Raw genomic sequence first — 57,671 nt, 5'->3', positions numbered from 1 at the left:
GCAATGAGTATGGATGATGTATTAGACGGATTAGATCATAGTGCTGGTCTATTCGAAATGTATTCTATTACAGAAGCTGATGAATACATGATTAAATTCGTTGAAGCAATTAATCAATGTGCGATTGAGATTGCAAATTCTGTTGAACTACTGTCTAAAAAGAAGTTAGTCGACATTCGTACGAACGCGATTAAGATTAAGGATTACGAATCACAATGTGATGATATTCGCCGTCATGCGATTAAGCACTTATTCTCTCGTGAGAAAGATCCGATTAAAATTATTCAATACAAAGAGATTTACGAAGAGCTTGAAGAAGTAGCGGATAGCTGTCAAAGCGTTGCAAACGTATTAGAAACAATTATTATGAAGAACGCGTAAGGAGTTTGATCATGGATACACTCTTGTTACTGACCGTTTTAGTAGTCATTTGCGCTTTAGCTTTTGACTTTATTAATGGATTTCACGATACAGCAAATGCTATTGCAACGGCTGTTTCAACGAAAGCTCTAAAGCCTAGACATGCAATTATTATGGCAGCTATTATGAATTTTTTAGGTGCGATGACATTTACAGGTGTAGCAAAAACAATTACAAAAGATATCGTTGATCCATTTGCCTTGCAAAATGGTTCTCTTGTAATTTTAGCTGCTTTACTTGCGGCAATAGCATGGAATTTGATCACTTGGTACTATGGTATTCCAAGTAGTTCTTCGCATGCAATCATTGGCTCAATCGCAGGTGCAGCTATCGCTGCGGCCGGTATTAGCTCATTAAATCTTAAAGGGTTCATAAAAATTCTTGAAGCTTTAATCATTTCACCGATTATCGCTTTTGTTATTGGTTATATCGTATACAGTATATTTAAAGTAGTCTTTAAAAACTTTAATTTAACGAAGACGAACAAAAACTTCCGTATATTCCAAATTTTCACTGCTGCATTACAAGCTTATACACATGGTACAAATGATGCGCAAAAAGCAATGGGAATCATTACGATGGCTCTTATGGCTAATAACTATCATACTTCTAGCGACATCCCGTTCTGGGTACAATTATGTTGTGCGATTGCAATGGGTCTTGGTACTTCTGTCGGTGGATGGAAAATTATTAAAACTGTCGGTGGACAAATTATGAAAATTCGTCCTGTAAATGGTGTAGCTGCCGATTTATCATCATCACTTGTTATTTTCGGTGCAACATTCATTCACTTACCAGTTAGTACGACGCACGTTATCTCTTCTTCTATTTTAGGGGTTGGTGCTTCTCATCGTGTGAAAGGTGTAAAATGGGGAACTGCAAAACGCATGTTAATTACTTGGGTTATCACACTTCCTATTTCAGCTTCTTTAGCTGCTTTATTTTACTCTTTATTACATTTAATCTTTTAATCAAAAGTCGTCTTCCTTATTTTTCTAGGAAGACGACTTTTTTGTGAACAAACCTTTTTCTCATGAAAAAGCGTGTATAATAATTGGTGGATAAGTTATATAGAGGAGTTGGCAATTTTGGAATACATCATGTTACTTTTCATCGGGCTAATCGCCGGGACAGTCGGGAGTCTAGTCGGGCTTGGTGGCGGAATTATTATTGTTCCGTTATTAATCGGATTACACAGTCTATCACCACAACTTGCAGTAGGAACTTCAATGGTAACAGTCGTTTTCACAGGACTATCTTCCACCCTTACTTATATGAAGCATAAACGAGTAGATTACAAAAGTGGACTTATTTTATTTATCGGAAGTGGCCCTGGTGGTATCATCGGCTCGTGGGCAAACAAATTTTTAAACCAAGATACATTTTCTTTATATTTTGGGATTTTTCTTATTTTTGTCTCTATTCTTCTTATGTTACGAGACAAATTAAACCCTCTTTCTTTATCAAATATGACTGTAATTAAACGTTCTTTTACAGATAACGAAGGAAACACTGTACACTATCAATTTCCACCGCTTCTCGCTATCTTTATCGCCTTTATAGTTGGTTTTATATCTGGGTTATTCGGAATTGGTGGCGGTGCCTTACTTGTTCCAGCAATGATGCTACTTTTTGCATTCCCAGCACATATCGCTGTAGCAACTTCGATGTTTATCGTATTTCTATCAGCCATTGTAAGTTCTGCAACTCACATCTCCCTTGGAAATGTCAGCTGGATTTATGCATTAATTCTTATTCCTGGTGCATGGATTGGCGGAAAAATCGGGGCTTATATCAATACAAAATTAAGTGGTAAAGCCGTAATTAATTTATTACGTATCACATTAATTATTCTCGGGACTAGATTAATTATTACTTCTTTTTTATAACGTGTTCTTTTTAGAATACGTTTTTTCTTATACACATGAATATAAAAATCCTCCTAAGAGAACAAATAAAATTAAACAAACACATAATAGCATATAATTTGAAATATGTACTTTCTTCAAGTTGACCACTCCTATAACTGCGACTGTTATCTTTATGATAGCGAAAAAATAGTTTACTTGCAGTTACAAAGTGCTAACAATGCAAAATCATTTATTACAAATTTTATCCTTATATTTCATTTCTTTGTATATTCTATCGGTTTAATAAAAAAAGATGTCATATTGACATCTTTTTTAATGAAGAAGTGACCATCCCATAAAATCCTCATGTACTTGGCACGCCCTCTTATCGTTTCGATCATATAATTCAGCATAACTATCTGTTTCTTCATCATAAGCCATCGTATAAATAATTTGGCCATCTACTTCAACGGATAATACGACTCCACCTTTCATCTCTTCTACATGAATGATAGCATTCGCCGGAATTCTCATATCCGTCATTTTTATCGCATCTAACAATATACTAAACCCCCTACAGCGTATTCATTGCTAGTACTATGACACACTAAATAGTATACTACTGTAATAGCATACATTTCGTCAATGAAATTGCTGTTTAAATAGCATATTGTCTTTATACATATACGCTACAATAAAAGAAATAGAAATGTTTACATGGGGGGCTAACATTGATTCTACACAAAGGAGATGTACTATTCCGTCAAGGCGAGGACGGTCCTTTATATTTTATAAAAACAGGCTTATTAAAAGTAGTAAGGATCGAAGAAGATGGAACACCATTTTTATTCAACATTATTGTTCCAGGTGAAACGATACCTCACCATTCTTTAATTTCACCGAAGGAGTATCACGGTACAGCAATCGCTTTAATGAAAACAGAAGTTGAACCTATCATTAGTAGTGAATGGTACGATCAACTTCAGGCAAATCCCGCATCATACGCAAATATCGCTATGCAATTACAATCAAAATTAAGAATGATGCAGCAGCGTATCGATCAATTGACAACCGTCTCTCCGAAAGAACGTCTTCATCGTTTACAAGAATGGTTCACATTATATTTGGGTGACATTCCTATATATGAAATATTAACGCAAACTGAAATTGGTCAACTCATAGGTATACGTCGCGAAACAGTAAACCGTTTATTACGAGAGCAAATAAAAAACGAGGTAAAATAAATACCTCGTTTTTTTGCTTATTCTCACCCGTCTTATTGTAAGCTTGTTGCTGGACCGAAAAATTCATAATGAATATGCTCTTGTTTCACACCTAAATCAGTTAGTGCAGCATTTATATGCTTCATAAATGCTACTGGACCACAGAAATAAAATTCTGCTTCAGTTGTCGGAATAATAGTTTGTAACCATTCTGCTTCAATAAATCCTTCTTTATCAAAGTTCTTCATTTCCAAATCTTTTTCAGTTGGTGCAGAATAACAAGTATAGGCTTTAACTTGTTCATATTCATTGTCTACTGCCTTAACATGTTCTTTCATTGCATGTGTATTACTATTTATCGCTGCATGAACAAAATATACATTACGTTTTGAATCTTGTTCAATTAACGTATTTAACATACTCATCATCGGTGTAATCCCTACTCCACCACTAATTAGTACAACTGGTAATGTTGAATCCATATTTAATACGAAATCTCCTGCTGGTGCACTTACTGGTAAAATATCTCCTTCTTTTACATGTTCATGTAAGTAATTAGACACTTTACCGTCTGGTGTATCTACACCTTTTTCTTTCTTTACACTAATACGATAATATTCTTTTCCAGGAGCATCTGATAAACTGTATTGACGATTATGTGTATACGTTTCACCTTCTATATTTATTTGAATCGTTACATATTGTCCTGGGATGTATGAAGAAACTTCCCCTCCATCTTCAGGTTTTAAATAAAATGACGTAATAACATCGCTTTCCTTCACTTTTTTAACAACCACAAAGTTACGGAAATCTTTCCATCCACCTTCTTTATGTGCTGCTTCTTCATACATCTCTGCTTCAATGCTAATGAATGCATCAGCAATGACACCATATGCTTCTCCCCATGCATTTAAAACTTCATCAGGTGCACCTGCAACCTCTTTAATTGCACGTAGTAAACATGTACCTACAATCGGATAATGTTCAGCTTTAATACCTAAACTTCTATGCTTATGACCAATTTGCTTTACAACTGGAATAATTGCTTCTAAATTATCAATGTACGTTGCAGCTGCATAAACAGCATTCGCTAACGCTTGTTGTTGTCTTCCCTTTTTCTGATTCGTATGGTTGAAAATATTCAATAACTCCGGATGTTCCGAAAATAAAATTTCATAAAATCTCGTTGTAATTTCAACGCCTTTTTCTTGTAATAATGGTACTGTTGACTTTACGATTTCAATTGTTTTTGCACTTAACATTGTATCCCACTCCTCTATTTCCTTAACTGTTTTTAGTTTAACTGAATTGTATAATACAGATTGTGATTTTAATCACTATTAACACGGTGTTTTTGTGAAAAATATATGAACATTGCACTTACAAAAAGAAAATAAGCCAACTAGAATGCTAGCTAGCTTATTATTTAGACTGTATTGCTTGTTCAATTATCCTTATATCTTTCCCATCGCCAAACTCTGTATACCCCCAGATGTTCGTTTCACCTCTATATTTATTTACGATAATATCTAAGTCATGATATACACGGTGGGCATACACTACATACTCAATATTTTGAAGTTCCACACCTTTTTTCACAATTTCATAGCTTCTATTTACATCGCGTTTTATTTTTTCATTCTTTATTTCCGTATGTATATTTTTTAAAGATGGTTCTTGTTGTTGAAACCATTGTTTAAATTGGTTCCAGTCCCCTTCTGTATAATTCTCTGCTTTACCATAATTTAAGAAATTATTATAACTCTCATGCGTCATACGAATAAAATCTAGCACTTTCGTCTCTTCTTGCGCATCTTCTATTTGAGCTATTGTATTTACCTCAGCAGGCTTATTCGCATAATGTAACAGCACTTTCATAAGACTATAACTCGCAATGATCATTACGATAATAATCCCGAATACACGTAACAATTTCTTCATATACAGAACTCCTTCTCTACTAAAGATATTACAATGTATGACTATACTTGTAACATTCTCTCGTAGAATTATAATTCCTGTATAAATCCTTCCCATCATTTCGACACTATTTTTCTACACACTTCGCCTTGGCAAATGCTCTTGTAAAACAATGTACCCTTCATAAGCTGTATAACCAAGAATAGCCATTAGTCCGATATAACAAGCAAATACCGTCCATTTCGTTTTCGTATCCACTTTATAATAATTTTCTTGTTGTCTCTTTTCTGTATCCCATTCCTGTAATTTTCTTTCTGACACTTCAAATGCTTCTCTTATATGAATTGTATGCGTTTCTTTTTCATCTTCATATGGAACGTAATCAAGCGGCTCAAACTTTGGTAAAAGGTACTCTAACACTTCAATCTTTTGAAGTTCTCCTACTTTTAATTCTTTCTCTCTTTCTTTTTGCCTTAATATATTTATTTCATGTTGCATCATATATATATTTCGATGCACCGCACCTGTTTCTTTTAACTCCTCTTCAAGCCTTGCAACATATTCTTTCATTCCATCAATCCTATATCCTAATTCCTTGATTGGCTCATCTCTCTTTATTACTCTATATAATTCCATACAGCCGATAATAAAAATAAATCCTCCCAAAATACTTTTAAAGTAAATGGAATAACCGAGCAATACAATAAGGCCCGCTCCCCAAATCTTTGTACTTACAACTGAGATAATTCGCCCACCATCTAATGGAGAAACTGGAATCAAGTTAAAGAAGTTAATCATACTTCCAAGTAAAATAATTAATGCCCAAAATGGCTCTTTCGTTATTATATAAAGTGGAATCGCAGGTAAAAATGACAACAACCCGAAAAGAGGTCCCATGTAGGCGATGTAAGCTTCATCTTTTGCATTTTTCGGCATCTCTTTCATCCCAATAAGAGCGCCCATAAATGGAATAAATATTGCTGGCGATGTTGGTATACCCTTTCTTTTCGCAGCCCATAAATGACCCATTTCATGAATAAACAATAAATAAATGAGCGCTACTCCAAATTTCCAACCATATATAACTGCGTATGCACCAAGTGATAGAAACATACTAAATACCGTTGAAAATTTCGCTAATTTAAAAATTGCAAATACCCACTTTAACTTAGAAAGTAGAAACAAACCTATGGCAACTATAATTCCCCATAATCCTTTTTTATTTTTTTTCATATTTCTCTCCTTTATCTCTCATTAATGAGTCATATTCATGAAAGCTTGTTCTTTTCTCTATTATGACATATTTTTTTCTATCGTTAGAAATAATGTTTATTTAATCCATTTTTAGCCAAAAATATAAATAAAAGGAGGTGTATACAGATGAATTTGCAATCTCTCATAATAGGTGCTCTATCGTTTTTAGCTTCAACTCTTATTTTTTATACCGTTAGTTACGTATTATTATTAGATTTGTTGCCCAATCACGTATTTATTGCTCTTATCATCCTTTCCGCTCTTATGATTTCTTTTCTTATTACACGAAAATCAATGAATGAGCCATCTGCAAAAGCAAAGTAATAGAGAGGGGGTGTTTTTCCCCCTCTCTATTATCATTTCCTAGGAAAGGCCATATAAACTTTACAAATTACATTCATCCTGATCCGTTAGGGCTAATTAAAGTGTCACTTTATCTTTGTAAATTCATTTTTTCACCATACTCTTTAACAATTTGAATGATATTTTGAAAAACACCTATTTTTTCTTTTTTACTATTTAATATTTTCAAATCATAATTTTCATAATATGTTTCTAATGACTTTAATTGTGATTCTGAAGCATCTTTTATCGGGACAGTAGCATGCAATTCATACTGTTTATACCCTTCCTTTACCTTTTCACCTGAAATTTTTTCACTCTCTTTTGCTCCAATTAATTTTTGAACTTTTTCTGGGAAAATAATTTGCAAATAATATTCTTGTTCCTTCTCTAACTTGTTGTATAGTGATTGTGAAATCGTATATCGTACCGTATAATTCACTTGTTGATCACCTGCTTTAATATGAAACGCGGTAATCTGCAAATCTTTTTTTGTGACTTCCGTTAAAGGACCTGCCTGCATCTCATCTTCTTTTTGTTCTGAAACATTTGGAAATATAGCTAAAAGCTTTTCCGTATCTTTTTTATTTAGCATGTACATAGCGTTCTTATATTGTAGCCATCCTCGTCTATCTTCTCCTCTTAGCCATGCATAATAGGTTTCTTTTTTTCCACCTCTACTAATTTGTATTTCATATTCCGGCTCACCAAAACTACCTGTTACGTCTTGTTTTTCCGCTTTATCTATAATATCTATTACTAACTTCGCTTCTGATTCCTGTAACTTTTTCTCTTTATGTTTTTTTTGTATAACGGTTACCTCTATTGTTTCTTTCACTTCATTCACCGTCTCTTCTACTTTTTTTGTTTCTTTTTTTGGCTCAACTTGACTACAAGATGCTAGTAGCATAGCAAACAACAATAATAATACATATTTCCTTTTCAACTTAATCCTCCCTTTACAATAAGAAATCCTTATAATCTTCATACAAAAAACAAAAACGTGAAACACTATAAAATACGCTATACTAAGCATTGAAAGGAGGTCTTTTTCATGTCCATTAATTTTCACGATGCAAATAATAAATACACATACGCACAGCGAAACGCCCATATTTCTTGGGACGAAATGATAAAGAGTATTACAAATATACAAAACAAGCAAATAATCGATATCGGCTGTGGTGGCGGTATTTATACGAAAGAACTTGCCCTTTTGGGAGCAAAAAGTGTTGTTGGCCTTGATTTTTCAAAAGAAATATTACAGGCCGCAAAAGAAAATTGTAGCGATTTTCCAAACATTTCTTTCATTCACGGTGATGCACATAGCGTCCCATATCCTAATGATACATTCGACATTGTTATTTCACGCGCAGTTATTCATCATTTACAAGACATTCCTCCATTTCTACGTGAAGCTTCTCGTATATTAAAGAAAAACGGTGTACTCATTGTACAAGATCGAACTATTGAAGATTGCATAATTCCTGGAAGCCCCGAACACATTCGTGGATATTTTTTCTCTATCTTTCCAAAACTTATTGAAATTGAATCAAAAAGACGTCCAAAAACCACCACGATACAACAAGAATTACAAAAATATTTTCTTCACGTGTTCCCTACTCAAACACAATGGGAAGTACGAAAAATACATGATTCTGTAGAGGCATTGCTACAAGATTTATCACCTCGAACAGGTCGATCCATTCTTTACGAATTAACAGATCATGAACTTTCTCAACTTCTACAACAGGTCCAGATCGCATTACAAAACACCTCTCCTATAATTGAAAGAGATCGGTGGACAATTTGGAGTGCCATGAAATTGTAAGGAAGGAAGCCTCACAAAATAATGTGAGGCTTCCTTCTTTCATAATCTACTTTTGCAACACTCTTGATATCCTCCACTTCTGGCCTGTGCACTTCCACACTTCGGACATACTAAATATCTAGACTGATTTGTCAACAAACTACCTTTTTGAAAGAGTAAAACTTCTGCTTGTTTAAACGAACGCGAATAATATAACCACATAAAACCAATTATAGCAATAATGCCAAATAATACTCCCATCGCAAGCATTTCAGTCACCTCTTTTGGTTTGTTCTTTCCAGCAAGTGGATTGATGTATTATTCTCTGTAAATTCAAACAATACCTTCTTTACTCCTGTAAATATCAACTTTCTCTATAAACTTTACAATTCTCTACAAAATTTTACTCCCTTTTTACAATTCACCATTCCTTTTACTACACCGAATATCACATTCGATATTTCTGCATATAAATATATCTTTCAAAAAAAATATTGACTTTCAAAAAAAAACATGCAACAATACTGTCAGAATACTTGAATAAAAATTCATTGACGAGAACGAGTACGTTATAGGACTGTCCCCCAGAGAGTTGGCGATTTGCTGAAAGCCAACGTTCAGTGCGTAGCGGAAAATCATCTCCGAGAAGTAGAACCGAATGTTACAGTAAGTTCTTACCGGCTGTCCCCCGTTACAAGGAACACGTATCATGTTGTACGTTGTAAAGCCGTATACATATAGACTCGTTTCTACATGTATAAATTAGGGTGGTATCGCGGGTAAATATAACTCGTCCCTTTCTTTAGGGACGAGTTTTTTGTGTTCTTACAAATGAATTTTAAAAAAGGAGGAAAAACAATGAACACTGTATCAAAAAAACATATTTTTTTCACGGGTCTTATGCTATTTTCTTTATTTTTTGGGGCAGGTAATTTAATTTTCCCTCCCATGCTTGGACAAAATGCAGGTGAAAACTTTTGGCCGGCAATGATTGGATTTTTACTAACAGGAGTCGGTTTACCATTATTAACTGTTATTGCAATTTCTTTATCAGGAAACGGTATGCAACAACTCGCAAGTCATGTCCACCCATTATTCGGAATTTTCTTTACTGTAGTTGTATACATCGCAATCGGTCCTTCTATGGGAATTCCACGCGTTGCAAATGTCGCTTATGAAATGGGTGTTAGTTCTTTCTTACCAGAAACAATTCGCTCTAGTAACCTAGCACTCTTTTTATACACGGTCATCTTCTTCGCTATCGTATTTTGGCTTAGTTTAAATCCATCTAAACTTGTCGATCGCATCGGAAATATATTAACACCTATTTTATTACTCTCTATTTTCTTATTATTTGTTAAAAGTGTATTTACACCACTCGGGCAATCAGGACCCGCAATGCAAGAGTATCAAACTTCTCCAATCTTCAAAGGCTTTATGGAAGGATACTTAACGATGGATACCATTTCTGCGCTTGCATTTGGAATTATCGTTGTAAATGCCATTCGCTCTAAAGGTGTGAAGGATCGTAAATCCATTGCCATCGCAACAGCGAAAGCAGGACTTATTGCCGCTACTGGTCTCGTACTTGTATATGGTGCACTTGGCTGGCTTGGTGCAACTAGCGTCTCTCTCGGATATGCAAAAAATGGCGGACAATTACTTACTGTTATCGTACAGCAATTATTCGGTCCATACGGTTTGCTTCTATTATCTCTAATCGTTACACTCGCTTGTTTAACGACATGTGTTGGACTTGTATCTGCATGTAGTCAATATTTCTCAACATTATTGACTACATTTTCATACAAAACGTTCGCTAGCATCATTTGTGCATTAGGATTATTAGTTGCCAACTTAGGTTTAACAAAAATTATTGCCATCTCTGTTCCAATTCTACTTGTTGTATATCCAATTGCAATTGTACTCGTTCTACTATCGTTACTGCATAAATATTTCGGTGGATATCGCTCTGTTTATGTAGGTGCTTTAATTGGAGCAGCAATCGTAAGCATATTTGATGGATTAAAACAAGGTGGTATTTCAGTTTCATTTATCACACCATATTTTGAATTCATCCCTTTATATAAGGAAGGAATCGGCTGGTTAATACCAGCATTAGCCGGAGCTCTTATCGGCCTTATAATCGCTAAGCTAAGCGGTGCGAAAAAAGTGCCCTTACTAACCGAATCTCATGAAGTAAAAGCATCCTAAAAAAACTCCCGAAAGGGAGTTTTTTTACATTTGATAGGCAGTATGATTAAAACTGCTTATTTTATACGCTTTCGTATAATAGTCGATATTTGTATCCACTGTTTCTACTTTGACAACATCATAGCAATCTTCTTGTTTCACTAAAAATAAATAGTACTCTTCTGTCGCCTCGACAATTGCAATTTTATCTGTTTCAACATCATATTGTTCACAAAGCGCTTGTAATGCGTTCACATAATCCCCTAATTTTTTAGACTTATCCATGCCAAATATCGTTTGAACTAACATACACTCTCTCCCCTTTGTATGTACTGTTAACAACTCAATGATAACGCTTACATTTATTGGCGTCAATAAAAAGATTTGGAATCCCAATTGGTGCAAACTAATAATCAGTGGGATAACCCCCCACTGATTAAAGTTTCACTTTATCATTTCGTCAATTGATGTCTAAACGCATAAATAACCGCCTGTGTCCGGTCACTTACATTTAGCTTATTTAATATATTACTCACATGTGTCTTTACTGTTTTGAGGGCAATAAATAATTCATCCGCAATCTCTTGATTACTTTTCCCCTCTGCAATTAATAACAAAATTTCAGACTCTCTTTCTGTTAACTCCTCATGCAAAGGTTGTTCTTTCTTCTGACGCATACGAGACATCATTTTACCAGTAACTTTTGGCTCTAATACCGTTTCTCCATCATAAGTAGCTCGTACAGCGTCTGCTATATCACTCGCTCTTGATGTTTTTAATAAATAACTTGTCGCTCCCGCCTCAATAACAGGATACAATTTCTCATCATCTAAAAAGCTCGTTACAACTACAATTTTCGCTTCTGGCCATTCCTGAATAATTGCACGTGTTGCTTCAACCCCATCCATTTCGTCCATGACAAGGTCCATCAAAATAATATCTGGTCTTAATTGCAAAGCTAACTCTGAACCTTTTCTTCCATTTTCAGCTTCTCCAACTACTTCAATATCTGGCTGCGTTGATAAATATGCCGATACACCCATTCGAACCATTTCATGATCATCAACTAGTAATACTTTTATCATGACTCTCCCCCTCTCTCAATTATAATCGGTACTTTCACTTCTATTTGTGTACCTTTATTTGGAAAACTAAGCACTTTTAATGTACCACCAATTTCATGAACTCGCTCTTGCATTGATCTTAATCCGTACGAACCAGCTTTATTAACCCCTACTTTAAAACCGACACCATCATCTATAATTTTCAATATTGCATATTGCTCAATTTTGCGTAGACGTACTTCCGTTTTCTTTGCCTTCGCATGCCGTAAAGTATTAGACAGCGCCTCTTGTACAATACGGAATAAATGATCTTCTACACCTTTTTTTAATTGAATCGGTTCAATTAACCATTCAATTTTCATATGTTGCTTTCTAGACAGTTCTGTTAATAATTCTTCTATACCCTCTGTTAGTTTCTTACCTTCTAACTGCACTGGGCGTAAATGAAGAAGCAATGCTCTCATTTCTGATTGTGCATTTACAACCATATTTTCAACGAGCTGCAACTGCTTTTTCGTCGTTTCTGGAATTTCAGCTACTTGTTCATTAATAGCCGACATCATCATCGACATTGCAAAAAGCTGCTGACTTACAGAATCATGCAGCTCCCTCGCCAATCGATGCCTTTCCTGGGAAATCGCTTCTTGTCTCATCTCTTCATTCCAATGAGCTCGTTCATTCGTTACTTTTTGAAAGAGTCCAGCTTGCTCCTCTAATCGACGAGCCAGAACGATTACTTTTCGTTCCACTTCATGAAACTCATCATCTGCAGTAAATGAAACATCGCTCGGAAAATTCCCTCGCTCTACTTCAAATAGAAAAGTATTTAATCCTTGTATACGCTGCTCTATATAGTAACCGATTGCATATCCTACAATTCCCCCGATAAGTAAACTTGTAGTCATAATAAACAAGCCAATTGGAACAGAAGCGATGGATTCCTTCCATAATAAATCATACACTTGTTGCTCGCTTTTCCATACATATACAATTGTACAAATAAGTGCGATACTAACAGAGGACAACATAGAATAACGAATATACATCCACGAAATATTTTTTTGTTTTTTCATTATACTTTCCTCACTTCCGTATCGCCTACGACAAGCGAAGAAATAATTTTAATACGACGAGGAGCCTCTTTATACTGCTCTGTTTTAAATGTAACATTGCGATTAAACCCTGTCTCTTCATGACCTGGCAAGAGCACACGTCCGACAATAACAGAATGATTTAAAGACAGTTCAATATCATATGGCACATATAAACGAATATTACCAACGACACCTCGAATAACAATTACTGTCTCCCCTTCTGGGATCATAGCAGTTGTTAAATCTATTTCCACATCACAAGCACCATATTGAACATTAATATCCTCAAGTTCATAAATATGATCCATCATTCGTATATTCCCTACAAACATATTTTTTAAATATGGTTCTGTACGATATATTTGCTTCTCTTCGTCTATAATCCCTTTTTCTTTAATTTCAACCTTCATTGCTTTTTGCTGATGTCCTTGTTGAATCAGTTGATAACCAATTAAAGCTAAACAAGCAAATACGACAAGAACAAATGCTGCTGATGAAAATAAGAAGAATAAAAATACGATACCACCAACAAATAAAAATACATTTCCCCGTACGTAACGATTCTTTTTACGATAATGCCTTCCGAACATAAGCATAATAAATGCAAAAATGAGACCACCTGGTTCAAAATGTCCAAGTATCATATCAAGAAAAAGACCGAATCCAAATATGATGAGGAGCATCCCCATTAATTGTGTTTTTGAAAATTGTTTCTTCATTTCAGCTCCCCCCTTCTTGTTACATATACATAGAAGAAAAGGCATTGCTTTCCAACACCTTTTCTCCTATCACTATATCATAAGCCTGTTTTATAATATACTACTATTATTTTGTTAACTCTTTCGTTAACGATACATCATTCTTTTCTTTCATTTCACGCTCAAGCTTTGCAATCTTCATATCAAATGTGTCACGTTCATGCTCCTCATTCATACGAGTTTCTAAGTCGCGGATATGATCTTCAATTTCTTCAAAGCGTAAGAACGGATTATTCTCATCCATTTTATGCATAGCAGTATTCATACGACGATTTGCATGTGCCATATTTTCACGTGCCATTAATTCCATACGTTTCGCGTGCATTTCTTTTAATTTATTTTTCATCTCAGAAAGACGACGCTCCAACTCATCAATTTGCTCTACAACACCTGCATACATTTCTTCTAATCGAGTTACTTGCCCTTCATAATACGCTACTTCTTCTAACGCACGCTCATGTAGTTGTAATTCGCCTGCTTCTTGAGCAATGATAGCTTGCTTTGATCTTTTATTAACGAAATAACGTGCTTGCTCAAGCTCACGAGCAAAATTTGATTTTAATGTTTTATGGCGCTCAATTAACTTCTCAATTTTTGTTATTTCACGCTCACTATCGCGTAAATATTGATTTAACATCGCTATTGGATTTTTTCTTTCTTTCTCATCTAACACATTATGAAAATCTGCTAAAATTGCATCGCGTACACGTCCGAATAAAGTTTGTTTCATTATAATCTTCCTCTCTTCTACTTTATAAATTTGATTTTTATTAGTTTTTTATTAGTTTTTTATTAGTTTTTCATTAACTTGTTCCACTCATCTTCAAAGTTGCTATATGGTTTAGAACTTTCTGATGCAGAATCAACAACTACATTTTTTTCTTTTTTCCACTCACGGTATCCGTAGTATAAAACTACTAATGCTGCGATACCGATTAATGCTGGGGAGTGCGAAAGTGCAATGGATAAACCGATTAAACCAACAATACCCCAAGCTAACTTTCCAAAAAATGATTGTGCTCGCACAAATGATTTATAGCTCCAGTACACAACTCCTGCTCCGATTGCGAATCCTACAATACCAGCAAGGCTACCAAGAGCAATTAAAGCCAAAATACCGGCCGCGATAAACGCTAGAAATTGTTTCATCTTGTGCTTGCCTCCCTTCGATTTGATACTCTTATCTTAACTATTTTTTCATTTTTCCATAACGAGCTTAAGAACCGTTTTCGACTCAGACTTAAGACCGAGTTGCATTCAGCCTTTTGTAAAAACATACGGTAGGATAGGATGATTCACTCTTTTATCGCACATAAAAAGCCGTACAGAGAACATTCTCTGTACGGCTTTCGTTACTATTTCATAAACTTCATTTTACTTATGCTGTTTTATGATACTCTTTCTTTCCCGCTACTTTAGAAAACCTCGGGAAACCAATTAATATAGAAATGATTCCGCATACTCCAACTAAAATCGGATAAAACGCATATGGTAACAATTCAATCGGAGATAACGCTGCAAATCCTGCTGCAGTTAACATTTGCGCACCATACGGAATTAATCCTTGCACACAACACGAGAAAAGATCTAATACACTCGCTGATTTACGAGGATCAATTTCATATTGGTCTGCAATGTTTTTCGCAAGCGGACCTGTAAAGATAATAGAAATCGTATTATTCGCTGTACACATATTCGTCATACTCACTAAGCCAGCAATACCGAACTCCGCTCCTTTTTTTGAACGAATGTTACGAGTTAAAATATTCATTAAATATTGAATACCACCATTATATTGAATCAGTTCGACCATACCACCAATTAAAATAGCAAGTAATACTAACTCCATCATACCGCCCATTCCAGTCGTTACACTTTTAAAGAAACTCTCTAACGTGTAACTACCATCTAAAAGACCGATAACGCCGGATAGTACAGTTCCACCAGTTAACACAATAAGTACATTCCAACCCAGTAGCGCTGTAATAAGTACTCCTGCATACGGTAAAATCTTTATCCAGTCAAAGCTATGCGCTTTAATCTGCGTGTCGCTTCCTAAAGTAATGATTACTAATAGTACAATTGTAATAATAGCTGCCGGTAATACAATTAAAAAGTTCGTTTTAAACTTATCTTTCATTTCTGTTCCTTGCGAGCGTACAGCTGCGATTGTTGTATCTGAAATAAATGATAAATTATCACCAAACATCGCTCCGCCAACAACTGTCGCCATCGTAAGTGCAATTGAGATATCAGTTTGCCCACTAATACCTACAGCAATTGGTGCTAATGCAGCAATTGTTCCCATTGAAGTTCCCATCGCTAATGAAATAAATGCCCCGATAACAAAAATTCCAGCTACGATAAATCCTTGCGGTAAAATTGATAACGCTAAGTTAACTGTAGAATCAACGCCGCCCATCCCTTTTGCTGTTTCAGAGAACGCTCCTGCCAGTACAAAAATTAAAACCATAATCATAATATCTGGATTCCCTGCACCTTTAGCAAATCGTTCCACTTTTACATTAAAGCTTTCTTTACGATTCATTGCTAAAGCGACTCCTACAGCAATTGAAATCGCTACAAGTATCGGCAATTTATAGAAATCACCTGTAATAATTCCAGAACCAATAAATAGTGCCAAAAATATTCCAAGCGGTAATAAAGCTAAACCATTTCCTCTCGTTTCTTTCAAAGTATCATCTCTCCCTAGTTTTAAACCTTTTCTACTGAACAACAAAAGACCTCTTCCAACGAGAAGAGGTCTTATACATCTATAAGAAACGCTCTTCTCATCTTTCAAGCACATGCTTGCTGGATTTGGCACAGCACTCTGAAATCGAGTCCGCTGCCGAGGCATCGTAGGGCCAGTCCCTCCGCCTCTCTTTATAAGAAGGTTTCATATTTATTTTTTAATAATAATTTCTTCCCTAACTTTACTCGCTTACAAAACAAAAGTCAATTATTTTTTGTATAGATTTTTTTGGTAATTATGCAAAAATTTGAATACAATACTCATTTTAACTTTTGGATTTCTTCTTCTAATATTGAAATCCAATAAAATTCACTATTGTTTATTGCAGCTATTATCCATTTCGTAGTGCACCAAGCTAAATCATACTCTTCTTTTGTAACATCGGCACTTTTATAAGCACCCTCTAGCTCATCTTCATCGAGTACATACATCTTACCGTTCGGTAATAACACTACATCTAAATATAAATCATCAAAATACGGTAAACCACGGTCGTCTATTTTATATTCTTTCGTCACATCGATGTAATATTGCACTAATTTTTTCTGATCATCTAACATGGCTGTAATCGCAAAGTTCTCCCCATTTATGAAATATTGAATCCACGTATACTGATTCCCTGCAATACAAAGTTCTTTCCCATCATATTCTTTATAACTAGGTTCCCTAACCTTTTTTATTTCCAGTATTCCTAGCATTCCCTCTTCTATTTGCTTAACCGTATAATCTTTCTCTATTAGTCGCTTCCACGAAGAACCGTCACCATATTTACGTTTCATTACGTCCGCTCCCCTTCTATATAGAAAAGCCCCCACATATTATGTGAGAGCTTGTTCAAATTATAATTTAAGCTGCTTGTTTATTGGAAATTTCCTCTAAATAAGCTTGTCCTTTTTCAGCGTCATACTGACCTTCCCACTTAGACATAACTACAGCTGCTAAAGAGTTACCTACAACGTTAACTGCTGTACGGGCCATATCTAAAATACGGTCAATACCAGCGATGAAGGCTAAACCTTCAGCTGGAATACCTACTGTACCAAGTGTTGCTAATAATACAACGAATGATACGCCCGGTACACCCGCAATACCTTTTGATGTAACCATTAATACAAGTAATAATGTAATTTGTTGTGTAATGGATAATTCAATACCATACATTTGCGCTAAGAAAATTGCTGCAATTGCTTGATATAGTGTTGATCCATCTAAGTTAAACGAATAACCTGTTGGAATAACGAAAGATGTAATTGCTTTCGGACAACCGAATTTTTCCATCTTCTCCATAATTTTCGGCAAAACTGTTTCTGAACTTGCTGTAGAGTATGCTAAGATCAGCTCGTCTTTTAAAATCTTAAAGAATTGGAAAATGTTAATTCCAAATAGTTTCGCTGTAAGTCCTAGTACGACTACAACGAAGAAAATCATCGCACCATATACAACTATGACTAATTTCCCTAATGGAATTAATGAAGATAAGCCAAACGTCGAAACTGTTACACCAATTAATGCGAATACACCAAACGGTGCAAATTTCATAACTTGGTTAGTCACGTAAAACATCGCATCTGCTACACCTTGGAAAAATTGAAGAACCGGTCTCCCTCTTTCACCAATCGCCGCAACTCCTAAACCAAATAGTACAGAGAAGAAGATAATCGCAAGCATATCGCCCTCAACCAATGATTTCATAATATTCGTTGGAACGATATTCACAAATGTATCTGCAAACGAATGACTTTGTACTTGAGATGTTGTTTCTGCATATTTAGAAATATCAGTCTTTGTTAATTGATCCATATTCACGCCTTTTCCCGGTTGGAAAATATTCGCTATTAACAGACCAACAACAATTGCAAGTGTTGTAATAATTTCAAAGTAAATAATTGTTTTTCCGCCTAGTCGGCCTAATTTTTTTACATCGCCAACACCAGCAACCCCAACAACAATACTTGCTACAACAATCGGCACAACGATCATTTTAATTAATCGGATAAAAATATCACCAATTGGTTTTAGGTACCCTACAACTGTGCTATCGCCATAAAAAATTGCCCCAACCGCGATACCTAGGGCAAGTCCTATTAAAATTTGCCATGCAAGTCCTATTCTTTTCATACTTGTTGTAACCCCCTCTTCGATGTGTCACTCTATCTCTCATTCTATCTCTATAAAACTTGAAATTAAGAGTATTACATATTATTCGACAATTCACTACATTTTGTCCCTGTTAAAAATCATAAATCAAAATTTAAAATCTGACAACAAAATAAGTTTGCCCGAACGCAAATAATTTTCTTGACAAAAACAAAACCCATGTCAGAAAACCTCACATGAGAACGATTCCTCACCAGTGTTTTATTGGTTTCCTAAATAACCTTTCATTATATAAAATAGCCTTCCGTTTACCTTTATTTTACAAATTTAATCAACACCAAATTTTTGTGGCACGCATAAAAAATGCAAACACATAACAATTAAGGCTAAAAAATGATAAATTCCGACAAAACTTAGCAAAATTATAAAATTTTCTTTACATTATGGTTACAACGATAGACACCCTTCTTCTTATGATATATAACATTCATAGGGAAAGGAGCCAGACAACCATGAAAAAGAAATTTGCAGCGTTCAGTGTTTTAGCAGCAGGAACGATTTTTGTTTCTCCGTTACTTTCACCTGCATACGCTGAAACGAATCAAGATAAATTATCTAATATTCAATCTGAATTAGAAGGAAAACAAAATGACTTACAAAATAAATCAGCCGAGAAAGAACAAATAGAAAAGGAAATTCAAGAATTACAAAAGAAAATCGACGATTTAACTACTTCTATTAATAAAAACGAAGCTGAATTAAACGATACAAAAAAAGAAATTAGTAAAACACAACAAGTAATTACTGAGAAAAAGAAACATATAGAGCAATTACAAACAAACATAGATACACGTCAGGAAGTTATTAAGCAACGTTTACAATCTATGCAAGAAAAACCTCGTACAAATATCATTACAGAGGTATTAACAAATTCTACAAACATTGCTGATCTTGTTGATAATATGTATTCTGTCAGTTTAATTTTAAACAATGATACTGATATTGTGAAAAAACAAACAACTGACCAAAATGCTGTGACGAAAGAAAAAGAGGCTGTCGAGAAAAAAGAGCAACAACTAAAAGAATCTGAACAGAAATTAGTTCAAAAACAACAAGAGTTGCAAACGAATCAACAACAGCAGCAAACATTTATTAGCGATCTACATACGAAAGTAGCAAAAGTAGATTCAGAGATTGAAGGATTAGAAGAATCTAAAGGTATTTTAGAAAATCAGCGTCAAGCTGTTCAAAAAGCAATTGAAGAAGAAAAACGTGCCGAAGAGGCTCGTAAAGCTGAAGAAGCCCGCAAAGCTGAAGAAGCTCGGAAACAAGCTGCTACATCTGCCCAAACAACTCAAGCTGTTCAAGCAGCCCCAACACCACACGATACAAATATTGGCGGCTTTATTAAGCCAGCAGCTGGATCAAAAACTTCTGGGTTTGGCGTGCGCTCTATAGATAATCATAAAGGAATCGATATCGCAGCTTCGGGAACTGTTCCAATTATCGCTGCTGCAGATGGTGTTGTTATTCGCTCGGAACTATCATCTAGTTACGGAAACGTTGTGTACTTATCCCACCGTATAAACGGAAAAACATATACGACAGTATATGCTCATATGAGTAGCCGTTCTGTATCAAATGGACAAACTGTAAAACAAGGCACTCAACTTGGATTTATGGGTAATACTGGTCAATCATACGGACAACATTTACACTTTGAACTTCACCTTGGAGAATGGAATGTCGGCAAGACAAACGCAGTTGATCCATCTCCTTATATCGGATTATAAAAAACTCGGTGCATACCGAGTTTTTTATTTACACTTCACACAATATAGGCTTCCCACATAGACTATAACTAAATGCCTATAGTTTACGGGGTGATCGACTATGAATACACAATTACTACAAGAAATAGAAGAAGCTAGAGAAACTTACATTGGCCGGCTATTTACATTTGGCGGCTCCGCGTTATTTTTAATCGGCTCATTTCTCGCAGTCATCACAGCCTATAAAGCATATAATCGTTTATTAAATACACCTACAACATAATAAAAAGACGGAGAAATCTCCGTCTTTTTATTATGCAAACATTTTAAATACGCCTATCGCATTTAAAAATACAATAATTACAGTTACCGGAATAACATAACGAAGCAAGAAGAACCAAATATTAAATAATGTTTTCCCTTTCGTTTCCGTAACTTCTAATTCTTTCATTAATAACTCTTTACTCATTTTATTTGGTACAAACAATGAAATAGCCAGTACTCCTAGCGGCAACAATACGTTACTTACCGAGAAGTCGACTAAGTCAAAGAATGTTTTCCCGAATATTTTCACATCACTCATAATGCCAAACGATAAAGCTGATGGAATTCCAACTGCAAAAATAAGAATACCAATTAATAATGATGCTGACGGACGCTTTTTTTCATTGCCTTTCGCGACAGATGCTACTACAATTTCAAGCATGGAAATCGCAGATGTTAAAGTCGCAAAAAAGAATAAAACTAAAAACATAATGAAGAAAAATTGTCCCAATGGTATTTTCGCAAATACTGCTGGAAGGACGATAAACAGTAGTCCTGGCCCTTCAGTCGGCTTAACGCCTAATGCGAAAATCGCTGGGAAAATTGCTAATCCTGCCAGTACAGTAACAAAAATCGTTAAGCTTACAATAGATGTTGCTGATTTAGCTAAATGTTCTTCTTTCTTTAAATACGAGCTATACGTGACCATTACTGAGGCACCTACTGTTAGTGAGAAGAAAGATTGTCCCATCGCATATAAAATCGTATCTGCTGTCAGTTTTGAAAAATCTGGTTTTAAGAAGAATTCTACCCCAGCCATAGCACCATCAAGTGTTAACGCACGAACAATGATCGCAATAAATAAAATAAATAATAGCGGCATCATGTACTTACTTGCCTTCTCTATCCCTTTTTCTACTCCTTTACTTACGACAAAAATCGTGCAAAGCATAAAGAGAAATTGCGCTCCAATCGCACTTACTGGATTTGAAATCGTTTCACCAAACAATTGCCCATAATCAGCAACACCATTCCAGAAACTTCCTGTAACACTATAGTATAAATATAGTAAGATCCATCCACCTACAACACTATAGAACGAGAGTACACTAAAACAAGTAACAACTCCCATACGACCAATCCAAGGATACAACTTGCTATTTGGCACTAATACTTTATACGCTGTAACTGCCTCTTTTTGCGTACTACGTCCAATAACAAATTCAGCTAAAAGAAGCGGCATACCTATAAATACAGTTAATAGTAAAAATACAAGGAAGAATGCGCCTCCTCCACCATTACCTGCAACATACGGAAATTTCCATATTGCACCAAGACCTACTGCGGCTCCGGCTGCTGCGAGTACAAAGCCTATTTTCGACGTCCATTGCTGTGTTTCTTTCATCATAAATTCTCCTTTTCTGAATATTTAAACTTTTACTAATTATACACTTTCATTTCATACTCGCACACCTCCTTTAGAAAATAAAAAAGTCCCCTACACGCAAATATGCATGTAGAGGACGATATATGTAATATAAATACCGTGGTACCACCTCAATTGGATTGATAAATCCCACTTGTTCAAGTACAGGAATAATTCCGATACTCTATCCTTTTAACGGCGGAACCCGGGTTGCCTACTACAATGTTCAACATACCTCTCGCAAGCCCATTCCGTATATTTTATCGTACCGGGCTCACACCTTACCCCAGCTCTCTGAACGTATCAAATATACATACTCTTCTTGCTCATCGATTTCATCTATTGAAGTTACTTGTGATTATAAATTATATTTTTATATTTGTAAAGTACAATTCATTCACTAGCCGACATGAATTTTTCTCTCTAATTCTTGTAAAAACAGTTCTCTTTTTTGTTCACTTTGAACGTATATCGACTTTAATACTTCTTGCAACAATATATTTCTCTGCCTTTTCTCTATTTGTAATTCTTTCACTTTCATTCTAACTTCGTATAAAAAATCAAGATACGCTTCATACGCCTCATCATATTTATTTGCGATATCATCACGAATTTTTTTTGCAAGCTTCGGGCTCGCCCCCCCAGTAGAAACTGCTATATTAAGCAAACCACGATGAATCGCCGCCGGAAAATGAACATTTCCACTTTCCGGGTTCGTAATAACATTTACTAATTGATTCTCTGTGCTATCTTCAGCAACTTGTTCATTTAATACAGCATCACCACTCGCTGCAACAACTAGAAAAGCATCTTTAATATCACTTTTTTCATACTCCCTTTGATACCAACGAATTTTCTTTTCTTCCACAAGTTTCACTAAATTCGCATCCAATTCAGGACTTACCACAACTATATCCGCACCTTGTTTTAGTAAAGGAATAATTTTGAATCCAGCGACTTTTCCTCCACCAATGACAACAACACGTTTCTTCTCAACTCGCACTGTAAGTGGATACATATTGATCTCCCTTCAATAATTTCTTCGTTTTCTGAATTAACATATATTGAAACGCTTCATTCTTTCCTAAATACGGACTTATTTTTATCTCATCCACCTCATATTGGCGCACTTCTTTTTCAATATGTTTCATAAGTAAACCTGTAAATAACAAGTAAGGCAGCACAACGATGTTCTTTTCTTTTCGTTCAACAACTTCCTTTAACTTCTCCTCAAATTTCGGCTCAGCAGCCGCTAAAAAACAAACCTCTACTTTTTTAATTTTCTCTTCCGTTTGAAATAAAGAAGCGATCCAGTTTATATCTTTTAATACTTCAGGATCACTACTCCCTCTTGCAACGAGAAGTAGCGTCACTTCATTATTATCTTCCTGTTCGATACCGCTTCCGCTATACACCGATTTAACAAGTGTTTCTGATACACCAAACGGATTACCATAGGTCACTTTAACATTCAAAAATTGATTATTTAACTTTTTCAATTCAAACGGGATATCTTTTTTTACATGACCTGCCGCTAACAGAAAAACTGGAATAACAATAATCTCTGTAGCACCACGCTTCACACATGTACGGAACCCTTCATCAATAGTTGGACTCGCTAACTCTAAAAAACAAACTTCTTGAACACTTGCTTCTACACGGTTCATGCATGACGTAATAAATGCAACCGCTTCTTCTTTAGCTGCTTTCAGACGACTTCCATGACATATATATAAGATGGCTTTCATTTTATAACACTCCGCTTACTTGATACGTACTTTCTGTCTGTTTCTCAAACCAATGAATCTTTTCTCTAAAACGGACCACTTCTCCAATTACAATCATGCTCGGATTTTGAATTTGTTCTTTTTTTGCAACATCTACAATTGTTCCTAACGTCCCAACAACTGTGCGCTGCATAGATGTCGTTCCCCGCTCAATAATAGCAGCAGGCGTACTTTTATCTTTTCCATACTTCATCAGTTGTTCACATATGTAGGGTAAATTACTAACCCCCATATATACAGCTAAAGTCTCTACACCTTTCGCTAAATTTTCCCACTTCACTTCCTCTTCAGCATCTTCTTTCCTATGCCCTGTCACAATAGCAAAACTTGCACTTGCATCACGATGTGTCACTGGAATACCAGCATAAGCAGGAGCAGCTATTCCAGCTGAAATACCAGGTACGATTTCAAATGGTACACCTTGCTTTGCTAACGCTTCAGCTTCTTCTCCCCCTCTACCAAATACAAATGGATCCCCGCCCTTTAGCCTCGTTACAACTTTTCCCTTTTTCGCATATTTAATAAGAAATGTGTTAATTGTCTCTTGCTTCATCGTGTGATAATTTGGTAGTTTTCCGCAATAAATTAAATCCGCTTCAGGCTGTGCATAGGAAAGCAACTCTTTATTCACGAGACGGTCGTATAAAATAACATCTGCCTTCTCAATACATTTCAACCCTTTCACAGTAATTAAATCTGGATCACCAGGACCTGCACCAACGATATAAACCTTCCCCATCATCTCTCCTCATTTCTATTATTAAAGTGAAACTTCCATCCTTATATACGAATGGAAGTTTTCATTATTTCGTATTACCTTTTCCCTACTCATGAATAACAAATGCCGCACCTTTTCGAATCTTCTTCTTTTCAAATAGGGAAATCTCCTTTACTTCTGGCAGCGGTAAAAAATGCTTTTCAAGCTCCATCTCCGCGAGCTTAAATGCCTGTTCTTCACTTTGAGCAACAACAACAATCGGAACAACACTATTTACTAACACAGCTTCAAATCGATATAAATCCATATTGTCCCCCCTAAGACGCTATTACTTCTTCTAAAACAATATTTAACGCTATTTGTAATGTCTCTACACCAACACGACCGACAAAATCATAAAACGTTTCAGCTGGTAATTTATTCTCTTTGAAATAACCTATAAATGATGCAAGTACATCAGGTAGATCCTCGCCATCTATTTTCCCTTTTAACTTTTGATTGTAAGCACCGCCCTCTAACAACGTTCCACCTACATATATTTCAAATGCTTCAACAATTCCTTTTTCCTTCGTTTTCATTTTCACCCCTTGTAATCCAATGTCAGCAATTTGACGTTGCCCACATGAATTCGGGCATCCTACCATATGAATTCGTACCGGAACATCGAGTGCAATTTGTGTATCTAAGTATTCGGCAATTTGACGTAATCTTTCTTTCGTTTCTACTAAAGCAAGATTGCAATACTCAATACCAGTGCAGGAAACCGCATGACCAATAAATGATTTCGGACTTGCTGATATCGCTTCAAACAACGGCTCATTTAGTAAACCCGTTACATTTTCTGGCGGAACATTCGGAATAATGAAATTTTGCGAGTTACATGTACGAATTTGTCCATTTCCATACTGCTTAGCGATTCTTGCAATCTCAAACATTTCTTCTGCATGTAAACGTCCTACCGGCACATTAAAACCTACATATTTTAGTCCATCTTGTTTTTGATCTTGAACACCATAGAAATATCCTGCATTCCATCCTTTGAGAGCACTTTCTCCCTTACTTTGTAAAGGCCCTGTATACTCTATTAGTTTCTCTTTAAATTTCTCTGCTCCCCAGTCTGCAACAAGAAATTTCAAACGAGCTAAATGACGTTTTTCACGGTATCCAAAATCACGGAATATCGTAGCAATCGCAATCGCTACCGTCTTCACTTCTTCTGGTAAAACAAATGCATCTAATTCATCAGCTAAATATGGACGAGCGGATAATCCACCACCTACTTTTATATGAAAACCAACTTTTTTCTCACCATCTATTTCTTTCGTTGCAGGTGTAAATGCAACACAGTTAATCTCTGCGTTTGCTGAGTTATAAACGTTAGAACTAATAGACATTTTAAATTTACGTGGTAAATTAGAAAACTCTTCATTATGTTGGAAATAGTCATATACCTCTTTCACAATACCAGTTGTATCAAACAGCTCATTTGCATCAATACCAGCAAGTGGATTCCCTGTAATATTACGCGTTATATCACCACAAGCCCCAGCTGAAGATAACCCAACTCTCGCTAATCTTTTAAAAATATCTGGGATTTGATGAATTTCTAACCAATGAAACTGAATCGCCTGTCTTGTCGTAATATCTATTACGTCACGCCCATAATCCTCAGCGATAGAAGCAAGCACTTCTGCCTGTGCATTCGTAATAATCCCTGAAGGAATATTTACACGCATCATAAAATAACCAGCTTCTTTCGGTCTTTGTAAATACAACCCTGCCCATTTGAATGCGTCCCACTCTTCTTTCGGAATAGATTCAAACCCATTCTCCGCATAGTAAGGAATATCATTAAAAATTTCCAATCCATCTTTTTTTAATTTATTTTTCTCAGTTTGATTTAACTTTTCATTGTTAGCCCATGCTTTTTCATAACTCATTTTTAAATCCCCCTATATAAAACTACGCTCTTGTAGGTACTTCACGATTTGTTCTGCACATTCTTCAATAGAATACTTGTGCGTTTCTACAATTAATTCCGCTTGTTCTGGTTCCTCATACGGTGAATCAACACCAGTAAATTCTTTAATATCACCTTGTCTTGCTTTTTTATAAAGCCCTTTCGGATCACGCTTCTCACACTCTTCAATTGGACACTTTACAAACACTTCTATAAACTCATCTACAGCTAATAAATCCCTAACTTGTTTTCGGTCTACTCGAAATGGTGAAATAAACGCTGTAAGAACAACCGTACCTTGATCTACAAATAGCTTCGCCACTTCGCCAATCCGTCTTATATTTTCCATACGATCACTTTCAGAAAAACCTAAGTCTTTATTTAAACCGTGGCGTATATTATCCCCATCTAGTACATAGTTTCCAATATTTTTTTCAAATAGTTTACGAGCAACCGCGTTCGCCACCGTAGATTTACCTGAAGCTGATAGACCAGTAAACCAAACTACAAAACTATGATGCCCACTTTTTACTCTTCTCTCATCTTTTGAAACAGATGCTGTATGCCAAGTAATATTCGTATCCATCTCATTCTCTCCCTATTCTGTTACTACTTCTTTTTTCAAACCTTTAATTAGCACTTCCACTACTTCTTTACGACTAAATGTACTCGGTGGAACCTCACCGTTTCTTAATAGCTCTCTTACTTTTGTACCTGATAAAATGACATGATCCTCTTTTCCGTGCGGGCATGTTTTCGTCGAAGCCATCGCTTCGCATTTCGTGCAGTAAAAACTATGTTCAAAAAATAACGGTGTAATCCCTAACTCTTCCACTGTAAAGTTTGTAAAAATTTCTTGCGCTTCATAAGTCCCGTAATAATCTCCTACTCCTGCATGATCGCGCCCTACGATAAAATGGGTGCATCCAAAATTCTTTCTGACTAATGCATGGAATATCGCTTCCCTTGGTCCCGCGTAACGCATTGCTGCAGGAAATACACTTAAAAAGACACGATCTTTCGGATAATAGTTTTGAAGTAATACTTCATAGCTTTCCATCCTTACATCAGCAGGAATATCGTCTGACTTCGTTTCCCCAACAAGCGGATTTAAAAAGAGGCCATCTACAATTTCAAGAGCAGATTTTTGAATGTATTCATGGGCACGATGTACCGGATTTCTCGTTTGAAATCCAACCACTGTTTTCCAACCACGTTTTTTAAATTCTTTTCTCGTTTCAATTGGATCTAAATCATAAGAAGGAAACGGATTATTTTCAAAGCGTTTTGTAAGAACAATAGCTCCTCCGACGTAAACGTTCGGTCTTTCGTATAATTTTTTCACTCCAGGATGAGCCTCATCCGTCGTTTTATACACTAGTAACGCTTCTTTTTCCTTATCAGGCACAAAAATATCTTCTATTTGAATGACACCATATACATTTCCACCGTTAACAAGTTTTACTTCCTCTCCAGCTTTCAGACTCTCTGCTACTTCTTCTGTTACTGGTAATGTAATTGGTATACTCCAAACGCTCCCATTATCTAAACGAAGCGTTTCTACGACCGAATCATAATCTTTCTTTCCTAAAAAACCAGTAAGCGGGCTATACGCCCCTGTTGCTAATAGCTCTAAATCACTTAACGCAATGTTATCCAGTTGAATTTCTTTTTCAATTTGTGATACGTCGTATGTCTCGTCTATTCGATTTATTAATTCGTTTCTTGTACTCATTTTCTATACCCTCTCTTAGCTTTATTTTCAAATTCTTCTTATTGGTAATGAAGACCACATTCTGTTTTCACTTTCCCAGCCCATCTACCATCTCTCGAATCGCCACCCTCTCCTACAGGTAACGTACACTTCTCACACCCAATACTTGGATATCCAATATCATGCAGCGGGTTATATGGCAAGCTATGTTTGTATACATATCGCCATACTTCTTTCCACGTCCAATGAATGAGCGGACAAACTTTAATAGATTGAAAGCGATGATCTTGATTTATAAACTTTGTATGCTTACGCGTTTCTGATTGTTCCCTCCTTAAGCCCGATATCCACGCTTTTTCCGCTGCTAATGATTTTTCTAACGGTAAAATTTTCCTGATTTTACAACAAAGATTCGGATTACTTTCCCATAATTTTTCACCATGCAACTTCGCTTGTTCATCAAGTGTAAGTTCCGGCTGTTTTTCTATAATATTTAATGAAGGAAATCGTCCCCGCACTTTTTGAATTAATTCATACGTTTCTTGAAAATGAACATTTGTATCTAAAAATACAACTTTAGCAGATGGATTTACTTGGTTTATAAGATGCAGTAATACCATCCCTTCTACTCCAAAGCTACATGCGTATACAATTTCATTTTTATATTCTTTATAAGCCCAACTTAATACCGATAGCGCGCCTTTTGTTTCATCTTCTTCTGAAAATGAAACACTATTTTCTTCCCACGTTTCATACGTCAACATGTTTTTTCCCCCTGTAAAAGCAAAAAGACGGTTTTAACCTAATAAAATAGGTTAAAACCGCCTCTAGTTTTTCTAGTCAGCGCTTTTTACTTTAAACGTACTTTTTCACTTTTCTCTAATTGAATGACTTTTCCGTCTTGCACAACAATTGTAATTGAACCATATTTCATATCAGCAAGCATCGCTTGAATTTTCTCAGATACTTCCTCAAAATGTTCTCGTACACTCACGCGAACAGCCCCCCTTTTTATTCATAAAAAAAATCTTTCCCATTTCGAAAAGACTGTTCGGTAATATATTTTACCTTATCTTTCAAAATGGATTCCATTTTGCTGGATTTAGCACCTTGCTTTCTATAAGCAGGTTGCCGAGCTTCGTCGGGCCAGTTCCCTCCGCTTCTCTTGATAAGCTTTGTATTTGTATTTTATCACAATTCTGATTTTTTTCAATCCTAGTTTTCCGATATATTTTAATTATTTTATTTTACAAAAAAGGAATTGCCCATCCGAACAACTCCTTTTCTCTATTTAAACAAGTTCTTTAATACGTATGCGATCGTTCCCAATAATATTTTCATATGTTTCGCGTTCTACAACAATTTGTGATGTACCACCTTTCACGAAGACGACAGCTGGTCTACGAATCCGATTATAATTATTGGCCATCGAGTACCCATATGCCCCCGTACAAGAAACTGCTAGTAAATCGGCAGAAGCAACTTTCGGTAGATTAATATCCCAAATCAGCATGTCTCCACTCTCACAGCATTTCCCAGCAATCGAAACGAGTTCCTCATTCGTATCATTCCCTCGATTCGCTAGCATCGCTTCATAACGCGCGCTATATAAGGCAGGTCTTAAATTATCTGTCATTCCGCCATCCACTGATACATATTTCCGAATACCAGGAATGTCTTTCACAGATCCGACTGTATAAATTGTCGTTCCAGTATCACCTACAATGCTACGACCTGGTTCAACCCATATTTCTGGCAGCGGATATTCACATACTGTAAATTGTTCTCTCACTGCATTTGTTACAGCTCGCACATATGTCTCAAGAGTTAATGGCGTATCTGACTCTGTGTAGCGTATTCCGAATCCTCCGCCCACATTTAACACTTTTACTACATAATTCATTTGCTCTCTCACTTCTTCTAAAAATTGGCGAAGAACTTCAATTGCTCGAACAAAACCAGCCGTTTCGAATATTTGTGATCCGATGTGCGAGTGAATTCCTAGCACATTATAATTTGATTTTTGCAAAGCTAACTCAATCGCTTGCATCGCTTGACCATTTGAAACACCAAATCCAAATTTCGAATCTTCTTGACCTGTTGTTATATATTCGTGTGTATGTGCCTCTACTCCAGGCGTTACACGGATTAATATGTTCACAAATTTCCCATGTTGCATTGCTAAATCATGTAAGATTTCTAATTCTAAGAAATTATCTACTACAAAACAACCGATATTTGCCTGAAGAGCCATAATCATTTCTTCTTCTGTTTTATTATTTCCGTGAAAATGAATACGCGATGCCGGAAAACCAGCTTGGAGCGCAGTATATAATTCCCCTCCAGAAACAACGTCTAAAGACATATTCTCTTCACGAGCTACTCGGCACATCTCCATGCACAAGAACGCCTTGCTTGCATATGCTACTTGATAAGAGAAACCACTTTCTTTAAAAGCACGATGAAACGCGCGGCACTTTCCTCGAATAGACTCTTCATCGTATACATAAAGTGGTGTTCCGTATTGTTTTGCTAGCTGCGTCGTATCGCACCCACCAATTTCTAAGTGTCCTTGCCCATTGATTCGGCTTGTGCCGTGTAAATACATTTGAATTCCTCCCTTATTTCCTCTAAAACTCATAACCCCAATCTTCTATTCATTGCAGCACGCTTTTAGATAGACAAAAAACGCGCGGAACAATGTTCACACGCGTTTCTTATTAGGAAAAATATATATTGAAAAAATAAACGAGTTGTTATCTCCTCAAAATAAGAAACCGCATCAACATCTCCAAATAGCTCTCCATAAAATAAATATTATGACAGTACTACATTTATTCAATGCAGTCCCAATATATGAATAAGATGGTTATTCTTATATTTCGGCAATAGTCCCTTTCAACCTATGATCACAGATTCCATTAAATCTCCCATAGCTTACTCTTTCCTATTGCGGCCTCTACCTTTGAGAGTAGATGAGGTAAGTCTATTTAATTTTCAAACATCTAATTGTTGCTATTAACAATACCAAAGGACCATTTTATTTGTCAAACAATTTTTTATATTGTTTTTTTACAGTTTAATTTCGTATCATTTGGTAAGCGCTTTACTGAAACCTTTGTCACTTCCCATTCGCCCTCTTCGTTATTAAATGTAATCGTTACCTTCTCAAATGGTGGAGCAATTTTCCCAGCAACACGTTCATACTTCGTTACTTCAATACTCGCTTGAAATAAATATGTACCACTATACACTTTTTTTAAACTAATAATTTTAGGACATTCATAAGGCTTCAAGCTCCCATATTGTTTTTCAATTGCCTTATTTATTTTTGGAAATAAAACAGAATAAAGTGCATCTTCCATAAGGGGTGCATCATATTGCGCTACTGACATACTCGGTGAGGCAAAAAGTATAACACTACTGCATACTATAAAATATAATAATTTTCGCATTATAACCTCCGTTTTATTACTCGATTCTTTCTGCGCACGATAATTATCATACATAGAAACTCCGTTTTATTGTCTCCCACTGCCCTTTTTCTACTCAATTATTATAAAAAAGCCCACAACTCTCTTTTATTTTCGTATAATGATACTCATAGTATAATAAACATAATAACAAAGGACTGTTCGTATATAGAAAATGAGGCGCTAATCAAACCGGCTCACAAGAACCGTCATGCTTTTAGGAGAGGAGTATATTATGCTACAAAATCTGTTTCCAAAACTGCGATTTGCACTCGTTGCAGTCGTTTTATTATGGATAAAAACATATATTGTGTACAAGCTAGCATTTGATATTAGAATTGATAACTTCTTTGAAGAATTTATGCTTTTTATTAACCCACTAGCTTCGTTACTTTTATTTTTTGGTTTCGCTTTACTTGCATCTAAGTACCGAAACCGAATTATTATTGGAACCAGTTTTATACTGTCCTTTATTTTATTTGGAAATGCAATGTTTTATGGGTTTTATAACGATTTCGTTACATTCCCAGTTTTATTCCAAACAAATAATATGGCTGATTTAGGAACGAGTATAAAAGAGCTCTTTACGTATAAAACATTACTTTTATTTGCAGATGCAATTATTTTAATGTTTCTTTCGCGTAAATTTCCGGCATTTTGTGACAAGACCCCGCTTTCTCGCTCTGAGAAGCGAACTTTCTTTAGCGGTGTAACAGCTTTATTAGCACTACAAATTGTTGTTTCAGTTATTTATAAACCACAAATGTTCTCACGCTCATTTGATCGTCAAACTGTCGTGAAAAATTTAGGTTTATACACATACCATCTATTCGATATTACACTTCAATCTAAATCTTCAGCTGAACGTGTATTTGCAAGCGGCGACGGATTCTCTGAAATTAAAAACTATACAGACTCAAAAGATAAGCAAGTTGATAAAAACTTATTTGGAGCTGCAAAAGGGAAAAATGTAATTTTGATTTCAATGGAATCTACACAAAGTTTTGTTATAAATAAAAAAATAAATGGAAAAGAAATTACTCCATTTTTAAATGAATTTATTAAAGATAGTTTTTATTTCGATAACTTCTATCATCAAACAGGACAAGGTAAAACTTCTGATGCTGAATTTATCGTTGAAAATTCACTTTATCCGTTAGACCGCGGTTCTGTATTCTTTACTCACGCAACAAATGAATATACAGCTACACCAGAGCAATTAAAGAAATACGGATATTCTTCTGCTGTCTTCCATTCAAACGATAAAACGTTTTGGAATCGGGATGTAATGTATCCTGCACTCGGATATGATCGTTACTTTAATTTAAATGATTACGTAGGCACAGAACAAATGTCTGTCGGCTGGGGATTAAAAGATAAAGAGTTCTTTGAACAATCGATTCCAAAGCTAAAATCTTTACCACAACCGTTCTATACAAAATTTATTACTTTAACAAACCATTTTCCATTTCTTCTAAATCCAGAAGATCAATATGTTGATGAGTTTAATTCGGAAAGTGGTGTTGTAAACCGCTACTTCCCAACCGTTCGTTACACGGATGAAGCTCTTAAATTATTTATTAAACAATTAAAAGACGAAGGACTGTATGATAATTCCGTTATTGTCATTTATGGAGATCATTACGGTATTTCTGAAAACCATAACGCAGCTATGGCTCAGTTCCTTGGGAAAGACGCTATTACACCGTTTGATTCTATGCAATTACAACGCGTCCCTCTCATTATTCATGTACCTGGTCAAGAAGGAAAAGTCATTTCTAAAGTATCTGGTCAAATTGATATTAAACCAACGCTACTTCATTTACTTGGCATTAAAACAAATCAATCCGTTGAATTTGGGACTGACTTATTTATTAAAGAAAAAGACCCACTTATGGTAATGCGTGATGGTAGCTTCGTTTCGGAAGATTATGTTTATACAAAAAACATGTGCTATAAACGAAATACAGGTGAAGAAGCGGACATTTCATTATGTCAACCGAATATTGAAAAAGCAAAAACTGAATTGAAACTCTCCGACAAACTCATTTATGGAGATTTATTACGTTTCGATCCTAACAATCGGTATAAAACCGGAACAATGACAACGAAATTTGAATAGTGCAGGAAGCAACTTTATAAAAGTTGCTTCTTTTTTTTACTTATTTTTCAAATCATTCTTCCATGAAATCTTTCACAAATTGGGAATTTTTTTCGTATGAGGAAGAAATTTATGGTATGATAAAATAAGTAAAATTTCATACACTAATTAAGAATTTATTACAGAAAGCAAGGGATCAGATTTTGTATAGAGCAGCTATTCCAAACTTATTTACGCTCGGAAATTTATATAGCGGATTCTTGTCAATCGGCTATGCATCTTTAGGATATTATAAATCAGCTGCTATTTTAGTACTTATCGGGATGATGTTAGATAGTCTTGATGGACGTGTTGCTCGTTTACTACGTGTTGATTCTCAAATGGGAAAAGAGCTTGATTCGCTGGCGGATGTCGTAACATTTGGTGCAGCACCTGCTGTTCTCATGTATTACACATCTTTCTCCAATTATGGGATCATCGGACTATACATAGCGGGACTATTCCCTCTTTTCGGGGCATACCGTTTAGCACGATTTAATGTAACACCATCTTCTACTTCAATGAAATATTTCACTGGGGTACCGATTACAGCAGCGGGAGGGCTTGTTGCTTTCTTAACATTATTTTCACATACCATTCCAAAAATCGTTCTTATTACAGTATTTGTAACGTTCGCATTTTTAATGGTGAGCCGCATTCGTATCCCAAGTTTAAAAGATGTACCAATTCCACGATATAGCATCATTATTACACTATTTTTAGTTGGAATCATTATCACAATGTACCAAACAGGGTTCGGTAATTTTTCTGTTTTCTTATTCATTGCTATTCCACTATATATTTTGTATATGCTATCTCAATTTCTTAGACAAAGACCATCTAAAAGAGCAAATAAAGAAAAATAAGAAAAACCTTCCGACTCCGGAAGGTTTCTTTTTATGCCGCAAAAGCCCGATTGGTGTAGGGGAATAATGAGAGTGGGATGCCCGCTCTCATCAAAGCTGCACTTTATTTTGTAACTAATACCTTTTGATTTACAGGTGTTACAGGCTCTTCACCGTTTAATACGGCTAAAATATTTCTTACTGCCATTTCAGCCATCGCATCACGCGTTTCGAATGTTGCATTTCCTACGTGAGGAGCAAGTACTACATTCTTTAATCCTTTTAGCTCTTCAGTAATTTTCGGTTCAAATTCAAATACGTCAAGAGCTGCCCCTTCAATTTCATTCGTTTTTAATGCATGAGCAAGTGCCGCTTCATGCATAATCGGTCCACGTGAAGCATTTACAATATACGCTGTTTTCTTCATCATTTTAAACTGTTCTTCATCAATCATATGATGCAATTTTGGATTATACGCACAGTTAATCGTGATAAAGTCTGCTGTTTGTAATAATTCTTCCAATGTTACATGTGTTGCTTCTAGTTCACTTTCAGCTTCAGGTTTTCGATTTGGTCCTGTATATAAAACCTTCATTCCAAACGCTTTCGCACGCTTTGCAACTGCCTTTCCGATTTCTCCAAGGCCAATAACTCCAATTGTTTTACCATGTACTTCACGGCCTAAGAAAAATAATGGTGCCCATCCGTTAAATCCAGTTGTACGACATAGCGTATCGCCTTCCGGAATTCTACGTGCAGCTGCTAAAAGAAGTGCAAATGTTAATTCTGCTGTCGCTTCAGTTGATACTTTCGGTGTATTCGTTACCGCAATCCCTTTTTCTCCGGCATACGAGTAATCAATATTATCGTAACCAGCACCGTAGTTTGCAACAATCTTCAAATTAGGTGCCGCATCAATCACTTCTTTTGTCACCTTTGTAGAAAGTAGGCTTAACAATGCATCTTTATCTTTTGCACGCTCTGTTAATTCATCTAAAGAAATTAAAGCCTCTTTATCGTACATTTCTACATCATGATCCTTTAATAGTTCTAATCCGATTGGTGGAATTTTTCCTGCTATTAATATTTTCGCCACTACTAACACCTCTTCTATAGAAAATAAGATATCTCTTATATTTCATTGTAAGAAATCCACATATAAAAACCAAGGAATTTGATTATAGTTTTGAAAATCGACACTTTTCCATGAAAAAAGAGGAGATGCAACTCCCCCCTCTTCTTACGCTTTTTCCTGCGATTCTTTTCCGAGCTTCACATCAATTGTTCCTTCTGCAACTGTATCGCTAATTTGCTCCTCAATAACTGATTGAGATGCAGCATTCGTTTCAGAAGTATAAGCTTGTTGCTGTACACCTTGTACATTTTGTTTATTTTGTTGTTTCGCCATTTCTTACCCTCCTTTTTATTCCTTCTTATTTTGAACTAAAAGGAGAGTTTTCATCAAAAAATCGTGATCATTTTGAAATTGATACTTCTTCTTCCAGTAATCTCATCGTTCTGACTCGTTTCGTAAATGTAGCTAAGTGAGCTATATCATGATTACGTAACGTCTTTATATTCTCTTCCACATATTTTCCTAAATCATGCGGATAATGAGCGTCTGAGGAGAGAGTAATCGGAACGCCATGCTTAGCTAATACTTGTAAATATAGCGGACTCGGACACATTTCGTGCACAGGATAGCGATAGTACAATCCCGCATTTATTTCCGTTGCCGTATTTGTTTCTACTAATGCACGCGCAATTTCCTGATAATACGAAAGTTGCTCATTCTCATCTAACCGATAATTAAATACTTTTATGTTATCAAGATGAGCTATAATATCAAATAACTCAGAGCGAACTGCACACTCAACCGTTTTGAAAAACGTATCATATAAAGCATATAAGTCATGTTCCTTAAAATATTCTTTCGTATCTGGATTATCAAATCCCCATCCATTTAAAAAATGAACAGAACCAATTACATAATCAAAGTCTCCTAATGCCAGTAAAGATTGTAATTCTTGTTCACCACCAATAAAATAATCCGCTTCAATTCCAAGTTTTAGTGTTACCCCCCGTTTACTCCATCGTTCTTTCGCCTCTTCAATTGCCTTTGTAAAATCATATAGTGAAACTACTCTTACTTGGTCTAACCATTCCTTCTGTAAAAGACCAAGCTTTGAATCACTAATATCTACATATTTTTCATAATATCCTTTCGCCTCATGAAAACGATAGAAATGATCCACAATGCCAACTTCTTTTATACCTTTTCGCAACGCTTCTTCTAAATATAAATCAATCCACTTTGCTGTAAACGGCCCTTCCTTCACACGTCTTTGCAGGCGTTCTTGTGTTTTCATAAGCCAATCGATAGAATGCCTTTCTTCTTGAAGCGGCTCATAATATTCCAGAGCCTCATTTATTTTAGCAAGCCACCCTATTGAATAAGGTCCTTCTTCTAAATGAAGGTGATAATCCACTTTCATATGTATTCCCCCTTATAATGTATCTATTTCTTTTCGATCTCCTACTCTCGAAAGCTTTCCATTTCTTTCTTTCACTTCTCGCGTGACATCTTCCAGTGCAATATTTTTTTCAGCCAATAGAACAAAACAGTGATACAATACATCGACCATTTCTTTTACTAGTTCTTCTTTATCGTTATTTTTAGAAGCAATGATTACTTCAGTACACTCCTCACCAATTTTCTTTAAAATTTTATCTTCTCCTTTTGAAAATAAATAATTTGTATATGATTCAGGAAGTGGATTTTCCTTTCGTTCTTCAATTGTTTCATACAGCAACTTAAAAACATTTTCCATATGTATCCCCCTATATAATTTTGTAGTGAAAACACGTTTTTTCTCCCGTATGGCAAGCAGGCCCAACTTGCTTTACGACAACAACGATTGAATCTTGATCACAGTCTAAATACAAGGATTGAACATATTGGACGTTTCCAGATGTTTCTCCCTTATTCCATAACGATTGTCTCGAACGGGAATAAAACCACGTTTTTTTCGTTTCTAGCGTCTTTTCATACGCTTCTTCATTCATATAAGCTAGCATTAAAACTTCTTTCGTATCCTCTTCAATGACAACTGCCGGTAGTAATCCTTTTGAAAAGTTAGGTTTCATAACCGCACCTCAACATTTGCATTTCTTAATTTTCTCTTTACATCCTGCACTGTCGCCTCACCATAATGAAAGATTGATGCCGCAAGTGCTGCATCAACTGTTGTCTTTTGAAAAACTTCTATAATGTGATCAGCATGACCACATCCGCCTGACGCAATGACTGGTACGGAAACACTTTTTGAAATTTCTTCTGTTAAACGAAGGTCATATCCGTTTTTCGTTCCATCTGCATCCATACTCGTTAATAAAATTTCGCCTGCGCCTAGCTCGGTAACGCACTTTGCCCACTCGATTGCATCCATACCGGTATTAATTCTTCCGCCGTTCACATATACATTCCACTTATCTTCTGCTATTTTTCTAGCATCAATTGCTACGACAATACATTGTGAGCCAAAGTGTTCTACTCCTTCTTCGATTAGCTTTGGATTTCGCACTGCCGCTGAGTTGATTGAAACTTTATCTGCTCCAGCTCTTAGTAAATTGTACATATCTTTAACATTTGAAATCCCCCCGCCAACTGTAAGAGGAATAAATACTTTCGAAGCTGTTTTTTCTACAACATCTATAATCGTTTTTCGCCCTTCATGCGTTGCCGTAATATCTAAAAATACAATTTCATCTGCTCCCGCATCATTATATAAAGCAGCTATTTCAACAGGATCACCGACGTCTTGTAACCCTATAAAATTTACCCCCTTTACAACTCGCCCTTCTTTTACATCTAGACATGGAATAATACGTTTCGCTAACATAACTTTGTTACCTCTAACACTTCTTCTAAATCAATCGTTTTCTCGTAAAGAGCCTTACCAATTATGACGCCGTATATATTCATATCATTTAACTTTTTCACATCTTGAATAGATGCCACTCCTCCAGAAGCAATAAGACGAATAGCAACGTTTTTTTGTAGTAACCCCAATTGCTCTATATTCGGCCCTGCAAGTGTCCCGTCTTTCGAAATGTCTGTAAACACAATCGTTTGAACACCTACATTCTCCATTTGCTTTGCTAAATCAATATAAGAAATTTCAGACACATCAAGCCAGCCTCTCGTTGCTACGAAACCATTTTTCGCATCAATGCCAACAATGATTTTTTCTTTATATAGAAGAACTGCTTCTTCTAAAAATGCCTTATCATAAAGAGCAGCTGTTCCTAAAATCACTTTATCTACACCTACTGACAATAACCTCTCTACCGCGATAAGTGATCGAATTCCGCCTCCAACTTGCACAGGAATACGTACTGCCTTGCAAATTCTTTCAATAACGAGCAAATTTACTGACTCGCCAGCAACTGCACCATCTAAATCAACAATGTGTAGTGTTTTTGCTCCCAATTTTTCGAATATAATCGCTTGCGCAACCGGATCTTCATTCATTACTGTTTCTTTACTAAACTCTCCTTGATAAAGCCTAACGCATCGCCCCTCTTTTACATCGATAGCTGGGAAGATTTCCATGCTTCTACCACCCCTTTGAAATTTTTCAACATTTGCATCCCAATGTCACCACTTTTTTCAGGATGAAACTGTGCGCCGTATATATTTCCTTTTGCTACAAAACCAGGTACTTTCACCCCATATTCACTTATTCCATACACAATTTCATTTGGACAATCTGCGTAATAAGAGTGGACATAATATACGAAAGAACCGTCCTCTACTCCATTCCAAAGCGCTATTTCTCCCTCTTTCTTTAGCTCATTCCATCCCATATGTGGAATTTTATAAGGGACTTTTAGCTTTCGAATAACACCTGGTAATAAGCTCAATCCGTTACAGTCTTGTAGTTCCTCACTTTTTTCAAATAAAAGCTGCATTCCTAAACAAATGCCTAGAAGCGGTTTTCCTGAACGCCCGACTTCTTTTAATACACGCGCTAAATCTGTTTCTTCCAATACATCCATCGCTTTCGGAAATGCACCTACTCCTGGTAAAATCACTCCATCACTTCTAAAAATCTCTTCTTTATCCCTCGTTACGATGTACGCTGCTCCAATATATTTTAATGCCTGTTCTACACTACGAATATTTCCCATTCCATAATCTATAATAGCAATCAATTACAACATCCCTTTCGTTGAATTTACACCAGTAATGTTAGCATTTTTATCAACCGCTTCCCTAAGTGCTCGACCAAATGCTTTAAATAATGCTTCAACTTTGTGATGTGTATTGCTTCCGTATAAAATGCGAGCATGTAACGTAATATTTGCAGCATGCGCAACTGCTCTAAAAAATTCTTCTGTTAGTTCTGTATCAAAATCCCCTAGCTTCGGATTCGTTAATTCTCCTTGAAATACAATATACGAGCGTCCGCTTATATCAATTGCGACAAAACCTAAAGATTCATCCATTGGTACATACGCAGAGCCATAACGGTTAATCGCCTCTTTATTTTGCAATGCTTCTTTCAAACAATTCCCGAGTACAATTCCAACATCTTCAACTGTATGATGCGCATCAACGAATACATCGCCTTCCGCCTCCACTTGCAAGCCGAATCTTCCATGCTTTGCAAATAAAGTTAGCATATGATCAAAAAATCCTACTCCCGTTTGTACAGAAACATCCTTTCCTTCATCAAGCTGCAAACTTAACTTTATTTTTGTTTCTGTCGTCTCACGTATTTGACTAGACTCACGCATTATTCTTCCTCCTCAAATCTTATTTGAATTGCTCTCGCATGCGCATGTAACCCTTCTTTATTGGCAAGTTCTACAATATGATGCTGTACATCTCTTAACGCTTCCTCCGTATAAGACAGAAAGCTTGATTTTTTCACGAAATCATCGACTGATAACGGTGAGAAAAACCTTGCCGTTCCACTTGTCGGTAACACATGATTCGGTCCTGCTAAATAATCACCGAGCGGTTCCGGTGCGTATGGTCCAAGAAAGATAGATCCTGCATGTTTCACATAAGCTAGAGCATTCATCGGTTCTTTTATATGTAACTCTAAATGTTCTGGAGCAATTTCATTCGATAATTGGAGTGCCTCATCTAAAGAAGGAACGATACAAATGGCTCCATTTCTATTTATCGATTCACGTGCAATTTCGCTTCTTGGTAATGTTTCTAACTGTCTATCTATCTCTTTTTCCACTTCTTTTGCTAACTCTATATTCGTTGTAATACAAATTGCCGTTGCTCTCTCGTCATGTTCTGCTTGTGATAATAAATCAGCAGCGATATATTTTGCATTACCGGTTTCATCAGCAATAACTACAATTTCTGACGGTCCAGCAATCATATCGATATTTACTATTCCGTATACTTCTCGTTTCGCTAGAGCGACATACAAATTTCCTGGTCCAACTATTTTATCTACTTTCGGAATCGATTCCGTCCCGTATGCTAAAGCTGCAATTGCTTGCGCACCACCTATTGTATAAATTTCATCTACCCCTGCAAGACTTGCTGCAACTAAAATATAGGGGTCAACACCTCCTTCTCTCGGCGGTGTTACCATTACAATCTTTTTCACACCTGCGAGTTTTGCTGGCAATACATTCATTAATACTGAAGAAGGATACGAAGCAGTTCCCCCTGGCACATATACTCCTACATTTTCTAACGGCCGAATGATTTGTCCCCTAATGATGCCTTTACTCTCGCAATCGAATATAGATTGCCTTTTTTGCTTTTCGTGATACGAAATAATGTTTTTCTTCGCCTCTTGTAACGCTTCTAAAAATAAATTTTCTACAAATATACTCGCTCGTTTTATTTCGTCTTCACTTACACGAAACTCATCCATCTCCACACCATCAAACTTGTTTGTATAAAAAGATAAGGCCTCATCCCTATTCTCCCTTACATTTTGAACGATCTCCCTTACACTTCTTTGAACAGTTTCTTCTATTATATTAGCGTTTTCTCGTAGCAATTTTATTTTCGATAATGCCTTTTGAAAATCTTCACAAACTATCTCCATTACAAGTCCCCCTATTTTCCTGACAAAATTTCTTGCTCCATCATATTTATAATACTGAATATTTCGTCTTTTTTAGTTTTTAATGCAGCCTTATTTACAATCATTCGAGCAGATATAGAACACATTTCCTCAAATACAATGAGTCCATTTTCTTGTAATGTTTTTCCCGTTTCAACAATATCAACAATTGCATCCGCTAATCCAAGAATAGGAGCGATTTCTACAGAACCTTCTATTTTAATAATTTCTACATCCTCTCCTCTATCATGGAAATAGTTAGAAGTAATATGGGGATATTTCGTTGCAATACGTTTCTTCCGGTAACTCTTTGGGTTATAAGTAGGAATAGAAGCTACACAAAACTTACATACGCCTACTCCTAAATCCAACATTTCATAAATATCTTTCTCGTTTTCCATTAAAATATCTTTTCCAACGACCCCAATATCAGCTACTCCATGTTCTACATAAGTAGCAACATCTACTGCTTTCACTAAAATAAATGAGATATCTGTATTTTTACTTTGAAAGACAAGCTTTCGTCCTTTATTTTTGAGCTCTGAACAATCAATTCCAATCTGCTCAAAGAGTGGAATCACACGCTTCTCTAATCTTCCTTTCGTTAACGCAATTTGAATGTTACGCATGAGGTTTCTCCTTCTTTCTGGACTACCCATTTCTCTTTCCATACATATTCCACCAATGATTCATTCTTTGCCTCAACGACTGTTACTATTTGATTTTTTCTTGCAAATTGAAAGGTGTCGTTTACATTAGAGAATAAAGATAGCTCTACTTTTTTCCCGTCCTTTTGAAGTAAATTTCGTAATCTTTCCGCTTCTGCTAATCTATTTAACTCATAATGAATGATAATATCTATTCTCTTTCGTTCATATGGTTCTTGCTGCTCTTGCAGCGCCTTCACAATTTGATTGACTTGCACCGCGAGTCCAACAGCCGGTAGTATTTCTCCAAAATTTCCAATTAACTCATCATATCTTCCGCCACTAACAATTTCTTCTCCAATTTCATATATATACCCTTTGAAAATAACTCCCGTATAGTAATCTAAATGTTGGATCATACCTAAATCAATTGATATGTAAGATCCATAGCCTAGTTTTTCAATTGCTTCATATATTTCTTTCACTCTTGCAATCGCCATTTTCATTTCATTACTTGAGGCGAGTTTTTCTGCTTCCTCAATCACTTCTAAACTCCCAAATAGCCTTGGTAATTTCTCAAGTAATCTTACTGTTTCATCACATCGATCTAATTTCTTTTCTCTAATAAAATTTGATAGAGCAGCATAATTTTTACTTTCAATGTATGTCCTAAGTACTCTCTCTTCTTCCTCATGAATGGAGAGCTTTTTGACAATACATTTATATAACTGTACCTGCCCAATCTCTATTGTAAAAGATTGCACCTTCACCTTTTGAAGTGATTGAATAACGCTTATTACACATTCAATTTCAGCTCTTACATTATCAATCCCGATAATTTCAATCCCACTTTGCACAATTTCATTATATTTTCCGGTAAGGGACTCATTCGCTCGAAATACATTCCCGCCATACGTCAATTTAAGCGGCGTATCCCACCTCTGCGTTCCCATCACTCTCGCTAAAGGAATTGTCATATCTGGACGCAAGACGATAATCCGTCCCTTTTCATCAAAAAATTTATACATCTTTTCTTCATCTATCGGTCTATTTTGAAAGGCAAAAACATCATAAAATTCAATTGTAGGTGTCCTTATTTCCTCATAACCTCTCTCTAAAAAAGTACGTCTTAATTTTTGCTCCACTTCTTCAATTAGCGTACATTCTTCAAATAAATAGTCTCTCGTTCCATTTGGGTTTGCTCGTTTCCATTTTGTCATCTAAATGCTCACACCTTTCCCTTTCTAATGTATGCCTATTTCATTCACCTAAACCGAAAATAAAAAGAGCCTTGTAGACAAAATACCTACAAGGCTCTTTAGTAGAGTGTAGGTACAACGGGAATAACCCTTGTGCCTACACGTTTTCACGCTAGGTTCAAGGGCTTTATGTATGATGATGTAGTTGTGTAAGCATTTTAATAGATTGCACGATATTCATAATACTTACTCCCTTTCTCCTCTGATTTTTACATAGTATATAATACTTAATTCTGAATGTAAATACATTTTGAACATTCCGTCATTCCTTAATATAAAGCTACTTTCCTTTCATACTCTACAATTTCCTGTTGATATTGCATCGTAATACTAATTTCGTCTAGACCATTCAATAATTTCTCTTTCCACATTTTCTCGATTGTAAAATGAAACCTGTACGTACTCGTTGTAATTACTTCATTCTCTAAATCTACTTCTATTTGTTCTCTCGCATCCGTTTTGGCAAGTTTTTCTCGCATTTCTTTATCCATTACAATTGGCAACATACCATTCTTCATACAATTCATATAAAAAATATCTGCAAACCCTCCGGCGATAATAACGCGGAAACCATAATCAGCAAGTGCCCAAGGTGCATGTTCTCTGGAAGAACCACATCCAAAATTATTACCTGTAATTAATATACTTGCTCCTTTTCTGTCTTGTGCATTAAGTGGGAAATTAGGGTTTTCATGTCGCTCATTATCATATCGCCACTCATCAAATAAATATTTTCCAAATCCCGACCTTTCAATTCTCTTTAAGTATTGCTTTGGAATAATTTGATCTGTATCAATGTTATCATTCATCAGTACTGCGGCAGTACCTTTATGAATATGAAATGGCTCCATCATAACTCTCCTTTCTAGTATCAACAAAATGACCATATAACGCAGCTGCTGCCGCCATTGCTGGGCTAACTAAATGTGTTCGTGCTCCTTTTCCTTGTCTTCCTTCAAAATTACGATTTGAAGTTGAAGCACAATGTTCTCCCTCAGGTACTTGATCTGGATTCATTCCAAGACACATGGAACATCCAGGTTCTCTCCATTCAAATCCAGCTTCTTCAAATATGTGATGTAGTCCTTTTTGCATCGCAGCTTCTCTTACTCTTTTCGATCCAGGCACAACGAGTGCTCGCACACCTTCTTTTACCTTTTTCCCTTTCACAACAGATGCAGCAATTTCTAAATCAGAGAGCCTAGAATTTGTACAAGATCCAATGAAAACATGCTGAACCGGAATGTCATATGTACTTTGTCCAGGGCTTAATCCCATATAAGAAAATGCTCTTTCGTCATTTTCATCCTGCTTTTCTGGCAATTTTTCATCAATACGAACACCCATACTCGGGTTTGTTCCCCACGTAACGTACGGTGCTAAATCCGTCACATCTATTGAAATATGCAAATCATAAATTGCATCTGAATCTGTATAAAGTTCAGACCATTTCTTCTCGAATGTTTCATAATCTTTCGGTGCATATTGACGTCCTTTTACATAAGCAACTGTTTTTTCATCTGGTGCTATAATACCAGCCTTGGCTCCTCCTTCAATTGCCATATTACAAAGCGTCATTCTCTCTTCCATCTCCATAGCTCCAATTGTCTCTCCGTAAAATTCCATTACGTATCCAGTTCCAACTGCTACACCGTACTTTGAAAGGAGATGCAAAATAATATCTTTTGCGTACACACCTTTCTGTAATTTCCCTTTTAGCTCAATGCCCATCGCTTTCGGTTTACGTTGCCATAACGTTTGCGTCGCCAATACATGCTCCACTTCACTCGTACCAATGCCAAATGCTAGCGCGCCAAACGCACCATGTGTTGCTGTATGACTATCACCACAAACAATTGTTTTTCCTGGCTGCGTAAGTCCAAGTTCTGGTCCGATAACATGAACAATCCCTTGCTCTTCATCCCCAATATCCGCTAACGGCACCTGAAATTGTTTACAATTTTCCCGGAGTGTATCTAGTTGCTGCTTCGCAATTCGATCGGTAATATTCCAAACATCTTTCGTTGGAATATTGTGATCCATCGTCGCGAATGTTAAATCCGGTCTACGGACTGTTCGGTTTGTAAGCCGCAAGCCTTCAAAGGCTTGCGGTGATGTTACTTCATGAACAAGATGAAGATCGATATATAATAAATCTAATCCATTTTCGTTTGTCGTAACTACGTGTCTTTCCCAAAGTTTATCTAACAGCCTTTTTCCCATTATCTCCCTCTCCCTACTAGCGCTTGCTCTTCCATCTCTTGTATAACTGCCTTCGTAAATGAAGTTGTCGTTTCAGTTCCCCCGATATCTGCTGTACATTTTCCTAATTTAAGGACTGCTGAAATTGCTTCTTCAATTGCACACCCTTCTCTCGTTAATCCGAACGATTGCCCGAGCATCATGGCAACAGAGCGCATCATGGCAATTGGATTCGCCTTATTTTTCCCGGCAATATCCGGCGCTGATCCGTGAATAGGCTCGTATAATGAAGGCCCCTTTTCCGCGTGACTTGCTGATGGAAGCATTCCTAATGATCCAGCTAATACGGAAGCCTCGTCACTCAAAATATCCCCAAATAAATTTTCCGTTACAATTACATCAAACCGTCCTGGATTCCGAATTAACTCCATAGCCGCTGCATCTACTAAAATATGTTCTAGTTCAACGTCTAGGTAACGAAGTGCTACTTCTTCTGCCACAGTTCTCCATAGCTTACTAGATTCTAAAACATTCGCCTTATCGATCGATGTTACTTTTTTCTTCCGCTTACTCGCTAATTGAAAGGCATAAGAAACGATACGTTCAATTTCATGACGATGATACGTCAGTGTATCTGTTGCTACTTCGTCCGTTCGTTCTTTCGGATAAGAAAAATAAATTCCGCCTGTTAATTCACGAACGACAACGAAATCAATTTCATCAGCCTTTTTTAATGGCGATAAATGTGCTGTTGCGCTTTCTACCGTTACAGGGCGAACATTTGCAAATACACCGAGTCCTTTTCTTAGAGCTAATAATCCTTTCTCTGGTCTTTCTTTCGCGCTATCCCACCTTGGTCCACCAACTGCTCCTAGTAAAACCGCATCACTTGTTAAACAGGCGGCAAGCGTTCGTTGCGGTAATGGTTGCCCATTTAAATCGATAGCACTCCCGCCAAAATACTCATCTTGCAAATGAAAATGATGCCCATATAACCTCTCTACCATATGCAATACTTCCTTCGCACTTTCCATAACTTCCGGGCCAACACCATCACCAGCTAAACAAACGATACGTTTTTCCAATTTTAACACTCCTTTTAACTGAATTTTCAGAACTTTAATTTGATAGGTGAGGAAAGCTCCCCTCACCTATCAAACACTTATTTCACAAGCTGGATAAAAGATTTCAATTTCCCTGCTGCATGGACATATGCTCTCGCCGACGCTTCCAATACGTCTTGTGCAACACCAAAACCTGATACTTGATGTGTTCCTTCTTTTAATTCAACATGAACATGAGCCAGTGCATCTTGACCTTGTGTAATAGATTGTATGCGATAATCCGCCAATTCACATTCTAATCCTAAAATTCTTTGGATTGCATTATAAATCGCTTCAATACTACCAGAACCAGTGGCTGCATCTTCGTATACATTTCCTTCTTCGTCTTTTAGCACAACTGTCGCGCATTGTGTACTATTTGATACGAAATGTACTTGTAGTTGCGTAATGTTATATTGCTGAGCCGCAAATGCTGCTTCCCCAAGCATAAGTGCACGTAAATCTTCCTCCGTAATTTCCTTCTTACGATCAGCTAATTTTTTAAACGCTTCAAACACCGCATCTCGTTCTTCCTTTGTAAATTCATAACCAAGCTCTTTCATTTTTTCTGTAAACGCGTGACGTCCAGAATGTTTTCCAAGCACAAATAAATTTTGAGATTCGCCTACTAGCTCTGGTTCAATAATCTCATACGTTGTCACTTCTTTTAATACACCATCTTGATGAATTCCTGATTCATGAGCAAAAGCATTCGCTCCAACGATTGCTTTATTTTTCGGTACAACCATACCTGTTAATCTGCTTACTAATGTACTCGTCGCTTTAATTTCTTTTAGCGTCATAGAAGACTCCGCCTTATAGAAATCTTTTCTAATATGAAGAGCAACTGCGACCTCTTCTAACGCCGCATTCCCCGCTCTTTCTCCAATTCCATTAATTGTTCCTTCTACTTGCAATGCTCCGCCTTCAACCGCAGCTAATGAATTTGCTACAGCCATCCCAAGATCATCGTGACAATGACAAGAGAAAATTGCTTTTTCATATGAAGGAACGGATTCTTGTAAGTATTTAAAAAGAGAATAATATTCTTCTGGATTCGTATATCCAACTGTATCTGGAATATTAATTACATTTGCTCCTGCACGAATCGCAACTTCTACTGCTTCAGCTAAAAAATCTCTTGCTGTTCTTGTCGCATCTTCTGCAGAAAATTGTACTGTCGGAAATAACGATTTCCCAAGTGTAACCGAGCGATGAATACTATCTAATACATCTTCCTTTGACATACAAAGTTTATATTTCATATGAATATCACTCGTAGCTAAAAATACGTGTAAACGAGGAGATACCGCACCTTTCACAGCTTCATATGCTCTTTGAATATCACTTTCTTTCGCTCTAGCTAAACTCATAACTGTAGCATTTTGAATGGTATTTGCGATGCGTTTTACCGATTGAAAATCCCCTTCGGAAGCTGCCGCAAAGCCAGCTTCCATGACATGAATACCTAGTCTCTCTAATTGCCTTGCAATTTGCAATTTCTCTTGTTCATTTAAATTCACTCCTGGTGATTGTTCGCCATCACGTAGCGTCGTATCCATGAACAAAATCTGCTTCATATTATTTGACCCCTGCCTTTACTCTTGGCTGTACGAAAGGCATCATTTCACGTAATTTACGTCCAACTACTTCGATTTCATGTTCATTCTCTTTCTCATTTGTCGCATGAAAATTTGGTTTTCCTTCTTTATGCTCTGCAATCCAGCCTCTTGCAAATGTACCATCTTGAATTTCTGCTAGCACTGCGCCCATCGCTTTCTTCGTATCTTCCGTTACAACGCGTGGACCTGATACGAAGTCGCCCCACTGCGCTGTATCTGAAACTGAATATCTCATATTTTCAAGTCCGCCTTCATACATAAGGTCAACGATTAGTTTTAGTTCATGTAAACATTCAAAATATGCAAGTTCCGGTTGATAACCGGCATCAACTAACGTTTCAAATCCAGCTTTTACTAGCGCAGTTACTCCGCCACAAAGTACAGCTTGCTCTCCAAATAAATCTGTTTCTGTTTCTTCTTTAAATGTCGTTTCTAATACACCAGCTCTCGTCGCTCCAATTCCATCAGCATAAGAAAGTGCCTTTTCAGTCGCAACTCCTGTTGCATCTTGGTATACTGCAAATAATGCAGGAACAGCTCCACCTTCAGCAAACGTACGGCGCACAAGATGTCCTGGACCTTTTGGTGCTACTAGAAATACATCTACATTCGCTGGTGGTTTCACTTGATCAAAGTGAACATTAAATCCGTGTGCAAAAACGAGAGAATTTCCTGCCTGTAAATTTGGTGCAATTTCCGCTTCATATACTTCTGGCTGCAATTCATCCGGTAGTAAAATCATTACTAAATCAGCCTGCTCCGCCGCTTCTGCTACTGTATATACAGAAAATCCATCTTCTTTCGCTTTATCCCAAGACTTCCCTTTTCTTAAACCTACTACTACATCAAATCCGTTATCACGTAAGTTTTGCGCATGCGCATGACCTTGCGAGCCATACCCGATGATTGCTACTTTCTTTTCTTTTAATACATTTACCGTTACATCTTTCTCATAATAAACCTTTGCCATTTTCATTTCCCCCTATATTTAAATGATTATTGAATTAACATAACTTGCTTATCTTGTTTTTTCATACTACGCGTAAATGCTGTTACACCTGTTCTAGCAATTTCTTTCAAACCGTATGGACGAAGTAATTCAATTAATGCTTCTACTTTCTCCTGCGTACCGGTTACTTGCACAACTATGGAATCCTTCCCAACATCTATTACAGCGGCTCGAAACGGTTCAATTAAACTATATAATTCTGCTCTTGCTACTGATGTTGCGACTTTAATAAGTGCAAGTTCTCTTGCGATCATCGCTTCTTCTGTAATATCTGATACTTTCAGAACATCAATTTGCTTATGAAGTTGTTTAATTAACTGTTCAACTTGCTGTTCATTTTCAACGTGTACAACAATCGTCATCCGTGATATGTCCGATGATTCTGTATGGCCTACTGAAATACTTTCAATATTAAAATGTCTTCGTGTCATAACACCTGTAATTCGGTTTAACACACCACTTTGATTTCGAACTGTCGCTGTAACAATTCTCTTCACCTTTTTTCCACTCCCTCCATTTGGTGAACACCTTTCCCTGGCGCAACCATCGGCATTACCTTTTCTGATTGAAGTACACGGCAATCGATTACGACTGGTTCTTGTAATTCAATCGCATGCTGTATTTGCTTCTTTGCAAGAAGTGGATCATCTATGCGAACTCCTTTTATGCCATACGCATTCGCAAGAGCGACGAAGTCTGGTTGACACGACAGTAAAGAGTGTGAATATCTTTGGTTATAAAATTCATCTTGCCATTGTCTTACCATTCCTAAAGCTTCATTATTTAAAATAAATACTTTAACAGGTAAAGAGTGTTCTTTTAACACACTTAATTCTTGCAGAGTCATTTGAAATCCAGCGTCACCGACAATTGCAATAACTAGTTCCTCAGGCTTTGCAATTTGTGCACCAATTGCTGCAGGAAATCCGAATCCCATCGTTCCTAGTCCTCCTGAAGTTACCCATTTATCTGGAGTTTTCAGCGGATAATATTGGGCTGCCCACATTTGATGTTGCCCCACATCTGTTGTTACAATCGCTTCGCCTTTCGTAATTTCATATAACATATCAATTGCATATTGAGGCTTAATACTTTCAGAATTTCGTTTATAAGATAATGGATACTTTTCTTTTCTATTCTTTAATAAAGAGATCCACTCATGATGATTTTCTTTCCTTCCTTCTGGTTGAAGTAATACTTCCAACGCTCGCTTAGCACTTGCAACAATAGGAATTTCAGTCGGCACATTTTTTCCGATTTCTGCTGGATCAATATCGATATGCGCAACAGTCGCCCCTTTAGCAAAATAAGCTAAATTTCCAGTAAGACGATCATCGAATCTCGCACCTATATTAATGAGTAAGTCGCATTCGTATAACGCCATATTAGCTGTGTAAGAACCATGCATTCCTCCCATCCCTAGAAATAGTTCATCATCTGGCGGAAACCCACCAAGACCAAGTAATGTATGCACAACAGGAATTTCATATTTACGAGCAAAACTTGTTAATTCTTTCGAAGCTTTCGCATGCAATACACCTGCTCCAGCTAAAATTAATGGCTTGTTTGCAACCCTAATTGCTTGTAATAATTTGTTTATTTGGAGTAGATTCGGTTCATAATTAGGGTTGTATCCTGGTAAATCCATTTGCACATCACTACATCGTTCGCCTTGCTCTACTACCATATCTTTCGGAAGGTCAATAACGACTGGGCCTGGTCTTCCTGTTCTAGCAATATGAAATGCTTCTTTAATAATTCGAGGTAAATCTGAAGCTTTTCGCACTTGATAGTTATGTTTTGTCACCGGCATCGTAAGCCCCATAATATCCGCTTCTTGGAAAGCATCACTTCCAATTAACGTTGTTGCTACTTGCCCCGTAAATACAACAAGTGGTAGTGAATCAATCATCGCATCTGCTAGACCCGTAATAACATTTGTAGCGCCTGGCCCACTCGTTGCAATGACAACCCCTGGATTGCCAGTAATTCTGGCATACCCTTCCGCAGCGTGAATAGCACCTTGCTCATGCCTCGCTAAAATATGTGGAATTTCACAATCATAGAGTGCATCATAAAGAGGTAAAACAGCACCACCAGGATAACCGAAAATCACTTCTACTCCTTCCTTTTCTAGCGCTTCTAACAATAACTGTGCACCAGTTGCCAGTTGCTCTTCCGTTTTTGAAGACATTGTTCTTATAAGCCCCCTTTTTAAAAACTTTTATCAATAAAAAAAATCCTACGTCCACACTCCAGCTATGTGCTGAAGGGACGAAAGATTTCGCGGTACCACCCTTCTTCGCAAGAATACTCTTGCCTCAGTGACCCATAAATGAGTCTAGCTAATAACGGAGCTACCGTCTAAGCCTAGACAAATGCTTCAGCTTAGCACTCAAGGGCGATGTTCGTCGACGTGAACCATCGGTTTTCAGCAACCACCGACTCTCTGTGAGGCTTCACAATCAACTACTCCTCCCTCTCAACGCTTTCTTATGTTATAAAAAGTTGTTATCCAACTTTATTTTCCTCGTAAATCTTCTCTCCATCTTCTATAACTAACTTTCGGAACTCTTCTAATAAACGATTCGTATGTGGGCCTGTTTGCCCTAAACCAATCGTTCTACCATCTACTGTCGTAACAGCAATTACTTCAGCAGCTGTTCCTGTTAAAAATACTTCATCAGCTACATATACATCGTGTCTTGTAAATAACTCTTCTCTTACGTCATATCCAAGTTTTTCACCGATTTCTAAAATAGCGTTTCGTGTAATACCTTCTAACGCTCCAGCAGAACTTGGTGGTGTAATTAATTTATTTCCTTTTACAATAAATACGTTATCTCCTGATCCTTCAGCTACGTATCCTTGATCATTTAACATAAGCGCTTCTTGTACTCCAGCTAATTTCGCTTCAATACGAACTAAAATATTGTTTAAGTAATTTAAAGATTTTACTTGAGGTGACAAAACATCTGGACGGTTTCGGCGCGTTGCAACTGTTACAACCGGAATCCCTTTTTCATAATATTCTTGCGGGAATAAAGATAGTTGCTCTGCAATTACGACTACATTCGGTTTCTTACAAGAATCAGGATCTAATCCAAGATTCCCTGCACCTCTCGATACAACTAAGCGAATGTATCCATTAGATAATTTATTTTGTCGAATCGTCTCAACAACAATATTCGTTACTTCATCTAAAGAATATGGAATTTCTAACATGATGGATTTTGCTGATTCATATAACCGGACAAGATGCTCTCTCAAACGGAAAACATTACCGCTATAAACTCTAATCCCTTCAAATACTCCATCGCCATATAAATAACCATGATCATATACAGAAACTTTTGCCTCATCTTTTGGAACAAATTCTCCATTTAAGAAAATCCATTGCTCGTTCACTGGAAAGCGCCTCCTATGTTCTATGAATTTTTTATTGTTTCCTAGTTTACTCTCCTTTCTAAATAAATCAAGTGAATTTTTAGAAAATTTATAATTTTTAATCGTAAATACATCTTTGATTATACTGATTTAACAGCGTTGTTAACGTTTACAAAAAGTCAAAAAATTTTTTTCGCCAAATTCCACTAAAAAAAATATTTGTTTAAAAGAAGGATTTTCATCAATTGATACGAATCTATTGTATTCAATAAACGGACGTCCGTTTTTATAAATTCGGGAATATACAACGACTTTTGCTGAAAAAGGGGGAAAATAATAAAAATAACGCTGTCTAAAAATAACATTCATATTTTTCATCTCGCAATCATAATCCTATTTTTAAAAAACAATTTGTCAAAATGAAGGAGGAAATCAATATGGCGTGTGTACAAATTAAAGGAACGAGACAAGAGGTAGTAGAAATGCTTCAACTATTTGATCTAATGGATACGAAAGGTTTTTGTAAATTCGATAATTATGTAGAGGTAGAACCAAATAATAAAGAACATAACAATTTTATTGCTTCAATCGACATTCATTCAAATACTTCTTCCGCCCAAGATACTTTAAACGATCAATTCGTAAGTCAAATGCTTACTGGTGTATATAACGACTAAATAGATACTTTAATCAAACTATCCGCAAATAGCAGAATAAAGATATACTTCCTACCTTCTTTGCATAAATATATGCGATGTACTTGAGCATACTAGCAATTAGATGGTAGGAGGTGAGAATTATGGCTAGAATTGGCGTTGAAAACTCATTAACAGATGTTCAACAAGCTCTTAAGCAACAGGGATATGAAGTTGTTACCCTGGGCTCCGAACATGATGCACAAGGTTGCGATTGTTGTGTTGTAACTGGGCAAGATTCCAATATGATGGGTATTGCAGATGCATCAATTAAGGGATCTGTAATTACAGCTCATGGTTTAACAACAGATGAAATTTGTCAGCAAGTTGAGAGCCGCACTTAAATGTAATATACAAAAAGAAAGAGGACTCCTTTTGAAAAAGAGTCCTCTTTTTTATATTCACCTAACGGGAAAGTAACATATACTGGATGAAAGCCCTACCTCTCTCTCATCATTACGGTTCCACTGACCGCTCCTTGATTCACTAGTATACCTATAAAGCCTACAATAATAATTTATAGGGTTTGTTCACAAAAGTTGTTGGTAAGACTACCCGATCTTTCGCAAACTTTTCGTATTATATTTATAAGATTTATTTACTTTACACTAGCTGTAACCGAGACACGAATTAAAATTTTAACACCAATACAATAATTTGTCAACATTTTTTTGTAAATTAAAAACAGACAGTAACGGTTTGTCTGTTTTAGAATGGAGCTTTTTCTTTTATTACATATACAACAAAACCGCTTACTAACATACATAAGCCAACTACTAAGTTTTTAATATTAATCATAAATTCCTCTCCCTTATTCCACACATCATATATATTTACAGTTCAATTATTCCGATCATCCTAAAGCGCACTTTTTCTAATATATCATAATTCCTAAAAAATGCAAGTTCACTTTTGACGATTATTTACAAATTTATCTACAGTACTTGGTACAGTATTTAAAGCCTTCTCAATTAAATGTGTACTACTATTGAGGTGCAATACTTGCACACCGTTAGAACCAACTACTAAAAAAGCAACTGGGCTAATGGAAACCCCAGCCCCGCTTCCGCCTCCAAACGGATGACTTTGCTTATTCTCTTTATGCTGCCCTTGTCCGTTATTATGTTTTTCGGAAATAAAATCACCTTTAAAGTCACTTCCACCAGCTCCAAAACCAAAAGCCACTTGAGATACTGTTAATACTACATTTCCGTCAGCTGTTGAAACTGGACTCCCAACAATCGTATTTACATCTACCATCTCTTTTAAATTTGTCATTGCTGTTTTCATTAAATTTTCAATTGGATGTTCCATTATGTATTGCACCCTTTCCTTCTTATTCTTTTTTATACTTTCCAAAATAGAGGAAGTCATACTAACTTTTCCTATTTCAAAAAAACAATTTCCACCTTTTAAATGGATATTACTCCCTGTACATACTCGGATAAAGTGAAACTTTAATCAGTGGGGGTTTTCTTCATCCCCACTGATTATTAGTTGAACCAATCGGACTTTTATGGGCAGTTGATTCTCCACCTAACTTCTTTGCTTTCGCTGAATTTTGAGGTGGGGGGCTTACTGCCCATTAAAGCGGGATAAAAAAGAAAAAGAGAAACATACTACTATTGAACCTTGTTATGAAAGGAGTCATGACTTTGACTGAGAAATTTGATGAGTATAAAAAAAGAGATAGAATAGATAGTGATTATAGTGACTATAAAGAAGAATATGCAGCTGAGGTTGCGCCTCAGCGCATTGATTATGATTACGATGAGAAGGATCATAAAGATGATGTAAGATCGTCCGCCGCTGGATCAACTGCTGGCTTTATCGCTCTTGCTTTATCTATCTTATCACTCTTCACTTTCCCAACACTATTTGGTCTTGTTTCTGTATTGCTAGGGATTTACGCTTATAATCGCGGAGCTACTGTAACTGGTGGTATCGCTGCAATTGTCGGCGGAATTGCTGCACTCATTGCAATTTTATTTCGAGTAGCGCTTGTCGGATTATTGTTCTCCCTTTTTTAAAAAGAAAAAGGTATCTCGCTTTATGCGGGATACCTTATCCTGTAAATACATCTTCCGATGGATATTTAATTTTTTGTTTTGCTGGTCGTGCTAAAGAAAAGACAAGTGTTAACGGCCCAATTAATCCGCAAAACATAACAAACATAATAATACATTTTCCAAACGCTGATAACTTCGCAGTAATCCCCATCGTTAACCCTACTGTACCAAAAGCTGAAATTGTTTCAAATAGTAACTGAATAAAACTAAAGTCTTCTGTAAGCATTAATACAAATACTGCTGCAAAAATAAGTATTTGACTGGCAACAGCAATCGCTAACGCTCTTGTTACTGTCGACATTTTAATTGTGCGCTGAAATAAAATGATTTCCTCTTTTTTTCTAAAAAAAGAAAGGACAGATGTAACTAAAATAACAAACGTTGTTAATTTAATTCCTCCACCCGTTGATACACTTCCTGCACCAATAAACATTAAAACCATCGTAAATAATATAGATGATTCTTCCATTCCCCCGTAGTCAACTGTATTAAATCCAGCAGTACGAGGAGTAATACCTTGGAAGAAAGAAGCCCATAACTTTTCATTTAAAGGTAAATTCCCTAACGTCTTCACATTATTATATTCCAATACAAAAATTACAATCATCGCTATCACATTTAGCGCTACTGTTCCAACAATCATGATTTTGGAATGAAGCGATAGTTTTCGAAAACTACGGCTATACCATATATCAATTAATACAGTAAAACCGAGACCACCTATTACGATTAAAGAGCAAATCCCAATATTAATAATAGGATCTCCTACATACCTAGTTAAATTATCCGGCCATAGAGCAAATCCAGCATTATTATAAGATGCAATAACATGAAAAATACTATAGTATACACCTTTTCCAAAGCCAAACTCTGGAATAAAGCGAAACGATAAAAAGATGACTCCAATAAGCTCAATACAAATTGAAAATATAAAGACACGTTTTACTAATTTTACAAGACCACCTATATTTGTCTGATTAAATGCCTCTCCGATTAATAATCGATGGCGTAATCCGATTTTTTTGCCCAATACCCAAACAATTAAAATGGCAATTGTCATAAGACCTAAACCACCTGTTTGAATTAAAAACATAATAACAATCTCGCCAAACATCGTAAACGTACTTGCAGTATCTACTACTCCCAATCCCGTTACAGTTGCTGCTGACGTTGCTGTAAAGAAAGCATCTACCCAACTAATATGTACTTTCGTTGCGAATGGTAACTTTAATAACAAACCGCCAACCACAATTAAGCAGAAAAAACCTAATGCTAATATTTGTGGTGGATTTAATCGTATAAAACGATTATACAGCCCTTGTCTTTTTGTTACTTCCATATTCACTAACTCCCTTTTCCCCCTCGTAACTAAAGGCTTATAAGAGCCCTTACATAGTGGGATAAACCTTATATTCTTATAATATAGTTGAGCATAATCCTTTTTTTCAAAGATTTCAACTTTTATTTATACTCGAACTTTACTTCATTTTATGACAAGACACTTTCTATTCTATTTATTCTTACTCTATAACTCTTGCAACAATCATTTTATATGTATCATTTCTCAAATTCTCATACCCTTCACTCTATGTTCACACCAAGGTCACATCTATCTTTTATAGTATATGTATCGAAGTTGTTCCTCCCTAATTTATAAGACATTCCCCAGTGTCTTGAACAACTTCCATCC

The 57,671-nt window shown here is 36.3% G+C and carries 65 protein-coding genes, 3 riboswitches and 3 other annotated features (1 of these 71 cut by a window edge); of the genes, 14 read left to right on the top strand and 51 right to left on the bottom strand.

The features are described 5' to 3' along the window. From KVT31_RS12580 to KVT31_RS12570, 3 genes are all read left to right on the top strand, one after another. Positions 1-381: the 3' portion of a DUF47 domain-containing protein gene (locus KVT31_RS12580; protein ID WP_000231446.1), read on the top strand. It extends 240 nt beyond the left edge of the window; only the last 381 of its 621 coding nucleotides appear in the window; its start codon lies off the left edge, out of view; it ends in the stop codon at positions 379-381. A gap of 11 nt (positions 382-392) precedes the next feature. Then, positions 393-1,391, top strand: a complete 999-nt coding sequence (locus tag KVT31_RS12575; protein WP_088095732.1) for an inorganic phosphate transporter — start codon at positions 393-395, stop codon at positions 1,389-1,391. 117 nt (positions 1,392-1,508) lie between these two features. Further along, positions 1,509-2,309, top strand: coding sequence for a sulfite exporter TauE/SafE family protein (locus KVT31_RS12570; RefSeq protein WP_000455763.1), 801 nt, complete (start codon positions 1,509-1,511; stop codon positions 2,307-2,309). A gap of 294 nt (positions 2,310-2,603) precedes the next feature. On the opposite strand, the gene KVT31_RS12565 is transcribed toward KVT31_RS12570, so the two are convergent. Further along, positions 2,604-2,831, bottom strand: coding sequence for a hypothetical protein (locus KVT31_RS12565; protein ID WP_000882907.1), 228 nt, complete (start codon positions 2,829-2,831; stop codon positions 2,604-2,606). A gap of 170 nt (positions 2,832-3,001) precedes the next feature. On the opposite strand from KVT31_RS12565, the gene KVT31_RS12560 reads away from it, so the two are divergent. Continuing rightward, on the top strand, positions 3,002-3,514 hold the full coding sequence (locus tag KVT31_RS12560; RefSeq protein ID WP_000600576.1) for a Crp/Fnr family transcriptional regulator: 513 nt from the start codon (positions 3,002-3,004) through the stop codon (positions 3,512-3,514). Positions 3,515-3,546: 32 nt separating this feature from the next. Here KVT31_RS12560 and hmpA read toward each other — a convergent pair whose 3' ends face one another. From hmpA to KVT31_RS12545, 3 genes are all read right to left on the bottom strand, one after another. Further along, positions 3,547-4,755: an NO-inducible flavohemoprotein gene (gene hmpA, locus KVT31_RS12555; protein WP_088095731.1), complete on the bottom strand. Its 1,209-nt coding sequence runs from the start codon at positions 4,753-4,755 to the stop codon at positions 3,547-3,549. 160 nt (positions 4,756-4,915) lie between these two features. Then, a complete protein-coding gene (locus KVT31_RS12550; RefSeq protein WP_088095730.1) occupies positions 4,916-5,434 on the bottom strand; it encodes a hypothetical protein in 519 nt (172 codons plus the stop codon). A gap of 114 nt (positions 5,435-5,548) precedes the next feature. After that, positions 5,549-6,646 carry a site-2 protease family protein gene (locus KVT31_RS12545; RefSeq protein ID WP_088095729.1) on the bottom strand — a complete coding sequence of 366 codons (1,098 nt, stop codon included), beginning with the start codon at positions 6,644-6,646 and terminating at the stop codon, positions 5,549-5,551. A gap of 147 nt (positions 6,647-6,793) precedes the next feature. Here KVT31_RS12545 and KVT31_RS12540 point away from each other — a divergent pair, with 147 nt between their 5' ends. Beyond that, entirely contained in the window at positions 6,794-6,991 is a 198-nt protein-coding gene (locus KVT31_RS12540) for a hypothetical protein (RefSeq protein ID WP_001053353.1), read from the top strand. Between the two features lie 109 nt (positions 6,992-7,100). On the opposite strand, the gene KVT31_RS12535 is transcribed toward KVT31_RS12540, so the two are convergent. Further along, positions 7,101-7,955 carry a YhfM domain-containing protein gene (locus KVT31_RS12535; RefSeq protein ID WP_140392397.1) on the bottom strand — a complete coding sequence of 285 codons (855 nt, stop codon included), beginning with the start codon at positions 7,953-7,955 and terminating at the stop codon, positions 7,101-7,103. Between the two features lie 108 nt (positions 7,956-8,063). On the opposite strand from KVT31_RS12535, the gene KVT31_RS12530 reads away from it, so the two are divergent. After that, positions 8,064-8,840 (top strand): class I SAM-dependent methyltransferase, encoded by a 777-nt coding sequence (locus KVT31_RS12530; protein WP_088095728.1) that lies wholly within the window; start codon positions 8,064-8,066, stop codon positions 8,838-8,840. Between the two features lie 39 nt (positions 8,841-8,879). Here the strand turns inward: KVT31_RS12530 and KVT31_RS12525 are convergent, their stop codons facing one another. Then, on the bottom strand, positions 8,880-9,089 hold the full coding sequence (locus KVT31_RS12525; protein ID WP_088095727.1) for a hypothetical protein: 210 nt from the start codon (positions 9,087-9,089) through the stop codon (positions 8,880-8,882). 272 nt (positions 9,090-9,361) lie between these two features. Next, positions 9,362-9,620: a binding site (T-box leader), on the top strand. A 57-nt stretch (positions 9,621-9,677) separates the two neighbouring features. Between KVT31_RS12525 and brnQ3 the strand changes: the two genes are divergently transcribed. Further along, positions 9,678-11,033, top strand: a complete 1,356-nt coding sequence (gene brnQ3, locus KVT31_RS12520) for a branched-chain amino acid transport system II carrier protein BrnQ3 (protein WP_088095726.1) — start codon at positions 9,678-9,680, stop codon at positions 11,031-11,033. A 24-nt stretch (positions 11,034-11,057) separates the two neighbouring features. Here the strand turns inward: brnQ3 and KVT31_RS12515 are convergent, their stop codons facing one another. From KVT31_RS12515 to gltP, 9 genes are all read right to left on the bottom strand, one after another. Further along, positions 11,058-11,396 carry a DUF3922 domain-containing protein gene (locus KVT31_RS12515; protein WP_170930127.1) on the bottom strand — a complete coding sequence of 113 codons (339 nt, stop codon included), beginning with the start codon at positions 11,394-11,396 and terminating at the stop codon, positions 11,058-11,060. Positions 11,397-11,464: 68 nt separating this feature from the next. Beyond that, positions 11,465-12,097: a response regulator gene (locus tag KVT31_RS12510; protein ID WP_000598709.1), complete on the bottom strand. Its 633-nt coding sequence runs from the start codon at positions 12,095-12,097 to the stop codon at positions 11,465-11,467. Further along, positions 12,094-13,149: a sensor histidine kinase gene (locus tag KVT31_RS12505; protein ID WP_088095724.1), complete on the bottom strand. Its 1,056-nt coding sequence runs from the start codon at positions 13,147-13,149 to the stop codon at positions 12,094-12,096. The genes KVT31_RS12510 and KVT31_RS12505 overlap by 4 nt, the downstream gene beginning before the upstream one ends. Then, positions 13,149-13,889 carry a cell wall-active antibiotics response protein LiaF gene (liaF, locus tag KVT31_RS12500; protein WP_088095723.1) on the bottom strand — a complete coding sequence of 247 codons (741 nt, stop codon included), beginning with the start codon at positions 13,887-13,889 and terminating at the stop codon, positions 13,149-13,151. The genes KVT31_RS12505 and liaF overlap by 1 nt, the downstream gene beginning before the upstream one ends. A 106-nt stretch (positions 13,890-13,995) precedes the next feature. Beyond that, on the bottom strand, positions 13,996-14,658 hold the full coding sequence (locus KVT31_RS12495) for a PspA/IM30 family protein (protein WP_088095722.1): 663 nt from the start codon (positions 14,656-14,658) through the stop codon (positions 13,996-13,998). Between the two features lie 62 nt (positions 14,659-14,720). After that, complete coding sequence (locus tag KVT31_RS12490) at positions 14,721-15,077, bottom strand: lmo0954 family membrane protein (protein WP_088095721.1); 357 nt, start codon at positions 15,075-15,077, stop codon at positions 14,721-14,723. Between the two features lie 229 nt (positions 15,078-15,306). Next, positions 15,307-16,623, bottom strand: coding sequence for a Na+/H+ antiporter NhaC family protein (locus KVT31_RS12485; protein WP_064470128.1), 1,317 nt, complete (start codon positions 16,621-16,623; stop codon positions 15,307-15,309). Between the two features lie 94 nt (positions 16,624-16,717). Further along, positions 16,718-16,823: riboswitch (SAM riboswitch) on the bottom strand. Positions 16,824-16,943: 120 nt separating this feature from the next. After that, the gene (locus KVT31_RS12480; RefSeq protein ID WP_088095720.1) at positions 16,944-17,462 is read right to left on the bottom strand and encodes a ribonuclease FAU-1 family protein; all 519 of its coding nucleotides are present in this window, start codon (positions 17,460-17,462) and stop codon (positions 16,944-16,946) included. Positions 17,463-17,529: 67 nt separating this feature from the next. Next, the gene (gltP, locus tag KVT31_RS12475) at positions 17,530-18,801 is read right to left on the bottom strand and encodes a glutamate/aspartate:proton symporter GltP (protein ID WP_088095719.1); all 1,272 of its coding nucleotides are present in this window, start codon (positions 18,799-18,801) and stop codon (positions 17,530-17,532) included. Between the two features lie 491 nt (positions 18,802-19,292). On the opposite strand from gltP, the gene KVT31_RS12470 reads away from it, so the two are divergent. Together KVT31_RS12470 and KVT31_RS12465 are read left to right on the top strand one after the other, a co-directional pair. Further along, a complete protein-coding gene (locus KVT31_RS12470; RefSeq protein WP_088095718.1) occupies positions 19,293-20,573 on the top strand; it encodes a murein hydrolase activator EnvC family protein in 1,281 nt (426 codons plus the stop codon). Positions 20,574-20,673: 100 nt separating this feature from the next. Beyond that, complete coding sequence (locus KVT31_RS12465; protein ID WP_170930125.1) at positions 20,674-20,835, top strand: hypothetical protein; 162 nt, start codon at positions 20,674-20,676, stop codon at positions 20,833-20,835. Between the two features lie 30 nt (positions 20,836-20,865). Here the strand turns inward: KVT31_RS12465 and KVT31_RS12460 are convergent, their stop codons facing one another. The 12 genes from KVT31_RS12460 to KVT31_RS12405 all read right to left on the bottom strand — a co-directional run bounded on the left by KVT31_RS12460 (position 20,866) and on the right by KVT31_RS12405 (position 31,876). Further along, the gene (locus tag KVT31_RS12460) at positions 20,866-22,221 is read right to left on the bottom strand and encodes a sodium-dependent transporter (protein WP_140392396.1); all 1,356 of its coding nucleotides are present in this window, start codon (positions 22,219-22,221) and stop codon (positions 20,866-20,868) included. A 111-nt stretch (positions 22,222-22,332) separates the two neighbouring features. After that, positions 22,333-22,581, bottom strand: a binding site (T-box leader). A 61-nt stretch (positions 22,582-22,642) separates the two neighbouring features. Continuing rightward, positions 22,643-23,260, bottom strand: coding sequence for an NAD(P)-binding protein (locus tag KVT31_RS12455; protein WP_088095716.1), 618 nt, complete (start codon positions 23,258-23,260; stop codon positions 22,643-22,645). Continuing rightward, a complete protein-coding gene (locus tag KVT31_RS12450; RefSeq protein ID WP_088095715.1) occupies positions 23,235-23,990 on the bottom strand; it encodes a sirohydrochlorin chelatase in 756 nt (251 codons plus the stop codon). Before KVT31_RS12450 ends, KVT31_RS12455 begins: the two co-directional genes overlap by 26 nt. Position 23,991: 1 nt before the next feature. Beyond that, the gene (gene cobA, locus KVT31_RS12445) at positions 23,992-24,768 is read right to left on the bottom strand and encodes a uroporphyrinogen-III C-methyltransferase (RefSeq protein ID WP_088095714.1); all 777 of its coding nucleotides are present in this window, start codon (positions 24,766-24,768) and stop codon (positions 23,992-23,994) included. An 85-nt stretch (positions 24,769-24,853) separates the two neighbouring features. Continuing rightward, the gene (locus KVT31_RS12440) at positions 24,854-25,054 is read right to left on the bottom strand and encodes a DUF3906 family protein (protein ID WP_088095713.1); all 201 of its coding nucleotides are present in this window, start codon (positions 25,052-25,054) and stop codon (positions 24,854-24,856) included. Between the two features lie 10 nt (positions 25,055-25,064). Beyond that, a complete protein-coding gene (locus KVT31_RS12435; protein ID WP_088095712.1) occupies positions 25,065-26,687 on the bottom strand; it encodes a nitrite/sulfite reductase in 1,623 nt (540 codons plus the stop codon). 12 nt (positions 26,688-26,699) lie between these two features. Beyond that, complete coding sequence (gene cysC, locus KVT31_RS12430; RefSeq protein WP_087979939.1) at positions 26,700-27,293, bottom strand: adenylyl-sulfate kinase; 594 nt, start codon at positions 27,291-27,293, stop codon at positions 26,700-26,702. A 12-nt stretch (positions 27,294-27,305) separates the two neighbouring features. After that, a complete protein-coding gene (gene sat / locus KVT31_RS12425; protein WP_088095711.1) occupies positions 27,306-28,442 on the bottom strand; it encodes a sulfate adenylyltransferase in 1,137 nt (378 codons plus the stop codon). Positions 28,443-28,480: 38 nt separating this feature from the next. Beyond that, positions 28,481-29,185: a phosphoadenylyl-sulfate reductase gene (locus KVT31_RS12420; RefSeq protein WP_088095710.1), complete on the bottom strand. Its 705-nt coding sequence runs from the start codon at positions 29,183-29,185 to the stop codon at positions 28,481-28,483. 86 nt (positions 29,186-29,271) lie between these two features. Further along, positions 29,272-29,415, bottom strand: a complete 144-nt coding sequence (locus KVT31_RS12415) for a YezD family protein (protein ID WP_000116163.1) — start codon at positions 29,413-29,415, stop codon at positions 29,272-29,274. A gap of 72 nt (positions 29,416-29,487) precedes the next feature. Continuing rightward, positions 29,488-29,596, bottom strand: a riboswitch (SAM riboswitch). 116 nt (positions 29,597-29,712) lie between these two features. Continuing rightward, entirely contained in the window at positions 29,713-31,029 is a 1,317-nt protein-coding gene (gene lysA / locus KVT31_RS12410; protein WP_088095709.1) for a diaminopimelate decarboxylase, read from the bottom strand. A gap of 180 nt (positions 31,030-31,209) precedes the next feature. Beyond that, positions 31,210-31,391: riboswitch (Lysine riboswitch) on the bottom strand. Between the two features lie 89 nt (positions 31,392-31,480). Then, positions 31,481-31,876, bottom strand: a complete 396-nt coding sequence (locus tag KVT31_RS12405; RefSeq protein ID WP_170930124.1) for a DUF3888 domain-containing protein — start codon at positions 31,874-31,876, stop codon at positions 31,481-31,483. Positions 31,877-32,129: 253 nt separating this feature from the next. Here KVT31_RS12405 and KVT31_RS12400 point away from each other — a divergent pair, with 253 nt between their 5' ends. Together KVT31_RS12400 and pssA are read left to right on the top strand one after the other, a co-directional pair. Beyond that, a complete protein-coding gene (locus KVT31_RS12400) occupies positions 32,130-34,016 on the top strand; it encodes an LTA synthase family protein (protein WP_088095707.1) in 1,887 nt (628 codons plus the stop codon). Between the two features lie 182 nt (positions 34,017-34,198). Further along, positions 34,199-34,900, top strand: a complete 702-nt coding sequence (pssA, locus tag KVT31_RS12395; protein ID WP_000285422.1) for a CDP-diacylglycerol--serine O-phosphatidyltransferase — start codon at positions 34,199-34,201, stop codon at positions 34,898-34,900. Between the two features lie 103 nt (positions 34,901-35,003). Here pssA and KVT31_RS12390 read toward each other — a convergent pair whose 3' ends face one another. The 21 genes from KVT31_RS12390 to KVT31_RS30705 form a co-directional block, all read right to left on the bottom strand. After that, positions 35,004-35,975: a 2-hydroxyacid dehydrogenase family protein gene (locus KVT31_RS12390; RefSeq protein WP_088095706.1), complete on the bottom strand. Its 972-nt coding sequence runs from the start codon at positions 35,973-35,975 to the stop codon at positions 35,004-35,006. 144 nt (positions 35,976-36,119) lie between these two features. Then, complete coding sequence (locus KVT31_RS12385; RefSeq protein ID WP_088095705.1) at positions 36,120-36,287, bottom strand: YozQ family protein; 168 nt, start codon at positions 36,285-36,287, stop codon at positions 36,120-36,122. Positions 36,288-36,354: 67 nt separating this feature from the next. Beyond that, on the bottom strand, positions 36,355-37,374 hold the full coding sequence (locus KVT31_RS12380; protein ID WP_088095704.1) for a histidinol phosphate phosphatase domain-containing protein: 1,020 nt from the start codon (positions 37,372-37,374) through the stop codon (positions 36,355-36,357). A gap of 12 nt (positions 37,375-37,386) precedes the next feature. Beyond that, positions 37,387-37,710, bottom strand: coding sequence for a phosphoribosyl-ATP diphosphatase (gene hisE / locus KVT31_RS12375; protein WP_088095703.1), 324 nt, complete (start codon positions 37,708-37,710; stop codon positions 37,387-37,389). Between the two features lie 10 nt (positions 37,711-37,720). Next, positions 37,721-38,026, bottom strand: a complete 306-nt coding sequence (hisI, locus tag KVT31_RS12370) for a phosphoribosyl-AMP cyclohydrolase (protein ID WP_088095702.1) — start codon at positions 38,024-38,026, stop codon at positions 37,721-37,723. Then, on the bottom strand, positions 38,023-38,781 hold the full coding sequence (gene hisF / locus KVT31_RS12365; RefSeq protein WP_088095701.1) for an imidazoleglycerol phosphate synthase cyclase subunit: 759 nt from the start codon (positions 38,779-38,781) through the stop codon (positions 38,023-38,025). Before hisF ends, hisI begins: the two co-directional genes overlap by 4 nt. Further along, on the bottom strand, positions 38,775-39,494 hold the full coding sequence (gene hisA, locus KVT31_RS12360) for a 1-(5-phosphoribosyl)-5-[(5-phosphoribosylamino)methylideneamino]imidazole-4-carboxamide isomerase (protein WP_088095700.1): 720 nt from the start codon (positions 39,492-39,494) through the stop codon (positions 38,775-38,777). Before hisA ends, hisF begins: the two co-directional genes overlap by 7 nt. After that, the gene (gene hisH / locus KVT31_RS12355) at positions 39,467-40,096 is read right to left on the bottom strand and encodes an imidazole glycerol phosphate synthase subunit HisH (protein ID WP_088095699.1); all 630 of its coding nucleotides are present in this window, start codon (positions 40,094-40,096) and stop codon (positions 39,467-39,469) included. The genes hisA and hisH overlap by 28 nt, the downstream gene beginning before the upstream one ends. Then, complete coding sequence (gene hisB / locus KVT31_RS12350; RefSeq protein WP_088095698.1) at positions 40,097-40,681, bottom strand: imidazoleglycerol-phosphate dehydratase HisB; 585 nt, start codon at positions 40,679-40,681, stop codon at positions 40,097-40,099. After that, complete coding sequence (gene hisD, locus KVT31_RS12345) at positions 40,681-41,970, bottom strand: histidinol dehydrogenase (RefSeq protein WP_088095697.1); 1,290 nt, start codon at positions 41,968-41,970, stop codon at positions 40,681-40,683. Before hisD ends, hisB begins: the two co-directional genes overlap by 1 nt. Positions 41,971-41,981: 11 nt before the next feature. Beyond that, positions 41,982-42,617 carry an ATP phosphoribosyltransferase gene (gene hisG / locus KVT31_RS12340; protein ID WP_088095696.1) on the bottom strand — a complete coding sequence of 212 codons (636 nt, stop codon included), beginning with the start codon at positions 42,615-42,617 and terminating at the stop codon, positions 41,982-41,984. Beyond that, the gene (hisZ, locus tag KVT31_RS12335; RefSeq protein ID WP_088095695.1) at positions 42,593-43,855 is read right to left on the bottom strand and encodes an ATP phosphoribosyltransferase regulatory subunit; all 1,263 of its coding nucleotides are present in this window, start codon (positions 43,853-43,855) and stop codon (positions 42,593-42,595) included. The genes hisG and hisZ overlap by 25 nt, the downstream gene beginning before the upstream one ends. Positions 43,856-44,163: 308 nt before the next feature. Beyond that, positions 44,164-44,745 carry a 3-isopropylmalate dehydratase small subunit gene (gene leuD, locus KVT31_RS12330; protein WP_088095694.1) on the bottom strand — a complete coding sequence of 194 codons (582 nt, stop codon included), beginning with the start codon at positions 44,743-44,745 and terminating at the stop codon, positions 44,164-44,166. After that, entirely contained in the window at positions 44,723-46,117 is a 1,395-nt protein-coding gene (gene leuC / locus KVT31_RS12325; RefSeq protein ID WP_088095693.1) for a 3-isopropylmalate dehydratase large subunit, read from the bottom strand. Before leuC ends, leuD begins: the two co-directional genes overlap by 23 nt. Continuing rightward, positions 46,117-47,181 (bottom strand): 3-isopropylmalate dehydrogenase, encoded by a 1,065-nt coding sequence (gene leuB, locus KVT31_RS12320; RefSeq protein ID WP_088095692.1) that lies wholly within the window; start codon positions 47,179-47,181, stop codon positions 46,117-46,119. The genes leuC and leuB overlap by 1 nt, the downstream gene beginning before the upstream one ends. Positions 47,182-47,258: 77 nt before the next feature. Beyond that, complete coding sequence (leuA, locus tag KVT31_RS12315) at positions 47,259-48,779, bottom strand: 2-isopropylmalate synthase (RefSeq protein ID WP_088095691.1); 1,521 nt, start codon at positions 48,777-48,779, stop codon at positions 47,259-47,261. 1 nt (position 48,780) lies between these two features. Further along, positions 48,781-49,791: a ketol-acid reductoisomerase gene (gene ilvC, locus KVT31_RS12310; protein WP_088095690.1), complete on the bottom strand. Its 1,011-nt coding sequence runs from the start codon at positions 49,789-49,791 to the stop codon at positions 48,781-48,783. A 26-nt stretch (positions 49,792-49,817) separates the two neighbouring features. Beyond that, positions 49,818-50,327 (bottom strand): acetolactate synthase small subunit, encoded by a 510-nt coding sequence (gene ilvN / locus KVT31_RS12305; RefSeq protein WP_000822948.1) that lies wholly within the window; start codon positions 50,325-50,327, stop codon positions 49,818-49,820. Continuing rightward, positions 50,324-52,024, bottom strand: a complete 1,701-nt coding sequence (gene ilvB / locus KVT31_RS12300) for an acetolactate synthase large subunit (protein WP_088095689.1) — start codon at positions 52,022-52,024, stop codon at positions 50,324-50,326. Before ilvB ends, ilvN begins: the two co-directional genes overlap by 4 nt. A gap of 73 nt (positions 52,025-52,097) precedes the next feature. Then, positions 52,098-52,325: a binding site (T-box leader), on the bottom strand. A 16-nt stretch (positions 52,326-52,341) separates the two neighbouring features. Continuing rightward, on the bottom strand, positions 52,342-53,238 hold the full coding sequence (ilvE, locus tag KVT31_RS12295; protein ID WP_001005497.1) for a branched-chain-amino-acid transaminase: 897 nt from the start codon (positions 53,236-53,238) through the stop codon (positions 52,342-52,344). Between the two features lie 141 nt (positions 53,239-53,379). After that, a complete protein-coding gene (locus KVT31_RS30705) occupies positions 53,380-53,595 on the bottom strand; it encodes a hypothetical protein (RefSeq protein WP_140392393.1) in 216 nt (71 codons plus the stop codon). A gap of 59 nt (positions 53,596-53,654) precedes the next feature. On the opposite strand from KVT31_RS30705, the gene KVT31_RS12290 reads away from it, so the two are divergent. Together KVT31_RS12290 and KVT31_RS12285 are read left to right on the top strand one after the other, a co-directional pair. Beyond that, complete coding sequence (locus KVT31_RS12290) at positions 53,655-53,894, top strand: DUF3911 family protein (protein ID WP_000752504.1); 240 nt, start codon at positions 53,655-53,657, stop codon at positions 53,892-53,894. Between the two features lie 122 nt (positions 53,895-54,016). After that, a complete protein-coding gene (locus KVT31_RS12285) occupies positions 54,017-54,256 on the top strand; it encodes a YkuS family protein (protein WP_140392392.1) in 240 nt (79 codons plus the stop codon). A 364-nt stretch (positions 54,257-54,620) separates the two neighbouring features. Here KVT31_RS12285 and KVT31_RS12280 read toward each other — a convergent pair whose 3' ends face one another. Both KVT31_RS12280 and ytfJ read right to left on the bottom strand, forming a co-directional pair. Continuing rightward, a complete protein-coding gene (locus tag KVT31_RS12280) occupies positions 54,621-54,710 on the bottom strand; it encodes a hypothetical protein (RefSeq protein WP_000608225.1) in 90 nt (29 codons plus the stop codon). 108 nt (positions 54,711-54,818) lie between these two features. Then, on the bottom strand, positions 54,819-55,286 hold the full coding sequence (gene ytfJ, locus KVT31_RS12275; protein ID WP_088095687.1) for a GerW family sporulation protein: 468 nt from the start codon (positions 55,284-55,286) through the stop codon (positions 54,819-54,821). 263 nt (positions 55,287-55,549) lie between these two features. Between ytfJ and KVT31_RS12270 the strand changes: the two genes are divergently transcribed. Further along, entirely contained in the window at positions 55,550-55,942 is a 393-nt protein-coding gene (locus tag KVT31_RS12270) for an imidazole glycerol phosphate synthase (protein ID WP_073517663.1), read from the top strand. Between the two features lie 34 nt (positions 55,943-55,976). On the opposite strand, the gene KVT31_RS12265 is transcribed toward KVT31_RS12270, so the two are convergent. Then, the gene (locus tag KVT31_RS12265) at positions 55,977-57,320 is read right to left on the bottom strand and encodes a TrkH family potassium uptake protein (protein ID WP_088095739.1); all 1,344 of its coding nucleotides are present in this window, start codon (positions 57,318-57,320) and stop codon (positions 55,977-55,979) included. Between the last annotated feature and the right edge of the window lie 351 nt (positions 57,321-57,671).

Source organism: Bacillus sp. GbtcB14, from assembly GCF_019091205.1.
In the GTDB taxonomy this organism is placed as follows: Bacteria; Bacillota; Bacilli; order Bacillales; family Bacillaceae_G; genus Bacillus_A; species Bacillus_A cereus_AG.
Note: the sequence above shows the minus strand (reverse complement) of the source record. Positions and strands in the feature narration are given on the sequence as shown.

Coding starts and splice junctions, on each gene's coding strand:
- KVT31_RS12575 (WP_088095732.1), top strand. CDS start 393: ATGGATACACTCTTGTTACTGACCGTTTTAGTAGTCATTTGCGCTTTA.
- hmpA (WP_088095731.1), bottom strand. CDS start 4,755: ATGTTAAGTGCAAAAACAATTGAAATCGTAAAGTCAACAGTACCATTA.
- KVT31_RS12550 (WP_088095730.1), bottom strand. CDS start 5,434: ATGAAGAAATTGTTACGTGTATTCGGGATTATTATCGTAATGATCATT.
- KVT31_RS12545 (WP_088095729.1), bottom strand. CDS start 6,646: ATGAAAAAAAATAAAAAAGGATTATGGGGAATTATAGTTGCCATAGGT.
- KVT31_RS12540 (WP_001053353.1), top strand. CDS start 6,794: ATGAATTTGCAATCTCTCATAATAGGTGCTCTATCGTTTTTAGCTTCA.
- KVT31_RS12530 (WP_088095728.1), top strand. CDS start 8,064: ATGTCCATTAATTTTCACGATGCAAATAATAAATACACATACGCACAG.
- KVT31_RS12525 (WP_088095727.1), bottom strand. CDS start 9,089: ATGCTTGCGATGGGAGTATTATTTGGCATTATTGCTATAATTGGTTTT.
- brnQ3 (WP_088095726.1), top strand. CDS start 9,678: ATGAACACTGTATCAAAAAAACATATTTTTTTCACGGGTCTTATGCTA.
- KVT31_RS12510 (WP_000598709.1), bottom strand. CDS start 12,097: ATGATAAAAGTATTACTAGTTGATGATCATGAAATGGTTCGAATGGGT.
- KVT31_RS12505 (WP_088095724.1), bottom strand. CDS start 13,149: ATGAAAAAACAAAAAAATATTTCGTGGATGTATATTCGTTATTCTATG.
- liaF (WP_088095723.1), bottom strand. CDS start 13,889: ATGAAGAAACAATTTTCAAAAACACAATTAATGGGGATGCTCCTCATC.
- KVT31_RS12495 (WP_088095722.1), bottom strand. CDS start 14,658: ATGAAACAAACTTTATTCGGACGTGTACGCGATGCAATTTTAGCAGAT.
- KVT31_RS12490 (WP_088095721.1), bottom strand. CDS start 15,077: ATGAAACAATTTCTAGCGTTTATCGCGGCCGGTATTTTGGCTTTAATT.
- KVT31_RS12480 (WP_088095720.1), bottom strand. CDS start 17,462: ATGAAACGTAAATATGGTGACGGTTCTTCGTGGAAGCGACTAATAGAG.
- gltP (WP_088095719.1), bottom strand. CDS start 18,801: ATGAAAAGAATAGGACTTGCATGGCAAATTTTAATAGGACTTGCCCTA.
- KVT31_RS12470 (WP_088095718.1), top strand. CDS start 19,293: ATGAAAAAGAAATTTGCAGCGTTCAGTGTTTTAGCAGCAGGAACGATT.
- KVT31_RS12465 (WP_170930125.1), top strand. CDS start 20,674: ATGAATACACAATTACTACAAGAAATAGAAGAAGCTAGAGAAACTTAC.
- KVT31_RS12460 (WP_140392396.1), bottom strand. CDS start 22,221: ATGAAAGAAACACAGCAATGGACGTCGAAAATAGGCTTTGTACTCGCA.
- KVT31_RS12455 (WP_088095716.1), bottom strand. CDS start 23,260: ATGTATCCACTTACAGTGCGAGTTGAGAAGAAACGTGTTGTTGTCATT.
- KVT31_RS12450 (WP_088095715.1), bottom strand. CDS start 23,990: ATGAAAGCCATCTTATATATATGTCATGGAAGTCGTCTGAAAGCAGCT.
- cobA (WP_088095714.1), bottom strand. CDS start 24,768: ATGGGGAAGGTTTATATCGTTGGTGCAGGTCCTGGTGATCCAGATTTA.
- KVT31_RS12440 (WP_088095713.1), bottom strand. CDS start 25,054: ATGGATTTATATCGATTTGAAGCTGTGTTAGTAAATAGTGTTGTTCCG.
- KVT31_RS12435 (WP_088095712.1), bottom strand. CDS start 26,687: ATGAGTTATGAAAAAGCATGGGCTAACAATGAAAAGTTAAATCAAACT.
- cysC (WP_087979939.1), bottom strand. CDS start 27,293: ATGGATACGAATATTACTTGGCATACAGCATCTGTTTCAAAAGATGAG.
- sat (WP_088095711.1), bottom strand. CDS start 28,442: ATGAGTACAAGAAACGAATTAATAAATCGAATAGACGAGACATACGAC.
- KVT31_RS12420 (WP_088095710.1), bottom strand. CDS start 29,185: ATGTTGACGTATGAAACGTGGGAAGAAAATAGTGTTTCATTTTCAGAA.
- lysA (WP_088095709.1), bottom strand. CDS start 31,029: ATGTATTTACACGGCACAAGCCGAATCAATGGGCAAGGACACTTAGAA.
- KVT31_RS12405 (WP_170930124.1), bottom strand. CDS start 31,876: ATGCGAAAATTATTATATTTTATAGTATGCAGTAGTGTTATACTTTTT.
- KVT31_RS12400 (WP_088095707.1), top strand. CDS start 32,130: ATGCTACAAAATCTGTTTCCAAAACTGCGATTTGCACTCGTTGCAGTC.
- KVT31_RS12385 (WP_088095705.1), bottom strand. CDS start 36,287: ATGGCGAAACAACAAAATAAACAAAATGTACAAGGTGTACAGCAACAA.
- KVT31_RS12380 (WP_088095704.1), bottom strand. CDS start 37,374: ATGAAAGTGGATTATCACCTTCATTTAGAAGAAGGACCTTATTCAATA.
- hisE (WP_088095703.1), bottom strand. CDS start 37,710: ATGGAAAATGTTTTTAAGTTGCTGTATGAAACAATTGAAGAACGAAAG.
- hisI (WP_088095702.1), bottom strand. CDS start 38,026: ATGAAACCTAACTTTTCAAAAGGATTACTACCGGCAGTTGTCATTGAA.
- hisF (WP_088095701.1), bottom strand. CDS start 38,781: ATGTTAGCGAAACGTATTATTCCATGTCTAGATGTAAAAGAAGGGCGA.
- hisA (WP_088095700.1), bottom strand. CDS start 39,494: ATGGAAATCTTCCCAGCTATCGATGTAAAAGAGGGGCGATGCGTTAGG.
- hisB (WP_088095698.1), bottom strand. CDS start 40,681: ATGCGTGAGTCTAGTCAAATACGTGAGACGACAGAAACAAAAATAAAG.
- hisD (WP_088095697.1), bottom strand. CDS start 41,970: ATGGAGATAGTTTGTGAAGATTTTCAAAAGGCATTATCGAAAATAAAA.
- hisG (WP_088095696.1), bottom strand. CDS start 42,617: ATGCGTAACATTCAAATTGCGTTAACGAAAGGAAGATTAGAGAAGCGT.
- hisZ (WP_088095695.1), bottom strand. CDS start 43,855: ATGACAAAATGGAAACGAGCAAACCCAAATGGAACGAGAGACTATTTA.
- leuD (WP_088095694.1), bottom strand. CDS start 44,745: ATGGAGCCATTTCATATTCATAAAGGTACTGCCGCAGTACTGATGAAT.
- leuC (WP_088095693.1), bottom strand. CDS start 46,117: ATGGGAAAAAGGCTGTTAGATAAACTTTGGGAAAGACACGTAGTTACG.
- leuA (WP_088095691.1), bottom strand. CDS start 48,779: ATGAAGCAGATTTTGTTCATGGATACGACGCTACGTGATGGCGAACAA.
- ilvC (WP_088095690.1), bottom strand. CDS start 49,791: ATGGCAAAGGTTTATTATGAGAAAGATGTAACGGTAAATGTATTAAAA.
- ilvB (WP_088095689.1), bottom strand. CDS start 52,024: ATGTCTTCAAAAACGGAAGAGCAACTGGCAACTGGTGCACAGTTATTG.
- KVT31_RS30705 (WP_140392393.1), bottom strand. CDS start 53,595: ATGAAAAATATGAATGTTATTTTTAGACAGCGTTATTTTTATTATTTT.
- KVT31_RS12290 (WP_000752504.1), top strand. CDS start 53,655: ATGGCGTGTGTACAAATTAAAGGAACGAGACAAGAGGTAGTAGAAATG.
- KVT31_RS12285 (WP_140392392.1), top strand. CDS start 54,017: ATGGCTAGAATTGGCGTTGAAAACTCATTAACAGATGTTCAACAAGCT.
- KVT31_RS12280 (WP_000608225.1), bottom strand. CDS start 54,710: ATGATTAATATTAAAAACTTAGTAGTTGGCTTATGTATGTTAGTAAGC.
- ytfJ (WP_088095687.1), bottom strand. CDS start 55,286: ATGACTTCCTCTATTTTGGAAAGTATAAAAAAGAATAAGAAGGAAAGG.
- KVT31_RS12270 (WP_073517663.1), top strand. CDS start 55,550: ATGAAAGGAGTCATGACTTTGACTGAGAAATTTGATGAGTATAAAAAA.
- KVT31_RS12265 (WP_088095739.1), bottom strand. CDS start 57,320: ATGGAAGTAACAAAAAGACAAGGGCTGTATAATCGTTTTATACGATTA.